The 55,728-nt window shown below is 64.1% G+C and carries 54 protein-coding genes and 2 pseudogenes (2 of these 56 cut by a window edge); 16 read left to right on the forward strand and 40 right to left on the reverse strand.

Translation table 11 applies throughout. From position 1 onward, the window contains the following. The 12 genes from ACN19L_RS22265 to ACN19L_RS22320 all read left to right on the forward strand — a co-directional run. Window positions 1-710 carry the 3' portion of a DUF5712 family protein gene (locus ACN19L_RS22265; RefSeq protein WP_426491500.1) on the forward strand. The gene continues 316 nt to the left of window position 1, outside the view, so the window shows 710 of its 1,026 coding nt (coding positions 317-1,026); the start codon falls outside the window, past its left edge; its stop codon occupies window positions 708-710. A 39-nt stretch (window positions 711-749) separates the two neighbouring features. After that, window positions 750-2,888, forward strand: coding sequence for a TraM recognition domain-containing protein (locus ACN19L_RS22270; protein WP_426491501.1), 2,139 nt, complete (start codon window positions 750-752; stop codon window positions 2,886-2,888). Window positions 2,889-2,964: 76 nt separating this feature from the next. Further along, a complete protein-coding gene (locus ACN19L_RS22275; protein ID WP_247977150.1) occupies window positions 2,965-3,222 on the forward strand; it encodes a hypothetical protein in 258 nt (85 codons plus the stop codon). A 91-nt stretch (window positions 3,223-3,313) separates the two neighbouring features. Continuing rightward, the gene (locus tag ACN19L_RS22280; protein WP_426491502.1) at window positions 3,314-4,654 is read left to right on the forward strand and encodes a Fic/DOC family protein; all 1,341 of its coding nucleotides are present in this window, start codon (window positions 3,314-3,316) and stop codon (window positions 4,652-4,654) included. Between the two features lie 38 nt (window positions 4,655-4,692). Then, window positions 4,693-5,004 carry a hypothetical protein gene (locus ACN19L_RS22285; protein WP_426491503.1) on the forward strand — a complete coding sequence of 104 codons (312 nt, stop codon included), beginning with the start codon at window positions 4,693-4,695 and terminating at the stop codon, window positions 5,002-5,004. A 39-nt stretch (window positions 5,005-5,043) separates the two neighbouring features. Beyond that, window positions 5,044-5,241, forward strand: coding sequence for a hypothetical protein (locus ACN19L_RS22290; RefSeq protein WP_190786113.1), 198 nt, complete (start codon window positions 5,044-5,046; stop codon window positions 5,239-5,241). Between the two features lie 242 nt (window positions 5,242-5,483). Next, the gene (locus tag ACN19L_RS22295; RefSeq protein ID WP_190786114.1) at window positions 5,484-5,861 is read left to right on the forward strand and encodes an ArsR/SmtB family transcription factor; all 378 of its coding nucleotides are present in this window, start codon (window positions 5,484-5,486) and stop codon (window positions 5,859-5,861) included. Then, a complete protein-coding gene (gene merTP / locus ACN19L_RS22300; RefSeq protein WP_190786115.1) occupies window positions 5,858-6,487 on the forward strand; it encodes a mercuric transport protein MerTP in 630 nt (209 codons plus the stop codon). The genes ACN19L_RS22295 and merTP overlap by 4 nt, the downstream gene beginning before the upstream one ends. A gap of 10 nt (window positions 6,488-6,497) precedes the next feature. Further along, on the forward strand, window positions 6,498-6,746 hold the full coding sequence (locus tag ACN19L_RS22305; RefSeq protein WP_190786116.1) for a GDCCVxC domain-containing (seleno)protein: 249 nt from the start codon (window positions 6,498-6,500) through the stop codon (window positions 6,744-6,746). A gap of 104 nt (window positions 6,747-6,850) precedes the next feature. Continuing rightward, window positions 6,851-7,111 (forward strand): hypothetical protein, encoded by a 261-nt coding sequence (locus ACN19L_RS22310; RefSeq protein WP_190786117.1) that lies wholly within the window; start codon window positions 6,851-6,853, stop codon window positions 7,109-7,111. Between the two features lie 52 nt (window positions 7,112-7,163). Continuing rightward, window positions 7,164-7,466, forward strand: coding sequence for a transposase (locus ACN19L_RS22315; RefSeq protein WP_223831499.1), 303 nt, complete (start codon window positions 7,164-7,166; stop codon window positions 7,464-7,466). After that, window positions 7,463-8,344 carry an IS3 family transposase gene (locus ACN19L_RS22320; RefSeq protein WP_426491298.1) on the forward strand — a complete coding sequence of 294 codons (882 nt, stop codon included), beginning with the start codon at window positions 7,463-7,465 and terminating at the stop codon, window positions 8,342-8,344. Before ACN19L_RS22315 ends, ACN19L_RS22320 begins: the two co-directional genes overlap by 4 nt. On the opposite strand, the gene ACN19L_RS22325 is transcribed toward ACN19L_RS22320, so the two are convergent. The 13 genes from ACN19L_RS22325 to ACN19L_RS22385 form a co-directional block, all read right to left on the reverse strand. Continuing rightward, window positions 8,345-8,932 carry a ZIP family metal transporter gene (locus ACN19L_RS22325; protein ID WP_426491504.1) on the reverse strand — a complete coding sequence of 196 codons (588 nt, stop codon included), beginning with the start codon at window positions 8,930-8,932 and terminating at the stop codon, window positions 8,345-8,347. A 5-nt stretch (window positions 8,933-8,937) separates the two neighbouring features. Next, window positions 8,938-10,350: a dihydrolipoyl dehydrogenase gene (gene lpdA / locus ACN19L_RS22330; protein WP_426491505.1), complete on the reverse strand. Its 1,413-nt coding sequence runs from the start codon at window positions 10,348-10,350 to the stop codon at window positions 8,938-8,940. Window positions 10,351-10,406: 56 nt separating this feature from the next. After that, window positions 10,407-11,306: a cation diffusion facilitator family transporter gene (locus ACN19L_RS22335; protein WP_196956747.1), complete on the reverse strand. Its 900-nt coding sequence runs from the start codon at window positions 11,304-11,306 to the stop codon at window positions 10,407-10,409. 56 nt (window positions 11,307-11,362) lie between these two features. Continuing rightward, window positions 11,363-12,259, reverse strand: a complete 897-nt coding sequence (locus ACN19L_RS22340; protein WP_426491506.1) for a cation diffusion facilitator family transporter — start codon at window positions 12,257-12,259, stop codon at window positions 11,363-11,365. After that, entirely contained in the window at window positions 12,256-14,478 is a 2,223-nt protein-coding gene (locus ACN19L_RS22345) for a heavy metal translocating P-type ATPase (protein ID WP_426491507.1), read from the reverse strand. The genes ACN19L_RS22340 and ACN19L_RS22345 overlap by 4 nt, the downstream gene beginning before the upstream one ends. Before the next feature lie 43 nt (window positions 14,479-14,521). After that, a complete protein-coding gene (locus ACN19L_RS22350; RefSeq protein ID WP_426491508.1) occupies window positions 14,522-15,133 on the reverse strand; it encodes a hypothetical protein in 612 nt (203 codons plus the stop codon). Between the two features lie 42 nt (window positions 15,134-15,175). Beyond that, entirely contained in the window at window positions 15,176-16,366 is a 1,191-nt protein-coding gene (locus ACN19L_RS22355) for an efflux RND transporter periplasmic adaptor subunit (RefSeq protein WP_426491509.1), read from the reverse strand. 24 nt (window positions 16,367-16,390) lie between these two features. Then, window positions 16,391-20,815 carry a CusA/CzcA family heavy metal efflux RND transporter gene (locus ACN19L_RS22360; protein ID WP_426491510.1) on the reverse strand — a complete coding sequence of 1,475 codons (4,425 nt, stop codon included), beginning with the start codon at window positions 20,813-20,815 and terminating at the stop codon, window positions 16,391-16,393. Window positions 20,816-20,970: 155 nt separating this feature from the next. Then, on the reverse strand, window positions 20,971-21,294 hold the full coding sequence (locus tag ACN19L_RS22365; RefSeq protein WP_190786128.1) for a DUF6660 family protein: 324 nt from the start codon (window positions 21,292-21,294) through the stop codon (window positions 20,971-20,973). A 319-nt stretch (window positions 21,295-21,613) separates the two neighbouring features. Beyond that, complete coding sequence (locus ACN19L_RS22370) at window positions 21,614-22,837, reverse strand: hypothetical protein (RefSeq protein WP_190786129.1); 1,224 nt, start codon at window positions 22,835-22,837, stop codon at window positions 21,614-21,616. Then, the gene (locus ACN19L_RS22375; protein WP_426491511.1) at window positions 22,834-23,274 is read right to left on the reverse strand and encodes a Rieske 2Fe-2S domain-containing protein; all 441 of its coding nucleotides are present in this window, start codon (window positions 23,272-23,274) and stop codon (window positions 22,834-22,836) included. Before ACN19L_RS22375 ends, ACN19L_RS22370 begins: the two co-directional genes overlap by 4 nt. 10 nt (window positions 23,275-23,284) lie before the next feature. Beyond that, window positions 23,285-24,508, reverse strand: a complete 1,224-nt coding sequence (locus ACN19L_RS22380; RefSeq protein ID WP_211539204.1) for a di-heme oxidoredictase family protein — start codon at window positions 24,506-24,508, stop codon at window positions 23,285-23,287. 343 nt (window positions 24,509-24,851) lie between these two features. Further along, window positions 24,852-25,781, reverse strand: a complete 930-nt coding sequence (locus tag ACN19L_RS22385; protein ID WP_190786131.1) for a replication initiation protein — start codon at window positions 25,779-25,781, stop codon at window positions 24,852-24,854. 1,156 nt (window positions 25,782-26,937) lie between these two features. On the opposite strand from ACN19L_RS22385, the gene ACN19L_RS22390 reads away from it, so the two are divergent. From ACN19L_RS22390 to ACN19L_RS22400, 3 genes are read left to right on the forward strand one after another with little or no spacing between them, the layout of a single operon-like run. Next, a complete protein-coding gene (locus ACN19L_RS22390; protein WP_223831499.1) occupies window positions 26,938-27,240 on the forward strand; it encodes a transposase in 303 nt (100 codons plus the stop codon). After that, window positions 27,237-27,749: an IS3 family transposase gene (locus ACN19L_RS22395; protein WP_426491321.1), complete on the forward strand. Its 513-nt coding sequence runs from the start codon at window positions 27,237-27,239 to the stop codon at window positions 27,747-27,749. The genes ACN19L_RS22390 and ACN19L_RS22395 overlap by 4 nt, the downstream gene beginning before the upstream one ends. Continuing rightward, window positions 27,644-28,024, forward strand: a complete 381-nt coding sequence (locus ACN19L_RS22400; RefSeq protein WP_426493619.1) for a DDE-type integrase/transposase/recombinase — start codon at window positions 27,644-27,646, stop codon at window positions 28,022-28,024. The genes ACN19L_RS22395 and ACN19L_RS22400 overlap by 106 nt, the downstream gene beginning before the upstream one ends. Window positions 28,025-28,056: 32 nt before the next feature. On the opposite strand, the pseudogene ACN19L_RS22405 reads toward ACN19L_RS22400, so the two are convergent. The 8 genes and pseudogenes from ACN19L_RS22405 to ACN19L_RS22440 form a co-directional block, all read right to left on the reverse strand. Continuing rightward, window positions 28,057-31,075, reverse strand: a pseudogene (locus ACN19L_RS22405) (Tn3 family transposase). Between the two features lie 93 nt (window positions 31,076-31,168). Next, window positions 31,169-32,581 (reverse strand): Omp85 family outer membrane protein, encoded by a 1,413-nt coding sequence (gene omp85 / locus ACN19L_RS22410; protein WP_426491380.1) that lies wholly within the window; start codon window positions 32,579-32,581, stop codon window positions 31,169-31,171. A gap of 108 nt (window positions 32,582-32,689) precedes the next feature. After that, window positions 32,690-34,075 carry a phosphatase PAP2 family protein gene (locus tag ACN19L_RS22415; RefSeq protein ID WP_426491512.1) on the reverse strand — a complete coding sequence of 462 codons (1,386 nt, stop codon included), beginning with the start codon at window positions 34,073-34,075 and terminating at the stop codon, window positions 32,690-32,692. Further along, entirely contained in the window at window positions 34,021-34,806 is a 786-nt protein-coding gene (locus tag ACN19L_RS22420) for a hypothetical protein (protein ID WP_426491377.1), read from the reverse strand. The genes ACN19L_RS22415 and ACN19L_RS22420 overlap by 55 nt, the downstream gene beginning before the upstream one ends. Next, window positions 34,803-35,480 carry a response regulator transcription factor gene (locus tag ACN19L_RS22425; RefSeq protein ID WP_426491376.1) on the reverse strand — a complete coding sequence of 226 codons (678 nt, stop codon included), beginning with the start codon at window positions 35,478-35,480 and terminating at the stop codon, window positions 34,803-34,805. The genes ACN19L_RS22420 and ACN19L_RS22425 overlap by 4 nt, the downstream gene beginning before the upstream one ends. A gap of 93 nt (window positions 35,481-35,573) precedes the next feature. Further along, window positions 35,574-36,167, reverse strand: coding sequence for a recombinase family protein (locus ACN19L_RS22430; RefSeq protein WP_426491513.1), 594 nt, complete (start codon window positions 36,165-36,167; stop codon window positions 35,574-35,576). A 313-nt stretch (window positions 36,168-36,480) separates the two neighbouring features. Further along, window positions 36,481-36,888: a DNA methyltransferase gene (locus ACN19L_RS22435; RefSeq protein ID WP_426491476.1), complete on the reverse strand. Its 408-nt coding sequence runs from the start codon at window positions 36,886-36,888 to the stop codon at window positions 36,481-36,483. A 104-nt stretch (window positions 36,889-36,992) separates the two neighbouring features. Then, the gene (locus tag ACN19L_RS22440) at window positions 36,993-37,952 is read right to left on the reverse strand and encodes a site-specific integrase (protein ID WP_426491514.1); all 960 of its coding nucleotides are present in this window, start codon (window positions 37,950-37,952) and stop codon (window positions 36,993-36,995) included. 267 nt (window positions 37,953-38,219) lie between these two features. Here ACN19L_RS22440 and ACN19L_RS22445 point away from each other — a divergent pair, with 267 nt between their 5' ends. Next, window positions 38,220-39,140, forward strand: a complete 921-nt coding sequence (locus ACN19L_RS22445; RefSeq protein ID WP_426491515.1) for a toxin-antitoxin system YwqK family antitoxin — start codon at window positions 38,220-38,222, stop codon at window positions 39,138-39,140. 18 nt (window positions 39,141-39,158) lie between these two features. On the opposite strand, the gene ACN19L_RS22450 is transcribed toward ACN19L_RS22445, so the two are convergent. The 19 genes and pseudogenes from ACN19L_RS22450 to ACN19L_RS22540 form a co-directional block, all read right to left on the reverse strand. Beyond that, the gene (locus ACN19L_RS22450; protein ID WP_190786135.1) at window positions 39,159-41,579 is read right to left on the reverse strand and encodes a multicopper oxidase domain-containing protein; all 2,421 of its coding nucleotides are present in this window, start codon (window positions 41,577-41,579) and stop codon (window positions 39,159-39,161) included. Between the two features lie 6 nt (window positions 41,580-41,585). Then, window positions 41,586-42,773, reverse strand: coding sequence for a DUF2231 domain-containing protein (locus ACN19L_RS22455; protein WP_190786136.1), 1,188 nt, complete (start codon window positions 42,771-42,773; stop codon window positions 41,586-41,588). A 301-nt stretch (window positions 42,774-43,074) separates the two neighbouring features. Beyond that, entirely contained in the window at window positions 43,075-43,272 is a 198-nt protein-coding gene (locus tag ACN19L_RS22460; protein ID WP_073289192.1) for a hypothetical protein, read from the reverse strand. A 95-nt stretch (window positions 43,273-43,367) separates the two neighbouring features. Then, window positions 43,368-43,574 carry a heavy-metal-associated domain-containing protein gene (locus ACN19L_RS22465; RefSeq protein ID WP_111480615.1) on the reverse strand — a complete coding sequence of 69 codons (207 nt, stop codon included), beginning with the start codon at window positions 43,572-43,574 and terminating at the stop codon, window positions 43,368-43,370. 158 nt (window positions 43,575-43,732) lie between these two features. Continuing rightward, window positions 43,733-44,377 (reverse strand): hypothetical protein, encoded by a 645-nt coding sequence (locus ACN19L_RS22470; protein WP_426491482.1) that lies wholly within the window; start codon window positions 44,375-44,377, stop codon window positions 43,733-43,735. Window positions 44,378-44,539: 162 nt separating this feature from the next. After that, window positions 44,540-44,875 carry a four-helix bundle copper-binding protein gene (locus tag ACN19L_RS22475; protein ID WP_111480614.1) on the reverse strand — a complete coding sequence of 112 codons (336 nt, stop codon included), beginning with the start codon at window positions 44,873-44,875 and terminating at the stop codon, window positions 44,540-44,542. Window positions 44,876-44,960: 85 nt separating this feature from the next. Further along, window positions 44,961-45,590, reverse strand: coding sequence for a helix-turn-helix domain-containing protein (locus tag ACN19L_RS22480; RefSeq protein WP_426491484.1), 630 nt, complete (start codon window positions 45,588-45,590; stop codon window positions 44,961-44,963). Between the two features lie 12 nt (window positions 45,591-45,602). Beyond that, on the reverse strand, window positions 45,603-45,914 hold the full coding sequence (locus tag ACN19L_RS22485) for a DUF6122 family protein (RefSeq protein ID WP_111480612.1): 312 nt from the start codon (window positions 45,912-45,914) through the stop codon (window positions 45,603-45,605). A gap of 3 nt (window positions 45,915-45,917) precedes the next feature. Further along, window positions 45,918-49,138, reverse strand: a pseudogene (locus tag ACN19L_RS22490) (efflux RND transporter permease subunit). A 95-nt stretch (window positions 49,139-49,233) separates the two neighbouring features. Then, window positions 49,234-49,548 (reverse strand): hypothetical protein, encoded by a 315-nt coding sequence (locus ACN19L_RS22495; RefSeq protein WP_426491516.1) that lies wholly within the window; start codon window positions 49,546-49,548, stop codon window positions 49,234-49,236. Window positions 49,549-49,773: 225 nt separating this feature from the next. Beyond that, window positions 49,774-49,977: a hypothetical protein gene (locus ACN19L_RS22500; protein WP_426491517.1), complete on the reverse strand. Its 204-nt coding sequence runs from the start codon at window positions 49,975-49,977 to the stop codon at window positions 49,774-49,776. After that, complete coding sequence (locus ACN19L_RS22505) at window positions 49,950-50,918, reverse strand: efflux RND transporter periplasmic adaptor subunit (protein WP_426491518.1); 969 nt, start codon at window positions 50,916-50,918, stop codon at window positions 49,950-49,952. Before ACN19L_RS22505 ends, ACN19L_RS22500 begins: the two co-directional genes overlap by 28 nt. Window positions 50,919-50,930: 12 nt before the next feature. Continuing rightward, window positions 50,931-51,554 carry a hypothetical protein gene (locus tag ACN19L_RS22510; protein ID WP_426491519.1) on the reverse strand — a complete coding sequence of 208 codons (624 nt, stop codon included), beginning with the start codon at window positions 51,552-51,554 and terminating at the stop codon, window positions 50,931-50,933. 1 nt (window position 51,555) lies between these two features. Beyond that, window positions 51,556-52,785 carry a TolC family protein gene (locus ACN19L_RS22515; RefSeq protein WP_426493620.1) on the reverse strand — a complete coding sequence of 410 codons (1,230 nt, stop codon included), beginning with the start codon at window positions 52,783-52,785 and terminating at the stop codon, window positions 51,556-51,558. 116 nt (window positions 52,786-52,901) lie between these two features. After that, window positions 52,902-53,270: a heavy metal-binding domain-containing protein gene (locus ACN19L_RS22520; protein WP_426491520.1), complete on the reverse strand. Its 369-nt coding sequence runs from the start codon at window positions 53,268-53,270 to the stop codon at window positions 52,902-52,904. Between the two features lie 224 nt (window positions 53,271-53,494). Then, complete coding sequence (locus ACN19L_RS22525) at window positions 53,495-54,217, reverse strand: DUF305 domain-containing protein (RefSeq protein WP_215139133.1); 723 nt, start codon at window positions 54,215-54,217, stop codon at window positions 53,495-53,497. Between the two features lie 59 nt (window positions 54,218-54,276). Beyond that, on the reverse strand, window positions 54,277-55,224 hold the full coding sequence (locus ACN19L_RS22530) for a heavy metal-binding domain-containing protein (protein ID WP_426491490.1): 948 nt from the start codon (window positions 55,222-55,224) through the stop codon (window positions 54,277-54,279). A gap of 68 nt (window positions 55,225-55,292) precedes the next feature. Then, window positions 55,293-55,424 carry a hypothetical protein gene (locus ACN19L_RS22535; protein ID WP_262898883.1) on the reverse strand — a complete coding sequence of 44 codons (132 nt, stop codon included), beginning with the start codon at window positions 55,422-55,424 and terminating at the stop codon, window positions 55,293-55,295. A 142-nt stretch (window positions 55,425-55,566) separates the two neighbouring features. Beyond that, window positions 55,567-55,728, reverse strand: the 3' end of a protein-coding gene (locus ACN19L_RS22540) for a hypothetical protein (protein ID WP_426491521.1). Its footprint extends 318 nt past the window's final position; the window shows 162 of its 480 coding nt (coding positions 319-480); its start codon lies beyond the right edge, outside the window; its stop codon occupies window positions 55,567-55,569.

The raw sequence follows: 55,728 nt of genomic DNA on the forward strand, positions 1-55,728 counted from the left end.
CCTATGCAGCGGGGTTTCGCCTCAAAGACGGAGGGGCTGTGGGGAAGGATGAGCTGGTGTGGGGCGCCATCATTCACCAGGAGCGCACCCACCGGGGCACCGACGCGGCCGTGAAAGAAGGGGAGGCCCAGGCCGGGCAGCCTCGGCCCGGCTTGCAGGCCCACATCCACGTGGTCGTATCGGCCCGGGACCGAAGCCAGCGCGTCACGCTCAACCCCGGCGGGCGCGTGAGCCGGTTCAGTTTGCGCGACTGGCAGGAGGAGGCCCGGCTCGTATTTGAGCGGCAGTTTCAGTACCAGGGCCCTGCGCCTAAACGAAAGGACGCCCCCGCCATAGCAGCACCGAACCCCAAGCGCAACGCGCGGATTGCCGAACGGGTCGGGCAGCTGAACCGGCAGGCCGCGCCCAGCCAGCGCCTGGATGCCGAGCGGGTGCAGCGCATTGCGCAGGGGCGGGGCTATGACCGCATTTTCTACGACCGGCTGCGACGGGTGGAAGACCGTGCCCGGCAGGGGCGGCCCCTCGACAATGCCTATCACTTGCTGGCCACGGGCCGCGAGGAACCCGCCCGACCCAATACCGGGCACCGGGTACGCCAGGCCCTGCACAGCCTGCAGCAGACCCTGCGAGCTACCAGCGGGCCGGAGCACGTCGCCACCCAGGACATTGGGGAGCAGCGCCGGCGCGGGCAGTGGGAGGCCGAATTGTAATTCCAAGTACTGCACGCTTAAAACAACCCGACTATGAGCATGATGAGTGCCCCCCGGCAGCCGAGCAGCCACCGCCTGACTGGCCTGTACATCGCCCTGGGATTCCTGCTGGCGTTGCTGGCCGGCGGTGAGTATTACCTACTTTCTCACCCCTCCTTCCTGGCCGGGACCGGAACCCCTGCTGCCCCGAATGCAGGCTTGGGGGCTTCCGTTACCACCCGCCTGCTGCTGGGCACGGCCACGTTTTACCAGCGCTTTGGCTTACTCATTCGCGCGGGGATTCTGGTAGCAGGGGGCCTGCTGGCCGTGCTGCTCAAAGCCCCACCCGCGCGGCCCGGGCAGCGGCGCTGGCAGCCCACGCAGCTGCAGCTGCGGCGCGTTCAGCTGGGCGCCGCCGGGGTGGGCCTACTCACCGGGGCGCTGCTGCTGGCCATGGCCACGTTTTCAGCCGGTATGGTAGCCTGGCTATACCCCACCGCGGCCCTGCTGGCGTTGGGCGCGGGCCTGGCAGCCGGCATTGCGCGGGCCCTGCACAAGACCGAGCGGTTCGGGCTGCGCACCGAGCGCCGGCAGCAGCTCACCGAGTACGGGTTTAGTCTGGCCACGACGGACGGGGGCTGGATTAACATTCCCAACCCGTTTCGGGGCACGCTGGTGCTGGGCGGGGCGGGAGCGGGCAAGTCGTATTCGATTGGCGAGCCCCTGATTGAGCAGTTCACTGAGAAGGGGTTTGCGGGCCTTATCTATGACTTTAAGTTTCCGGTGCTGGCCGAAGCCGCGCAGAAGGCCTTTGTGCTGGCTGATGCCAAAGCCCGGGCGGCGGGGGAGGAGCCAGCTCATGTGCAGCTGCACATCATCAACTTTAAAGACCTGGAACGCAGCGAGCGGGTGAACCCGCTGCGGGCCGACAAGATGCCGGTAGTAGCCTACGCCAACGAGTACGCCCGCGCCATCATGGCCAACCTGAACCCGGAGAGCATTAAAAAGATGGACTTCTTCGACACCAGCGCCAACGCCTTTCTGACGGCCATCATCTGGTTTTACAAGAAGAACTTCCCCACGTTTTGCACCCTGCCCCACGTGGTAAACACGGCCTTGCACCCGGACTTCACCCACGTGCTGAGCATGCTCGACACCGACCCCGAGTGCGGCGACATGGTGCGAAGTATCACGACGGCTGTGAAGCAGCGGGCCGAGAAGCAGGTGGCTGGCGTCATCGCCTCGCTGCAGATTGTGCTCACGCGCATCAACTCGCCGGAAATCGCCTGGGTGCTGACGCCCGACGAGGCGAGAGGGGAGGGGTTCAGCCTGGATTTGAATGATAAGCAAGCGCCCAAGGTCTTAGTAGTGGGCAACGACCCCACGCTGAAGGAAACCTTCTCACCGGTTATCAGCTGCATCGTGGCCGTGGCCTTGAAGCTGATGAACCAGCAGCACAAGCACCCGAGCTACGTGTTTCTCGACGAGGCCGCCACCATCTACGTGCCCAACCTGGAGGTGATACCGGCCACGGCCCGCAGCAACAAGGTGGCCATGATTTACATGACCCAGGATTTGAGCCAGATGATTGACGCCTACGGCCGGGAGAAAATGCAGGTGATGGTGAGCAACCTCAACAACCAGTTTTTCGGCAAGGTCAACTCCCTGGAAACGGCCAAGTTCGTCTCGGAGCTGGTGGGCAAAGAGGACCGGGAGATGGTGTCGGCCAGTTTGGGCCGCAGCCAGAGCGGCGGCAGCCGCGGCGCCGGCAGCAGCATCAACCAGAGCGTGAGCTGGCAGGAGCGCAACCTGGTGCGCCTGCAGGATACCATTACCCTCGAAACCGGCGAGTTCATCGGCCAGACCGTAGAAACCGAGCAGCCCTTTTTCCAGGGCAAGGTGGAGCGCCAGGCGGCGCCCGGCACGTACCCGCTGCACCCGCTGGCCACCTTTGAGGGTGGGCCGGCCCCAAAGCTGGCCGAGGCACCGGCAGGGGAGGGGCAGGACCCGGATTGGCTGAGCCAGCGACGGGCAGCCCGGCAGGCGGGGAGTCAGTCCCCCGCGGAGCCGGTCAGTGCGCTACAGGCGGTTATTCAAGCCAACTTTGAGCTGATTCGGGAGGATGTGGCCAGCATTGTCGGGCAGTACGCCAACACCCTCAAGCCCGGCCAGATGCCGGACAATGAACCCATGCTATAAAGGGTGTTTGGGGCACCTTAGCCGCTGGAATGGTGTTTTATAAATGCCCGTCGTTTATCCCTTTTACGTAGTTTGCATGATGGAAACGCCTGCTTATCCTACCCCCCAGTTTGGCCCCCGCGAGCAAACCCGCGAGCAGCGGCAGTTCATCATCAGTCAGTCAGTGGGCATCACCCGCAGCCAGGGCCCGTACGAAGTGCCGGACTGGCAGGCCAAGCTGCACGAACAGTACGTGGAGGGCCTGGTCGACCTGGATTACGTGGGGGCCCGCCACGACGAGTACCGCGCCCAGCTCATTGCCAGCCAGCAGACAGCTGCGGCGGGAGCCAAGTAGTTCGCTTTCGTGACACCCCAGCCTGGCTACCCGCGCCGCGCTGTTTTGCTCCCGCGTTTTTTGGTTACGAACCGCCGGGTACGCTAGGCCCATGACCGACCGCTTCACCAACCCCGAAACCGGCGTTTTCTACAACCAGCTCGGCCTTACCGATGCCGAGGAGCTGGACCGGGAAACCAAGCGCCTGTCCCTGCGCCGGCTCACGGAACTGGCGGCGGGCCGCGGCCCGCAGTGTGAGCGCTTCGACGCCGCGCGGCTGCGGGCTACCCACCGGTACCTGTTTCAGGACGCATTTGAGTGGGCCGGCCAGACCCGCCGCGAAGGCAGTTTCCAGGGCGTCAAAGCCGCTGACCTGCCCGGTATCGAGCGGCCCATGCACTTCGCGCCTTACGAGCGCATTGACGAGCGCCTGAACGCGCTGGGCGAGCAGCTCAAGCTTGAGAATAACCTCAAGGGCCTGCCTACGCCCGAAGCCTTTGCCGAGCGGGCGGCCTACTACTTCGACCACTACAACCACGTGCACGCTTTCCGGGAAGGCAACGGTCGCACCCTGCAGGCCGCGTTCAGCGAGCTGGCCCAGCAGGCCGGTTACCGGATGGACTTTGGACGGGAGCACGAAAAGCTAAATCCCGCCCGCGACCAGGGCATCGTGAGCCTGCACGGCGCGCCGCACAAAAAGCGGGACCTGCAGGCCCTGCGGGACTTATTTGCCCGCAACACCACGGCCCTGCCCGGAGCAGCAGCCGAAGCAGCCCGGCACCCCAGCCAGGCGCGTCCCCTGACGGATGGACCCACGCCCACCGTGCGGCAGATAGAGCAGCTACGAGACCTGGTTGCGGCAGCCCCGGCCATGCAGCAATTGGTAGCCGGTGTGGACTACCGGCGCACGCAACGAGCGGACGCGCTGCTTGCGCAAGTACTCGACATCGACCGCAACCCTCAGCAGGGCCTGCCAAAGCATGGTGCGGGCCTCAGACAGCTGGTGCAGGAGGTGGTGCAGGACAAACGCTTCCAGGACCCTGTTTCTCAGCAAGAGGCCGCCCGGTTTGGGGCCGCACTGGCCGTTTTGCAACCACCCGCACAAGCACGAGCCGTGGATGTAGTGCCGGCAGTAACGCCTCCCCAGTCCCACCCTTCCGCAACAACTGCGTTTGTGCAGGCGGCTAAGCAGCTGGTCGAAGGTTTAAAGGAGCAGGGCTACCCGGGCCCGGCGGATTCCTTATCGCGGGCAGCAAAAGCCGTGGAGAAATCTGCTTACCTGGGCGGCGCCAACCTGCAGGCAGTCACGGAGGCCTTGTCCAGGGCTGAGAAGATACCGGCATTGGCCGACGATGCCGCCGCCCTGCGGGGGGCTGGGCGCAGCTTGCAGGAAGCGCAGCGCAACCTCGCGCCATCGAAGCCGGCCCAGGAGAAGGAAGGCGTAGAACGGTAAGCACCCGGCATCTGCGCACGTAACTTTAAACCAGACCCATGAATTTATACATAGAAGCCGAGTACGAAGCGGCCAGCTGGGAGCTGGAGCAATTGCTGGACCAGTGGCCCCGGAACGCGGAGCGTACGCTCACGCTGCTGGCAGCAATCGAAGAATTCTTTCGTCAGGGCGCTTGCCACTGGCCCGCGCCAGTGCCCCTGCGCCTGCCCGAAGGGCCAATTGAGGAAGCGCGTCGGGCCAGGGCCTGGGCCCACCGCGAAAATCCCGCGCTGGCCCGGCAGTACCTTTTCAACGTAACCCAGGCCAAAGCGGCCTTAGCCGCCCGGGAAAACCAGGTGAAGAATGAGTGAGGCTTCAACTGACTACTGCTAATTGCTACCTTGCCACCGATGAAGGACGATGAATTAGAGTTCCTGCAGGAACAGCTGGAGGCGACGGAGTTGCTGCCCTGTGCCACCTGCCGGCAGGAAACGCTACACGCCCACGAGGAGGTGCTGGAGCGCTATGCGCACGCCACGGAGCTGTTGATGGCGTGCACTGCCTGTGGTACTCGCCGTACCTGGATGCTACTTGAAACGCCTAATTAGCAGTCCCACTACACCCTTAACACCCTTGCTTTTTCGGATGGTAATCGGGTAGTGTTAATCCCATCTCCAGCAGAGTCCCGGTACATGGTGGGTTATTGTCCCGGTTCCTATTTGGTCAATATTTCAATGACCTGAACCGGTCAATACAGGGACAGGCAAGTACTCATTGAGGGCCTGGTGGTGGAAGTGTATTTTAGCGTTTGCTTAAATAAGAAAACATTACCTTTGAAAAAATTTAAGGTATGTCTTCTTCCTCTTGCATCCGGGTTTTCGCTGATACGGCCCACATTGAACAGAGCAGGCACCGCTTGGCCGCCGCCGAGCCGGAGCTGCAGTCACTGGCGGCCGTGTTGGCACTGGCTGGCAACGAGGTGCGCCTGAAAATGCTGTTTCTGCTACTGGACAAGCAGCAGCTGTGCGTGTGCGACCTGGCCGATGTGCTGCAGATGAACGTGTCGGCCATCTCCCAGCACCTGCGCAAGCTCAAGGACGGCGGGGTAATACAGGCCCGCAAAGTCGGACAAACGGTATTTTACTCGCTGTCGGCGGCGCATTTGTCCGTACTGCAGCCGCTGCTGACCCCGGCATCCACCTCTGCTTTCCTCACGCCCGCCCGATGAATACCACGCCCGCTACCCCAACCAAGTCCCTGGCCGGCACGGGCCTGCTGGCCGCCCTGGCCGCTTCCCTGTGCTGCATCACCCCCTTGCTGGCCATTGTCGGCGGGCTGGGGGGCGTGGCCAGCACGTTTGCCTGGCTGGAACCGTTGCGTCCCTATCTGGTAGCCCTGACCGTGGGCGTGCTGGGGTTCGCCTGGTATCAGCAACTGCGACCCGCGCCCGCGGCAGCCGACGACTGCGGCTGCCCCGTGCCGGCCAAGCCCTCGCTGATGCAGTCGCGGGGCTTTCTGGCCACGGTCACCGTGCTGGCCGCGCTGCTGCTGGCCTTTCCCTACTACGGAGCGCGGTTCTACCCGTCGGCGGCTCCCCAGCCCGTGGTAGCCACCAGCGCGGCCCCGGTGCTGCAAACCAGCTCCTACCGCATCGGCGGCATGACCTGCGAGGCCTGCGCCCGCCACGTCGAGCACGACGTGCAGCAGCTGCCGGGGGTGCAAAGCGTGCAGGTGTCCTACGAGCAGGGCACGGCCCAGGTCCGTTTCAATGCCGCCGTCACGCCCGTGGCCCAGGTAGAGGCCGCCATCAACGGCACCGGCTACTCGGTGCTGAACCCTTCTGCTACCCGCTAATTGCCCTGCTATGATTTCCCTCACACCAGATACCCCCACCCCGCCAGTAACGCTGACCTCGGTGCTTACCTGCCCAGTCTGCCAGCACGCGCAGGCCGAGCAGATGCCGACCGATGCCTGCCAGTGGTTTTACGAGTGCACCAGCTGCCACACGGTGCTCAAGCCCCTGGCCGGCGACTGCTGCGTGTACTGCTCGTACGGCACCGTACCCTGCCCGCCTATTCAGGAGCAGGGCAAGGGCGCCTGCGGCTGCTGCTAGTTACTTCTCGTTGACTTTTCCCCTTTTATCTCCCTTATTCATGTAAAGCTATTGCTTTGCTGCTTGCTAATAGAGCTTGCTACTTTTGTCCAACTTTACCCAACATGGCTGACTTAATTGTATACGGTACCTCAAGAGGCGCACCTAAGCACTACACAGAACTTCCACGCACCAAAATGCGCTATCTGGCGATAAGAACTGTGCCTAACAGTTCCAAGCTTCAGGTAATTGTAGGCGCTGAAGACTTAAACAATGTGGCCCGTATCGGATACCAGCAAATTGAGAAAACAGGTGAGGTATTGGTATACGAGAACGTGGTTGAGTTCTTGGAAGACTGGACCAACATTTTTTCAGACCAGTTGTAACTGAGGTGGTCTAGGCAAGACGGACAGAAGAAGGACGTATATTTCTTCTGTGATGACAGCCAAAAAGAACGGGGCGTCGCCCGACAAACGGCGTAAATACGACGAGGCGTTTAAGACCGAGGCCCTGCGCCTGGCCAGCGAGAGCCGCAGCACCCAAGCGGCGGCGCGGCAGTTGGGCATCAGCCCCAAGCTGCTCTACCGCTGGCAGCAGGCGCAGCTCGTGGCCGAAGTGGGCAGTGAGGAAGTGGCGCGCGACCCGGAAGTGCGCGCCCTGCGGGCCCGACTGAAACGGGCCGAGCAGGAGCTCGACATTTTAAAAAAAGCCTTGGTCATCTTCGGCCAGCCGACCCGGTGAGCACCTACCAGCACATCGCCCAACGCCGGGCCCACGTACCCGTGCGCCAGCTTTGCCAGGTGCTGCGCGTGGCCCCGGCCGCCTACTATGCGTGGCAGCGCCGCCGGCAGCAGCCGGTGGTCGAGCCGGCCTGGCAACTGGCCGTGCGCGAGGTATTTGCGCACCACAACCAACGCTACGGCACCCGCCGGCTGCGGGCGGAGGTACAGGCGCAAGGCCACGCGGTGGGCCGCTGGCGCATCCGCCGCGTGCTAAAGGCGCACGGCTTGTGGGCCCAGCAGCCGCGCTCGTTTGTGCCCCGCACCACCGACTCGGACCCGGCCGTGCGCGCGGCGCCTAACCGCTTGCTCGGCCAGCCGGCCCCCACCGCCCCGAACCGGGTCTGGGTGGGCGACATCACCTACCTGCCCCGCCAGGGCGGCGGCTGGCTCTACCTGGCCGTCTGGCTCGACCGCTGCTCGCGCAAAATCGTGGGCTGGGACGTACGCGACACCATGCCGGAGGACCTAGTCAGCGAGGCGCTCCGTCGCGCCCTGGTCGTGCGCCGCCCCCCGGCCGGGCTGGTCGTGCACTCCGACCAGGGCAGCCAGTACACGGCCACCCGCTTCAAGGACTTACTGGCCCGCCACGGGGCCGTGCAAAGCATGAGCCGGCGCGGCAATTGCTACGATAACGCCCACGCCGAGTCCTTTTGGAGCCGCTTCAAAGCCGAACTGCTCGACGGCGGCAGTTTCCCCGGCCTGGCCGAAGCCAAGCTCGAAATCAGCCACCACATCGCCTACTACAACGCCGAACGACGCCATTCCGCCCTCGGCTACCAAGCTCCCAACCATTTCGAACTCCACCTTCAAACAACGTCCCAACTCTGTCCAGCTTAGCTAGACCACCTCAGTCTGGCCTTCCTGCTGCAGCTCGACGGCCGTGGCCAGGCCCAGCGACAGCACCTCGATGGTAAGGGCAATGGCCAGCAGCATCCCTTCCTCGGCACCCGCCGCGAAGCCGATGCCCAGCAGCAGTCCGTCGATGAGAATGTCAATGGCCACGCCCGTGAGCAGGCCCATGGGCAGGGGAGCCCGGCGCTGGTCGGCAGCTTTCTCGGATTCCGACGTCCACATAACGTCCGGGGCGAAGTAGGGAATCGGGTTGGCCTTCTCCTTGTCCGCGGCCTTGCGGGTCAGCGAGCGCAGGGCCAGCATGACCCCTACGCCGAAGGCAAAGCCCAGTCCTACTTCCAGGGGCCGGTGCCGGGCCACGATATCGGGCAGCAGCTCGACGGCCACCACGGAAAACACCACGCCGGCCGCGAAGTGCAGAATGGCGCTGCGAATGGCGGCGCCCGGCGGGCGTAGCACGGCTATTACGGCTCCCACCACCATGATGGCAGCGGGCACCAGGGAATACAGCAGCACTTGCGTCCAAGAGGGGGTTACGTCCGGCGTAACGGCTAGTAATAGGGCTGGTAGCATACTCATTACATGTTCAGCGCCCCGATGCCGGCCGCGTTCAGGCAAGCTTCCTTGAAGGCTTCGGCGTAGGTAGGGTGGGCGTGCGACATCAGGCCCACGTCTTCGGCCGCACCGCGGAAGTGCATGATGCCCACGGCTTCGGCGATGATGTCGGCAATGCGCGCGCCAATCATGTGCACGCCCAGAATCTCGTCGGTTTGCGCGTCGGTGAGCACCTTTACCAGCCCTTCGGTGTCGGCGCCGGCCAGGGCCCGGCCGGAGGCGGAGTAGGGAAAGGAGCCCACCTTGTAGGCCTTGCCCTGCTCTTTGAGTTGCTCTTCGGTGTAGCCCACGCCCGCTACTTCGGGCCAGGTGTATACCACATTGGGAATGAGCAGGTAATTGACTTCCGGGTGCTTGCCGGCAATGAGCTCGGCCACGTACACGCCCTCGTCGGAGGCCTTGTGGGCCAGCATGGCCCCGCGCACCACGTCGCCCAGGGCCCAGATGCCCGGCGCGGTGGTTTGCAGGTCCTCGTTCACCTTCACCCGCCCCTTTTCGTCGAGCTCCACGCCGGCCGCGGCCAGGTTCAGCCCATCGGTATAGGGCCGGCGGCCCACCGACACCAGGCAGTAGTCGCCCTCCAGCTGCAGCTCGGCCGACGGCCCGCCCTGGGCAGTGAGCTTGACCGCGTCGCCGGTGCGCTCCACGGCCGTCACTTTGTGGGAGAGGTAGAACTCCAGGCCCTGCTTCTTGAGCGAGCGCAGCAGCTCCTTGCCCAGGGTACGGTCCATGGTCGGGATGATGGCGTCGGTGTATTCCACCACCGACACCTTGCTGCCCAGACGGGCGTACACCGAGCCCAGCTCCAGGCCGATGACGCCGCCGCCCACAATAATGAGGTGCTTGGGCCGCTCGCGGAGGGCCAGCGCCTCGGTGCTGGTGATGACGCGCTCCTTGTCCAGGGTGATGAAGGGCAGGGTGCTGGGCTTGGAGCCGGTGGCGATGATGATGTTTTTGGCCGTCAGCTGCTGCTCTTCCCCACTGCCCCCGTCGCCGGGCTGCACCCGCACGGTGGTGGCATCCACGAAAGAAGCCACGCCGTGGAGAACGTCCACCTTGTTTTTCTTCATCAGGAACACCACCCCGTCGCACACCTTTTTCACCACCTGGTCTTTGCGGTCCATCATGCGGGGCAGGTCGGCGCGCAGGTTGTCGGCCGCGATGCCGTGCTCGGCAAACTGGTGGGTGGCTTTTTGGTAGAGCTCGGTGGATTCAAGTACGGCCTTGCTGGGGATGCAGCCCACGTTGAGGCAGGTGCCGCCCAGGGTGGGGTACTTTTCGATGATGGCCGTTTTCAGGCCCAGCTGCCCGCAGCGCACGGCGGCGATGTAGCCGCCGGGGCCGGAGCCGATAATGATAACATCGTATTTATTCATGAAAGACGGAGAAGAAAATGAAAGGGTGAGGTGAGGCAGGATAGTAAAAGGCCAGGCTATGCGAGGTTGGGCTCGACGTGCACCAGCACGTTGTACACCGCCGGCCGGGCGCGCTTGATGGCCGCTTTCACGGCGCCGGCAATGGCATGGCCCTCGCGCACGCTAATGCCTCCATCGACCAGCACGTGCAGGTCGACAAAAAATTCCAGGCCCATCTTGCGCACAAAGCATTTCTCGGTGGCTACCACGCCGGGCACGGCTTCGGCCAGGGCGCGCACATCCGCTACCCAGGTGCCCGCCGGGGCCTCGTCCATGATTTCGCCGAAGGCCGGCCGGAAAATGTGGTACGCGTTGTACACGATAAAGGCGCAGGCCACGAGCGCTGCCCAGTCGTCGGCACTTTCGTAGCCGGGGCCCCCCAGCAGGGCAATGCCGATGCCCACAAACGCCGTAGCCGAAGTAATGGCGTCGGCGCGGTGGTGCCAGGCATCGGCTTTCACCGCCGCGCTTTCCACTTCCTGGCCCACGCGCAGCACCCGGCGGTAGAGCGTTTCCTTGATGGCAATAATGACAGCCAGCACCGCCAGCGTGAAACGGGCGGGCAGCTGGTGGGGCGTCTGGATACGCAGGATGCTCTCGTAGGCGATGTAGGCCGCAGCCGCCAGCAGCGCCCCCGCCACCAGCATGGCCGCCAGCGGTTCGGCCTTGCCGTGGCCGTATGGGTGATTATCGTCCGGTTCCCGGGCGGCGGTGCGCAGCCCCAGCCACACAATGCCAGAACTGACGATGTCGGTGGCCGACTCAATGGCATCGGCAATCAGGGCGTAGGAGTTGCCCAGCACCCCGGCCGTGCCCTTGCCCAGCACCAAGGCCACGTTGGCCCCGATGCCCCACAGGGTAGAGGCCTGGCCACGCTCGGCCCGCTGGCGATTCGTAGGGGAGTTAACTGACTCCATGAACGATGGTAAGAGTATCAAGCCTTAGCAATTTGCGGGGGTTGCGTGTCGTGCGCTTACAGGTGCGTTTCGTGCTGGGCGAAGTCGCCGCGTTCCACCTGGATGGTGGCGTGCTGAATGGGGTGCTTGGTCGTGAGGTAGTCGTGGGTGCGGGTGAGCACGTCCTCGTGGCGGGCTTCGTCGGTCAGCACCACGTGGAGGCTCAGCGCGTTGACGCCCGAGGTGAGCACCCAGGCGTGCAGGTCGTGCACGGCCGCCACGCCGGGCACCTGCAGCAGCCCCTGGCGCATGGCTTCCAGGTTCACGTCGGCTGGGGTGCCCTCCAGCAGCACGTTCACCGACTCCTTGAGCAGGGCCCAGGTGCGGGGCAGGATGAACAGCCCAATGCCGGCCGAGAGCAGCGGGTCGGCGTAGTACCACTTCGTGGTGAGCATGATAGCCCCGGCAATGAGCACGCCCACCGATGTGAGAAGGTCAGACAAGACCTCGAAATAGGCGCCCTTCATGTTCAGGCTCTCGCCCGAGCTTTTGCGCAGCAGGTACACGCCGTAGAGGTTGACGAGCATGCCCACGCCGGCCACCCACATCATGGTGTTGCTCTCCACCTTGGGCGGGTTCAGGAAGCGAAAATAGGCCTCGTAAAGGATGTAAATCGAAATCAGAATCAACACCACCGCGTTGGTGAGGGCGGCCAGAATCTCAAACCGGTAGTAGCCGTAGGTGCGCGCGGGCGTGGCCGGCTTCTCGCCGAAGCGGATGGCCAGCAGGGCCAGGCCCACCCCGGCCACGTCGGTGAGCATGTGGCCCGCGTCGGCCAGCAGGGCCAGGCTGCCGGTCCACCAGCCGCCCACCACTTCGGCCACTAGGTAGGCCAGCGTCGTGAAGAAGACGATGGTCAGGGCGCGCTTGTTGCGCGAGGCGGCGCTGCCGCTCATGCCGTGAGCGCCACTCATGCTGATTGAACGTTGTGGTGGTGGGGGCCTTCGCGCAACTCGCGGGGCATGGACTCAACAACCGATAAAGGCGCTTTGGTCGGTGGTACATTGGGGACGGCTGGCGGCGTGCTGCCCGTGCCGGGCGTGGAATAGTCCATGCGCTGGATGCGCACCGCGTTGAGGATGGCGAGCAGGGCGACTCCCACGTCAGCAAACACGGCCTCCCACATGGTGGCCAGGCCCCCGGCGCCCAGGGCCAGCACGATGCCCTTCACGATAAAGGCCAGCCAGATGTTCTGCCATACCACCCGGTGGGTGGCGCGGGCAATGCGGCGGGCGGTGGCAATCTTGCTGGGGTGGTCGGTTTGAATAACAACGTCGGCGGTTTCGATGGTGGCGTCCGAGCCCAGGCCGCCCATGGCAATGCCTACGTCGGCCAGGGCTACTACCGGGGCATCGTTTACCCCATCGCCCACGAAGGCCAGCTTGCGGCCCGCATCCTTGTACTGCTGCACGTGGCGCACCTTGTCCTCGGGCAGCAGCCCACCATAGGCCTCGTCGAGGCCCAGCTCCTTGGCCACGCGCTGAGTGATGCTGTCCTTGTCGCCCGAAAGCATCACGATTTTGGTGATGCCGTCGGCGCGCAGCTCCTGCACGGTGCGGGCCGCGTCCTCCTTGGGCGAGTCGGCCACGGTCAGGTAACCGGCGTACTTTCCGTCCACTGCCGCCACCACAATGCTGTCGAACACCTGGTCAACTTCGGCGGGGTAGGCCACGTTGAACTTGGTGAGCAGCTTGGTGTTGCCGGCCAGCACGTCACGGCCGTCTACTTTGCCGCGCAGGCCGTGGCCGCTGATTTCTTCCACATTATCCACCGAAACGCCCTGCGCGGCTGCGTCTGCGTGCAGCACGACGGCCTTGGCAATGGGGTGGGTAGATTTGGTTTCCAGCGCGCCGACCAGGCGCAGCAGCTGCGGGGCATCGAAACCCGCGGCGGGCTGCACCTGCTGCACGGCGAAGATGCCCTGGGTGAGCGTGCCAGTCTTGTCCATGACCACCGTGTCGAGCTCGCGCATCAAATCCAGGAAATTGGAGCCCTTGAACAGGATGCCGGCCTTGGAGGCCGCGCCAATACCGCCGAAGTAGCCCAGCGGGATGCTGATGACCAGCGCGCAGGGGCAGGAAATGACCAGGAACACCAGCGCCCGGTAGAGCCAGGTGCGAAACACGTAGTCGTCCACCACCACGTAGGGCACCGCCACCAGCAGCACGGCCAGCGCCACCACGATAGGAGTATAGACCTTGGCAAACTTGGTGATGAACTGCTGGGTTTTGGCCTTTCGCCCCACCGCGTCCTGCACCATGGCCAGAATTTTGGCCAGCTTGGTGTCCTGGTAGGTGGCTGTCACCGCCACCTGGATCAGGTTTTCCAGGTTGACCATGCCGGCCAGCACCGGCTCGCCGGTTTGCTTGGTCTGGGGCACCGATTCGCCCGTCAGCGCCGCCGTGTTGAAGGAGGCCGGGCCCTGGGCCAACGTGCCGTCCAGCGCCACCTTCTCGCCCGGTTTTACCTCGATGGTGTCACCCACTACGACTGCTTTGGGGTCGAGCACTACGGTTTGCCCGTTGCGCACCACGGTGACCTCAGTGGCCTGAATTTCGAGCAGGGCCCGGATGCTGCGCTTGGCCCGGTTCACGGCCGCATCTTGGAACAGCTCGCCCACGGTGTAGAACAGCATCACGGCCACGCCTTCCGGGTACTCGCCGATGGCAAAGGCGCCGATGGTGGCGATGCTCATGAGCAGGAACTCGTTGAAGATATTGCCGGAAGGAATGCTGAGCACGGCCGAACGGATGACTTTCCAGCCCACCAGCAGGTAGGAAACGCCGAACCACAGCAGGCGCACGTAGCCGCGGAAGAAACCCACGTCGAAATAGTCCAGGGCAATGCCCGAGAGCAGCAGCACCAAGCTCACGCCGGGCCACAGGTAAGGATTGGCTACCGCCGGGCCGTGGTCGTGGTCCCCGTCGCCGTGGTCGTGGTCGTGGCCGGCGTGCGCGTCGCGCGTCGTATCGGCCGCCGGGGCGTGGTCGTGCCCGGGGACGTCGTGGCCTTGGGGGTTGGCGGCCGCCGCCGGGGTAAGCTGGTCGCGGTTGAGCGCGCCCACGTTGTCGAGGTCCACCTGCTTGGCGGTGTTCAGCTCCTCGTTGGTGTTCTGGGATGAGGGGTCGGGCATGAAAAGGCAGAGTTACGGATGAGGGAAAGCACGGGCGCCTGCGCTACCAGTGCACGAAAAAACCGGCCAGGCCCACCAGCACGAGCACCGCGCCGGTAACGCGGCGCTCGTGGCGGGCCAACCCGCTGAGGTTCAGGCGGCGGATGCCGCTGTACGCGGCGGCCACCAAGGCGGTCATGGCCCCCACCGACACGAGCAGGTACGTGGCCATGACCAGGGCCAGCGCCGGGGTGCCGTGCGACCCGGCGGCCAGAAAAAAGGTTTGGATTTCCAGGCACGGGGCCAAAAACATGGTGGCCGCCAGGCCCAGGACCGCCCGGCGACGGGACCGGATGGCCACCGGTGCCGGGTCGGGATGGGTATGCCCCGGTCCGGAGAAGGCGTAGAGCACGCCGAGGCCGATGAGCAGCAGCGGGGCTACCCAGCCAGCAAACTGCTCGAAGCGAACCGACAGCTTCCACCCCAGCAGCCCCAGGGCCACGCCCAGCAGCAACGTGCTGAGCACGTGCGCCAGCCCGGCCGCTACCGTTACCCCCACCGCCCGGCGCAGCGTCCACCGCTCGGCCCGCGCCACGGCCAGCACCGGGGCCCAGTGGTTGGGAATGGCGGCGTGCAGCAGGCTGAGCAGAAAGCATCCGGTGAGCAGGTTGAACATGAGCAGCGGTACGCAACGGGGGGAGATTCGGGAAGGAATTTTCTATTCTTCTTCTTCCGCGTTCTTGAGTTTGGCCAGCAGCGAGTACGCCCCGTCCGTGACGAAAGTGGTGGTGGCGGGCACGGCCTCGGGCAGGACGACTTCGGTGTAGCCGTCCTCGCTGCGGCCTAGGGTGACGGGCACCATGCGGTAGCGGCCGGCCGCTTCCACGGCAAAGGCATAGTACTGGCCTTCAAAGCGCACCAAGGCCGCGTCGGGCAGGGCCGTGGCGTCGCTGCGGCCGGTTTCGATGGTGGCGCGCACGTAGAGGCCCGGCAGCAGGGCCGGGTCGTTTTCCTCGTCGAGGTGGCCGTGCACGCGCACGGTGCGGTCCTCGCCGATGGCCTTGCCCACGAGGTACACGCGAGCGGTCCGCTCGCGGCGGGAGCCGGTGGAGTCGCTGGCCAGGGTGAAGCGGATCAGCTGACCGTTCTGCACCCGGGCCACGTCCTTCTCGAACACGGTCAGCTCCACGTGCAGGTGTTCGGGGTCCACGATTTCAAACAGCGGCTCGGTGGCCGTCACGCTCTGCCCCACCGTCACGTTGACGGCGCGCACAAAGCCCGCCCGCGGGGCGCGCAGCGTGGCCGTGGGGGTGATGGCCCCGCCCACGGGCAGCCCGGCGATGCGCAGCTGCGCGGCCTGGGCATTGGTCTGTACCTGCAGCGCTTCGGCTTCGGCCTGGGCCCGCTGGTAGTTTTTCAGGGGCGCCACTTCCTGCTGGTAGAGCTCCCGCTGCCGGGCCAGTTCGGCGTTGGCGAACTTGAGGCGGCTGCGCGTTTCCAGGTACGTTTGCTGCAGGGTCACGAACTCGGGGTTGCGCAACACGGCCAGCACCTGGCCCTTGCGCACCCGCGTGCCCTGCAGCAGCTCGGTGTGCTGCACGTAGCCGCCCAGCGGGGCGGTGATGGACACCGAGCTTTCCGGCGGCACGTCCAACGTGCCGTTCACGGCCAGGCCCGCACCCATGGCCTGGGTCGAGAGCCGGCCGGTTTTCAGGCCCCCGGCCTGCTGTTCGGCCGCCGACAGGGTGACCAGATCGGTTGCTTCGTCGGCCTCGCCGCCAGCTTCGGCCGCTTCGGGGTTCGCGCCGGCTTCGGCCGCTTCTTTGGGTTCGGCCGCTTTTTGCTTGTCTGCGCCGCAGCCCGCCGCGGTCAGGGCCAGCAGCAGCGTCAGGAATGCAATGTTCTTCATAATGAGAATGTCGAGAGGAGGAAGTTATTGGGCTGCGGCGCCGAGCAGGTAGTCCAGGTCGATGACGGTCTGGTTGTGCTGCAGCACGGCGTCGAGGTAGGCCGTGCGCACACCCAGGGCGCGCTCCAGGTTGAGCAGCAGTTCGGAGTAGGTGGTTTCGCCGGCTTTGTAGGCCAGTTGGCTCAGGCGCACGATGACGGCCGCCTGGGGCAGGGCGGTTTGCTCGTAGAACTGCACCCGCCGCTGCTGTTCCTGCAGGCGCACGCGCAGCTCGTCGAGCTGGGCGGCGGCTTCGGCCCGGTAGCGCTGGTAAGTGGCCGCGGCCGCCTGCTCCTGCAGCTTGGCGGCCTGTACCCGGGCTTTCTGCGGCCCGCGCAGCAGCGGAATGGCCACGCCGGCCTGCACGCTCTGGAACCGGTCGCCCGTCCCGTAAGTCTGCTGACGACCATCAACTTCGTAGGTGCCCCGCAGGGATTGGTTGGTGTAGCCCAGCGTTACCTGGGGCAGGCCTTGGGCCTGCTCCACCCGGGTTTCCGCCCGCCGCTCGGCAATTTGTTGTTGCAATGCGCGCGCCTGCGGCGTGGTGGCCAGCCGGGCGGTATCAGTCAGCGATGCCGGCGTCGCCAGAGGGCGCAGGCTGCTATCGGCCACGGCGACCGGCTGCGGGGCCTGCAACAGGGCCTGCAATTGCCGCTCGGCAACTACCAGATCGGCCTGGGCCTGGGCCAGCAGGTTCTGCGTTTCGCCCTGTTGGATGATGGCGTTGGCCGGCTCCAGGCGGTTGACTTCCCCGGTCTTGAAGCGCAGCTGGGCCGCGCGCAGGAACTCAGAGTAGATGCTGTCCTGCCCGCGCAGCGTACGCTGCCGGTTGCGGGCGTGCACGGCCTGCTCGTAGCTGCGGCGCACTTGCCGGCGCAACTCGGCCTGCACCTGCGAGAGCTGCTGCTCGCGGGTGGCAATCTGGGATTGGCTCAGGCCGGCTTGCGCTTTGTAGTAGCCCGGCAAGGCCAGCGACTGGCCGATGCTCAGCACGTTGTCGGACAAGGGCGAGTTCACCTGCCCGTACGTACCCAGGATGGTCGTGCGGCCCACGTCAAAAGCGGTGCGGCGCAGCGCCTGCTGGGCTTCCAAGGCGCGTTGCGCCGCCTGCACCGTGCCGTTGGCCTGCAAGGCCTGGCTGACTGCTTGGGCGGAGGTGATGGGCCCCTGCGCGCGCGCCGCCGGGACACCGAGCCAACTGCACAGTCCCAGCACCAGCAGCACGAGCAGGGCCGTGGGCACCGCCGTGCGAGCGGGTTGTTCCGGGTGTTCGTCGGTGTGGGGCTTGGCGTTGCGCTCCGACAGGGCGTAGAGCACCGGCAGCACCAGCAGGGTGAGCAGCGTGGCCGTCACCAAGCCGCCGATGACGACCGTGGCCAGGGGGCGCTGCACTTCCGCGCCGGCCGACTGCGAGAGGGCCATGGGCAGGAAGCCCAGCGAGGCCACCGTCGCCGTCATCAGCACGGGCCGCAGACGCACCTGGGTGCCTTCCAGAATGCGCTGGTAGAGGTCCGTGCGCCCCTCGGTCTTGAGCTGGTTGAAGTAGCCAACGAGCACGATGCCGTTGAGCACCGCCACGCCGAAGAGGGCAATGAAGCCCACGCCGGCCGAGATGCTGAAGGGCATGCCCCGCAGCCAGAGGGCCAATACCCCGCCGATGGCCGAGAGCGGAATGGCCGTGAAAATCATGACCGACTGCTTCAAGGATTTGAACGTGAAGAACAACAGCACGAAAATCAGTGTCAGGGCCACGGGCACGGCGATGCTTAGCCGCTGGGTGGCCTCGCGCAGGTTTTCGAACTGCCCGCCGTAGGTGGTGTAGTAGCCCGGGGCGAACTTGAGTTGTTGCTCCACCTTGCCCTGCAGCTCCTGCACCACGCTCTCCACGTCGCGGCCGCGCACGTTGAAGGCCACCGTGATGCGGCGCTGCGCGTCGTCGCGCTGGATCTGGTTGGGCCCTTCCTGCAGGCTGACCGTGGCCACCTGCTCCAGCGGCACCTGCTCGCCGCTGGGCGTAGCGATGAGCAACTGCCGCACTTGCGTGATGTTCTGGCGCAGCTCGGGCGCCAGGCGCAGCACCACGTCGAAGCGGCGCTCCTGTTCGAAGAGTTGCCCGGCGCTCTGCCCGGCGAAAGCCGTTTGCACCGTGCGGTTCACGTCCTCGGCGTTCAGCCCGAAGCGGGCCAGGCGGTTGCGGTCGAGCTTGACCACGATTTGGGGCAAGCCGGTGACCTGCTCCACGTACACGTCTTCGGCCCCTTCTACTTGCCGTACCAGGCGGGCAGCCTGCTCGGCGTAACGGGCCAGCTGCTGCAGGTCCTCGCCGTAGATTTTGAGCACCACGTCCTGCTTGGCGCCGCTGATGAGCTCGTTGAAGCGCATCTGGATGGGCTGCTGAAAGCCGAAGGTCACCCCAGGAATGACGCTCAAGGCCTCGGCCATTTTCTCGGCCAGCTCTTCCCGGTTACTGGCCGAGGTCCATTTGCTCTGGTCTTTTTCCAGAATCACCATCACGTCGGCCGCTTCCACCGGCATGGGGTCGGTGGGAATTTCGGCGGCCCCGATTTTGGCGACCACCTCTTTCACTTCAGGGAATTGCTTTTTGAGGATGCCGCCGGCCTGCTGGCTTTTGTCCACGGTGTAGCTCAGCGACGAGCCGGTGAGCGTGCGCATCTCAATGGCAAAGTCGCCTTCCGAGAGCTGCGGAATAAATTCCCCGCCCAACGTGCGAAACAGCAGCAGAGACCCGGCAAACAGCGCCACGGCCGTGCCGAGCACCAGCGCTTTGCGGCGCAGGGCCCACTCCAGTACGGGGCGGTAGCGCGCTTCCAGCCAGCTCATCATGCGGTCGGAGATGTTGCGCTTGTGCTTGGTGTTGCGGCTCAGGGCCAGCGCCGACATCATCGGCACGTACGTCAAGCTCAGGATGAAGGCGCCGATGATGGCAAAGGCCACGGTCTGGGCCATGGGCTTGAACATCTTGCCCTCGATGCCGGCCAGCGCCAGCAAGGGCAGGTACACGATGAGGATGATAATTTCGCCAAAGGCGGCCGAAGAGCGAATCTGCGAAGCTGCCTGGTAGGTTTCCTCGTTCATTTCATCTTGGGTCAGCTTGCCGTTCGCGGCGTGGCCCGGCGCGTGCCCGGCGTGCAGGCGGTGCACGATGGCTTCCACGATGATGACGGCCCCGTCCACGACCAGCCCGAAGTCGATGGCCCCGAGCGAGAGCAGGTTGCCTGAGACGCCAAACACCCGCATCAGGCTGATGGCAAAGAGCATGGCCAGCGGAATGACCGAGGCCACGACCAGACCGGCGCGCAGGTTGCCCAAAAACAGCACCAGCACGAAAATGACGATGAGTGCCCCTTCGATGAGGTTCGTCGTGACCGTGTTGATGGCGCGGCCCACCAGGTCGGAGCGCTCCAGGTACACGTCGATGGCCACGCCTTCCGGCAGCGACTTCTCCACCGTGGCCATGCGCGCCTTGACGGCTTTGATGACCTCGTTGGCGTTGGCGCCCTTGAGCATGAGCACGATGCCGCCGGTGACTTCGCCCTCGTCGTTGCGGGTCATGGCCCCGTAGCGCACCGCCGAGCCCAGCCGGACGTCGGCCACGTCGCGCACCAGCACGGGCAGGCCGCCCTGGGTGTTGCGCACCACGATGTTGCCCAGGTCGGCGGCGTTTTCGGCCAAGCCTTCGGTGCGGATGAAGTAAGCCGTGGGCTTCTGGTCGAGGTAAGCCCCGCCGGCGTTCTGGTTGTTGCGTGAAACAGCTTGGTAAACCTGATCCACCGTTACGTTTAGCGAACGCAGGCGCGTGGGGTCGAGGGCAATTTCGTATTGCTTGAGCAGCCCGCCGAAAGAGGTCACGTCGGCCACGCCGGGCGTGCCCAGCAACTGCCGCCGCACAATCCAGTCCTGAATCGTGCGCAGCTCCCGGGCGTCGTACTTTTTCTCGTAGCCGGGCTTGGGGCGTACCAGGTACTGGTAAATCTCGCCCAGGCCGGTGCTCACGGGCGCCAGTTCCGGCTGGCCGATGCCGGCGGGTATTTGGCTCTCCGCCTCGCGCAGGCGCTCGGCTATCTGCTGGCGGGCCCAGTAAATATCGACGTCATCCTCGAAGACGATGGTCACGACCGAGAGGCCAAAGCGGGAAAAGGAGCGCACTTCCTTCCGCTCGGGAATGGTGGCTACGCTCTGTTCGATAGGAAAGGAAACCAGCCGCTCGATGTCGCCGGCGGCCAGCGAAGGGGCCACCGTGTACACCACGACCTGGTTGTTGGTGATGTCGGGCACCGCGTCAATCGGCAGCCGGCTCAACGAGTAGCCGCCCCAGGCAATCAAGGCCAGGGTCAGGATCCCGATGATGAGTTTGTTGTGAATGGAAAAATGAATGAGCCGGTCAAACATGCTGGCTGGGGTAAGACTAGAAATCCTGGAAAGGGGCGCCGGAGACGGGCTCAACGGGGCCGCGGCGGGGACGCGCACGGACGTCACACGTTAGCCGGGCGCGGACACAGCAGCGTGCCCGCGCCCGGCTAACGAGAGCCGGATGGAACAGGAAACTAGGCTTGGGGGGGTTGCCAGATGCTACCCGCCCGCTGCTGCGGGGCCGGGGGCAAAAGCCGGGCAAAGCACTGCGCCGCCGCAACGGGTACGGCCGGCAGCGGCAGGGCCGTTCCCGTGGCCGAGGGCAGGGACGTGCCCGAGCAGCAGTGGCACTGGCACAGGGGCGAGCACCAATCCAATTGCTCGTGGGCCGCCGGTTTGTGCTCCCCGGCGCTGACAAAGCTCCGCGCGCCATCCACCGGCACCGGCGCCGCGTCGGCACAGGGCAGGCAAGCCAGAATGGCTAGGTACAGCGCAAAAAAGACGGAGAAAAAGCGCATCGCTTATGGGCGGGGTGGTGCAAACATACGCAGGCGACGGCGAAAGGATATGCGCAGAACACAATTCTTTGCTGGACCGGTCGGGGTATGGGATGTGGAAGCACCAGTCAGGCGGCGGGCCACGCGGATGCAGGCACGGTACTGGAAAAACAGCTGTGGGCAGGTATTAAGTTTCCCCACTGTTGCAACGGCCCGATACCTAAGGGGGCTCTATTGGATAGGAAACAGCACCCTGCTTCAGAAGCTGGGCTCGCTCGCGAACCGGGGCCGCCCACAGAAAACCGCCGTTCCTGCCCTTTTATTTGGGCCGGGGCTCGGCTTAGAAGTACGAGGAAAATCCCAGCTGCACCGCGGCCGTGCGGGCCGGCGGGTTGCCCAAAAAATCCCGGTCCCACTGCCGGCGGTAGTTGAGGCGGATGACGGTCTGGGCCGTCGGGCGCCAGCTCACGGCGGGCACCACGCACAGCGCTTCCTCGCCGATGCGCCCCCCGGTTTCGGCGAACCGGTCGCGGTTCCAGTCCACGTATTCCAGGCGCAGGGCGGCGTTGAGCACCGCCTTCGCAAAGCCCAGCTGCGTGCCGCGCAATACCGGCTGCACCACATCCACAAAGCCGCCGGCCTGGTGCCGGCCGTACTGGGGCGAGTACGCTTCGGGAATGTTAACCCGCACCCAGGCCCATTCGCCCGTCACCGCGGTGCGGCTCCCGGGCACGGTGGTTGCCAGATCCAGCGCCCATACCTGCACGCCGCGGCGGCTATCCAACCGTAGGCCGTCGTCCTCGAATTTGTTGTAGATCCCGCCCATGTACGAGAGCCCTACTTCGCCCACGCGCCGGTGCCGCAGCGCCGCTTTGGTGGTCAGCAGGGGCACCCCGTTGAAGCTTTCCTCGAAGCGGTCGGGGTTGCGCTTGCTGGCTGGTAAGAAGGTACGGTTTTCCGCGTTGGAGATGATCTGGTCGTCGAAGCCGTTGGTCAGGTACGCCTCGTAGGCGACCACCCAGGTCTCGCCGAACTTCTTGCCGTAGAGGCCCGCGCCCACGTTGCTCCAGGTAGCCGGCAGCAGCTGCGTAGCCGCTACCGGCCGGTCCACGAATTCCCACTTCGGCCCGTCGTGGTTTTGGTTGAAGGCGCCGATGGGGTTCATCACCACCCCGCCGCGCACGTTGAGCAAGGGGCTGAACTCGAAATCGACGGAGGCAAATTCGAGGCTGATTTCCTTGGTGCCGTCTTCGAACTCGATTTCGGTCAGGAACTTGATGCGCTGGGCGATGCTGCTGGAGATGAAGAGCGTGAGCCGCCGCATCTGGAACTGGTGGCCCTCGCTTACCCCGTCCGTGGCGGCGTACTGGTAGTTGGCCTCCACGTAGCCGCCCAGGGCCACGGGCAGGCGCCCGGGCTGCGCGAAGGGGCGGTTGTAGACCGCGTCCATGTTCAGCTGCAGCCGGCTCGTGTCGCGCGGCACGCGGCGCAGCAGCACAGGGTCGATCTGCGCCGCGGCGGGCAGGGCCCCGGCCAGCAGCAAAAGGGCGAAAAGGTGCTTCATGAGGTGGCGCGCAGGTCGATGAAGAGGCGGTGGGCCGCGACCTGCACCGGGAAGCGCCGCAGGTTTTGGTCGGCCGGGCCGTTGGTGACTACCCCGCGGTTGTCGTATTCGCTGCCGTGGGCCGGGCACTGCAGCGCCTGCCCGCTGACCTGCAGCTCGGCCCCGAGGTGGGCGCACTGCATCCACAGGGCCGCGTAGTCCGCGTCGCTGAAGCGGAACACGCAGATGGGGAAGTGCAGCGCTTCGTGGCGCACTACCACGTAGGGGCGCAGCGTGCCGTCCGGGGCCAGAAACTCGCTGGCGTCGAGCAACAGCCCGTCCCGGTGGAGCGTGCCGGTGGCGTAGCGGGTCGCGGCGCAGCCCTGCAACAGCGGGGCGAGCAGGGTGACGCCCGCGCAGGCGGCGCAGCCGCGGCGCACGAATTCACGTCGGTCCATGGGGTAGGGGTTACAGGCTCTGGAGAAAACGCACCAGCTGCCGCTGCTGCTCGGCGGACAGCCCCTCAAACTGCTGGCGGCTGGCTTGTCCTTCCCCGCCGTGCTGGCGAATGGCTTCTTCGAAGCTGCGGGCGCGCCCGTCGTGGAGCAGAAAGTAGCTGCCGCCCTGCGAATTGGGCGACAGCCCCAGGCCCCACAGCGCCGGGGTGCGCCACTCGGCCGGGGCGGCGGTGCCTTCGGTGTAGCCGTCGTTGAGGCCCGGGCCCATGTCGTGCAGCAGCAGGTCCGTGTAGGGGCGCACCGTTTGGTGGGCCAAGGCCGCAACGGGCGACGCGCCTGTGGTTAGCTCCGGGGTGTGGCACTTGCCGCAGCCGATGCGCAGAAACAGCTGCTGGCCGGCCAGCACGTCCGGGTGGCGCGGTTCGCGCTGCACGGGCGTTTTGAGCAGTTTCAGGTAGGCCACCACGTCCAGCACGGTTTGGTTGCTGACTTCGGGATCCGCCAGCTGGCCGCTGTGGGCGTCCCGGGCTTCGTAGCTGGAGACGATGCCCATGTCCTGGTTGTAGGCCGTGGCCGTTTGGTGCAGCAAGTCGTAGGCAGCCGCTTTTTTGCCGAAGCGCCCGAGGTGCCGCCCGCCCCGGGTGCGGGTGACGGGGCGCTCGGTGACGTAGCCCGGGGCCTGAATCCAGTTGGGCCGGCCGCTGATGCCGTCGCCGTCCGCGTCCTGCGGGTCGGCCAGGGCCAGCAGGGTTTGGTCTGGCACCGCGTCCAGAAAGCCCAGGCCCGTGTTGGCCGGGGGGGTAAAGCGGCTGTGCGCCACCCCGGCCGGCAGCTGCTCAGGCTGAAAGCCCGGCAAGGCCCGGTGCTGCAGCTGCGGGCCGCCGCGGGCCAGAAACAAGTTGCCGGTGCTGTCCACCTGTCCGAAACGCGTGAGCGTGGTTGACGGGTGGCCCTTGCCGTCGCCGGCGTGGCAGCTGCCGCAGCTCGCGGCTACGAAGACCGGCCCCAGGCCCGTGCGGGAGGTGAATACCTCGTCGTTGAAGGCTACGTCTCCGCGCAGAAACTGCGCGTGCTGCTCGGGCGTAAGGCCTGCTACGGGGCCGTCCAGCACGGCGTCGTCGGCTGGGGCAGCGGGAAAAATCAGCTCGCACGAGGCTAGCATGAACCCCAGCGCCGCTGCGGCCACCGCGCTGCGGCGCAGTCCCGGTCCTGTTACGTACGTGTGCAGCCGCATAGGAGCAAGGATAAGTTTAGGCAAAAGAACGAAATTTAGACCAATCTAAAAATATTTTTAGTACGCCTTAATACTGATTAGCCTTAAGAGTGTTCACTCAGGCTTTCGGAACTCGTTGGGCCGGTCTTTGGAGGAGCAACAAGACCGGTAGCGTAGGCTCCTTGCTTGGCCAGACGCTAGCAATTCCTCCGTAGAGGGCTTGGCGAGCATATCCGCAAGGGGAAGAATCGGCTGCTACTCCAACAGCATTTGGCAAACCAGCAACATGCAGGGGCCCTTCGTTTCCGCAGCCGATAAGCCGCAGGCACGAAGGGGCCCTTTCCCCACTTAAGTAATATATAGGTTAGCGCAGCCCCTGCATTTTCAAAAACAGGCCGCCCGGGTTCTTGGTGGCCTTGATTTTATCGGTTTTCAGCTTGTAGATGAAGGCAAACAGCGCATCCACGTGCTTGGACGACTGCAGAATGTCCTGCACCAGCTTGGGCTCGGCGATGCCTAAGGTTTCAAGGTGCTTGCGGGCCAGCTGCACCTTGGCGTCGTCGGCTTCCAGCTCGAAGGGGATGGGCAGCTGCTGGGGTACCTGGGTGTTGACGTAGAACTTGATGCTCTGGTAGGAGCGGCCCTTTTTCAGGAGCTCGTACTTGATGCGCAGGTCGGTGTGCTCGTTGATTTGATTCGTGGCCACGTCGAGCACGTACTTCTGCAGGGCCGAAATCTGGGAGTACTGCTCGGGCTCCTTGCCGGCCGGGTCCTTGAGCTTGAGCATGCCCTTGAACTCGTCCAGCGAGTAGGTCTTGGTTTCCCCGATGTCCTTCCACTGCGAGGCCAGCTGGTAGATGCGCTTGGCGTACTTGCTGCTCAAGCTGAAGGCGGCCTGCAAGCGGTAGGACGTGAAGTTGCTTTTCAGGTCAATCAGGAAAGGCCGCATGCGCTCGGATATCTCCAGCTCAATGGTGCCCTCGCCCTTGCGGTACAGCGCCGAGGCCAGCAGACTCACCTGCAACAGGGTCTTGCCGTTCTCGATGTGGTAGACGCGGCTGTTGAGGTTCTCGGTGGATTCGAGCAGCTGCTTGTAGTTCCAGGTGCGGCCGGTCATCTCCATGAGCTCCTGCACCCGGATTTCGTAGATGGTGCCGGCCTTATCCTGCTTGGTGAGCTTGGAGAGCAGCGAAAAGACAATGTCCATCTCGCAGGCGCTCATCTCGTAGCGGGCCGTCGTCAGCGCGTTGTGCTGCCGGATTTCAATCGGAACGGTGGATTCGGGCGCGGCCATACGCAGCTACTGGGGTGATACAAAGCAAACATACGGCTTAAATCGGAAACTAATAGAGCCAAATCCTGAATCTATGAGCAAGGAACTGGCGCAGGGCCAAGGCGGCTTATAAAAGCTATTAGTTAGACTTATGAAAGCTATTAGTTAGCCGGGCGCGAGCTTTCCGCGAGACTTATAAAAGCTATTAGTTCGGCTTATAAAACCTATTAGTTCAGGGCCGTCAGCTTCGGGCTGCTCCTGGGGCCGCACCCGAAGTGACTTATAAAATCTATTAGTTGGGCCCAGACAGCGAATTAATAGCTTATGCAAGGACGCTCTATTAATCAGCTTATGAAAGCTATTAGCTGGACTTATAAAACCTATTAGTCCGCTTATGAGACCTATTACTTGGCTTATAAAACCTATTAGCTCGCTTATAAAACCTATTACTGAAGCGGCTTAAGTTGCTGTGATACAAAAAGTTGTGGCCCCTGCAAATACCTTAAATACTTAAAATACTCACAAGCTTGTTGAAGCTGGGGTACAAAAGCATTTAAAGTGGTGGTTTAGGGCGATACCCGAACGAAAACAACAAAAAAAGGAGTCTAAATAAGCACAAAACGCGATTGCACTTTTTAAAGATTTTTTTACCTTTTTCTACTATTTAGAACACTCTTACCAACCCCAAAGGTACTTAAAAACTACGCTGAAAGCTCACGAAGGGCTCATTAATAGATTTTATAAGTCTCACAGGTTTCCTTCGCCAGCATCTTCAGCGGCAACTGTAGCAGGCCAGCAGGGAGCCCCTAACCAGGAAAATGGTGCCCACAAGGACCCCAAGGCTTATAAAATCTATTTTTTAGCTGGCCCACCAGCCTACAGTCGAGCTATGCATTTTCGTGAACTAATAGGTTTTATAAGCCGGAAAGCGAGGTAGTAGCACCTGGCAGGCGGTTATTCAACGCGATACTAAGGCCTTACTGAGGAGTTAACCCGGCTGACCTAACCATACCAGGTGTAGCGGCAAGTGCTAAAAAAGGGCTCCTACGTACCCGGAAAGGGCATTGAGCCGTAGGTAGCATCGATTTGACCTGTTTCCTTTGCCTTAGAATAGCCCATCTGTCCCTGAGGTGGTCTAGGCAAGACGGACAGAAGAAGGACGTATATTTCTTCTGTGATGACAGCCAAAAAGAACGGGGCGTCGCCCGACAAACGGCGTAAATACGACGAGGCGTTTAAGACCGAGGCCCTGCGCCTGGCCAGCGAGAGCCGCAGCACCCAAGCGGCGGCGCGGCAGTTGGGCATCAGCCCCAAGCTGCTCTACCGCTGGCAGCAGGCGCAGCTCGTGGCCGAAGTGGGCAGTGAGGAAGTGGCGCGCGACCCGGAAGTGCGCGCCCTGCGGGCCCGACTGAAACGGGCCGAGCAGGAGCTCGACATTTTAAAAAAAGCCTTGGTCATCTTCGGCCAGCCGACCCGGTGAGCACCTACCAGCACATCGCCCAACGCCGGGCCCACGTACCCGTGCGCCAGCTTTGCCAGGTGCTGCGCGTGGCCCCGGCCGCCTACTATGCGTGGCAGCGCCGCCGGCAGCAGCCGGTGGTCGAGCCGGCCTGGCAACTGGCCGTGCGCGAGGTATTTGCGCACCACAACCAACGCTACGGCACCCGCCGGCTGCGGGCGGAGGTACAGGCGCAAGGCCACGCGGTGGGCCGCTGGCGCATCCGCCGCGTGCTAAAGGCGCACGGCTTGTGGGCCCAGCAGCCGCGCTCGTTTGTGCCCCGCACCACCGACTCGGACCCGGCCGTGCGCGCGGCGCCTAACCGCTTGCTCGGCCAGCCGGCCCCACCGCCCCGAACCGGGTCTGGGTGGGCGACATCACCTACCTGCCCCGCCAGGGCGGCGGCTGGCTCTACCTGGCCGTCTGGCTCGACCGCTGCTCGCGCAAAATCGTGGGCTGGGACGTACGCGACACCATGCCGGAGGACCTAGTCAGCGAGGCGCTCCGTCGCGCCCTGGTCGTGCGCCGCCCCCCGGCCGGGCTGGTCGTGCACTCCGACCAGGGCAGCCAGTACACGGCCACCCGCTTCAAGGACTTACTGGCCCGCCACGGGGCCGTGCAAAGCATGAGCCGGCGCGGCAATTGCTACGATAACGCCCACGCCGAGTCCTTTTGGAGCCGCTTCAAAGCCGAACTGCTCGACGGCGGCAGTTTCCCCGGCCTGGCCGAAGCCAAGCTCGAAATCAGCCACCACATCGCCTACTAGGGGTCGCACTAGAGTAGGAACGGAAAACAACGCTAAGGAAATTCGACCAGCCGTTCTTCCCAGTTGGCGGGGTTGCGCAACGGGCGCATTTCGCCGGCGGCAATGTCTTCGGGCAGGCTGAAATCGTAGCGGCCCAGCATGTTAACGTGCTCGTGCAGCAAGGGCGAGAGGCGCGCCACGTCGTCCGGGTTCAGCACGCCTTCCGTCTGCTGCCACCGTTCCAGGGCGTGCTGCAGATAGCGGGTGTTCCACAGCACCAGGGCGTTGACCACGAGTCCAAGGGCGCCCAACTGGTCTTCCATGCCCTCGCGGTAGCGCTGGCGCAGCTCCCCTTTCTTGCCGTGAAAGACGGCCCGGGCCACGGCGTGCCGCCCCTCGCCCCGGTTGAGCTGCACCAGGATGCGCCGGCGGTAGGCCTCGTCCTGCACGTAGGCTAATAAATACAATGTTTTTTCGACGCGGCCCAATTCGGCGACCGCCCGCCCCAGCCCCGAGAGCGAGCCCGCTCGCTGCAGGGTGCGCATGACGGCCGTGGCCTTGACTTTGCCGAGTTTCAGAGAGCCGGCCAGGCGCAGCATGTCGTCCCAGTGGGCGTGAATCAGGCGGGCGTTGACCACGTGGCGGCCCAACTCGTTGAGCGGACCGTAGTCGTCCTCTTTTTCCAGCCGCCAGAAGCGCTGGTCCGCCAAGTCGGCCAGGCGGGGGCTGAAGCGGTAGCCCAGCAGCGAAAACAGGCCAAATACCACGTCGCTGTAGCCGTGGGTATCGGCCATGATTTCGCGCGGGTCCAGGCGGGTTTGTTGTTCCAGCAACCCGGCCAGGATGAACAAAGAGTCGCGCAGCGTACCGGGAATGACGATGCCGTGAAAGCCCGTGAACTGGTCGCTGGTGAAGTTATAGTACGTCACCCCGCGCTGGGAGCCGAAGTATTTGCGGTTCCAGCCCGCGTGCAGCGTGCGCACGGGCACCACGAAGCGCATGCCGTCGGCCGAGGCCACCTCCCCGCCGCCCCAGGCCTGGGCCAATGGCAGCCCCGCCTGGGCATCCACCAGGCGGGCATTGGCGGCGGTGAGCGTTTCGGCGCGCAGGTAGTTTTGCTGCACCCACGCCAGGCGCGCCAGCGTCAGGGCCGGCACGTCGGCCCGGGCCACGGTTTTTAGCCCCAGGTTGCACGCCTGGGCCAACAGCACGGCACAGATACTGAGCGGCAGGTCGGCGGCGGCGGGCTGCCCGTCGGCCACGTGGGTAAAGGCGAGGGAAAAGCCGGTAAACGCGTCCACCTCCCGCAACAGGGCCGCTACTTCGACCTGGGGCAGGGCCGCCGCCAGCTGCTCGCGCACGTGCACCAGGTGCTCGGACTCTTCTTGCGCCGGTAAGGCGCTGAGGGTGACGACCGGCTGACCGTCTTGCTCGACCACCTGCAGGGTGGTGTGCTGCGCCAGGTTCTCCCCAACGTCCGCATACGCCGTGCGCAGCAGTTGCCCCAGACGGGCCAGTTCCACTGCCGGGTCCAGGGAGCGGTCCAGGGCCCGGGCCACCGAATCCCGGGCGGCTTCCCAGGCGTCCCCGCGCAACAGTTCGGCCCGTGGGTCGGCGTGGCGCTCGCTGGTCGGCACGAACACGTCGCGGCGGCGCACGGCGTGCTGCAGCCGTTCCAGTACGCAGAGGGTGTACGCCTGGGGATTCACTTCCCCTTTGGCGGGAAACACCCGCCGGGCCCACCCCTTCGGGACGACCGTGCGGGGCGCGGCCGACCACTTCGGGCGGCCCCGACCGCCGGCTTCCTGCTGCTGCAAAAAGGCCCAGGCCTCCAGCAGCGGTTTGGCGGTGGGCGTCCCCTCGAAGGCGACGCCGGCCAGCAAGGCGGGCAGGAACCGGCGCACCGTGGCGTAGCTGCCGCTCAAGGCTTCGGCCAGCGGGTCCTCCGGCGGACTGGCTAGTTCCTGCACGGTGGCCGCCGCAGCGCGCAAGGGCGCCTGGCCCAGGCGGTCGAACACCTGCTGGCGTACCTGCCCGGCCGGTACGGCCTCGTCGAGCAGCAGTTCCACGGCCTGTTGGAGCAGCAACGCGGCCTGGTCCAGGTCCTTGAGCGAGCGCAGGCGTTCGCGCCGGCGCTTGGTTTCGCCCCGCAGGGCCAGCGACGTGAGCAGGCTGTCGAAGAGGTCGAGCACGTCGTCCGTAGCGGTGCGCTCCAGGGTCTGGGCGAAGACCAGCAGCGTGGCCAGCCGGCGTTCCTCGCCCATGCGCACCAGCGTCTGTGCCCAAGCCAGCTGGGCATGGCGGGCCAGGCGCGCCAACCGGGCTTCGGGTAAGTCGGCCACGGGCACGGCGCTCACGCCCAGGGCGCGGATTTCGCCCACCCGGCGCAAAGCGGCCGCCAGCGCCGGGGCGGACACGCGGGTGGGCGGGGTGCGCAGGCGCTCCAGGTGGGTGAGCCGCTCGCCGGCCGGCACGGTCAACAGGGTTTCCAGCGCCGCTTGCTGGGACGGGTTCAGGCGGGTGCGCAGCTGGCGGTAGAGGTGGCGGCCGGTGCGCTCGCGGACCCGCGCAATCAGGCGGGCGAGTAACGAAACGCCGGGCAAGACGACCCGCTGGGCGACCAGGTGGGCCGTGGTCAAATCAAACAGCACGCTGGGCCGGACGGTGCTCGTCAGCACCTGCGCGTAGAGCCAGCGGGTGAGCCGGAACGTCTGCCGCCCGTCAAACGGGGTGTACCCGAGGTGGGCCACAATCCGGGCCTGGTGGTCGTACCACGTGTTCGGCCGGGTCCGGTACGCGGCCAAGGCGTCCGCAGGCAGGTGCAGCTGCTCGGCCAGCGTCTGCACCACCACGGCCGGTACCCGCAGCGGGTCGGTCAGAAAGGTGCCCAAAAAGCGCAGGGTGCAGAGCTGCGGCACACCCGAGTTTGTTGGCGGGGCGTCGGCGCGCGGCCAGGAGGTGGCCATCGGCTGCGCTCAGGTAAAAGAACCGGGCCAGCTGTTCGGGGCTGGGCTCGTCGGCGTAGCAGCCGAAGCGGGCGGCCTGCTCGTCACTGAGGAATTCTACGGGCATGGGCCAGGGAGGCGCGAAAGAATAAGCCAAATGGCGCACGGTGCCGCTATCAAACCCGAACAACCGGCCGGGAAGCGCCGCGCCGCCACGGGGTTAGAAATTCTGGCCGATGCCGAAGTAGAACAGCCGGTCTTCCTTGGACACCCCGTAGTCCGCGTAGAGCATGGTGGACAGGTTCCAGGCAATGCGCGCCCCGGCTCCGTACGAAAACCGGACGTCGCGAAAGCCTAGGTCCTGCCACCGGTCGCGCACCGTGCCGGCGTCCGCGAACGGGGCCACGCCCAGCCCGAAGTTCTGCTTGCCCAGCTTGACATCGGCCAGCCGGATGCGCAGCTCGGCGTTGGCAAAGGCCAGCGAGCGGGCCAGGAAGCGGTTGGCCCGGTAGCCCCGCAGCGACTGCCGCCCGCCCAGGGCGTTGATGCTGCCGTCGGGGCTCCACTGGTCCTGAAACTCAAAAAACGGCGCTTCTTTCCCGAAAATGGTGCCCGCGCCGACCCGCCCGGCCAGCACCGTGCGCGGACCCACGGGCAGCTTGCGGTAGGCCCGGCCCTGGAAAAACAGCTTGTTGAAACTGAACTGCGAACCGATGGCGGGGCTGGAAAACTCGTTGGCGGCTTCAAAGTATACCCCGCGGGTCGGGTCGGGCTCAAAGTCGCGCGTGTCGTGAATCAGCGCCGTCTGGATAATGGACACCCACCCCCCGTCCAGGCCAAAGATGCGCCCCTGCTGGGCATCGCGCTGCAGTAGCGACGTGCCGTTAGGCGCCGTGGTTTCTTCGCCGTTACGGGTGGCCTCGGCCTTGGTGCCCTGGAACGTGTCGTAGGAGAGGTGCTGAATCTCGTAGCCGCCCATCACGCGCCAGCGACCTTTGCCCAGGGCGTAGTCAGCTTTGAGGTTGAGCATGAACTCGGTTTCCCGGAACCGGTTGGACAGCGCATCGGTGACCTCGGCGGCTTCGCCGGCCTGCCCGGGCCGCAGGGTTTTGCGGGCCGCGTCATATTCCGCGTAGGTGGCAAACGTCTCGTCCGGGTTGGAGGGCAGGCGCAGGCGGCCGAGCGTGGTTTCGGACGAGCCGAAGTACAGGTTGGCCGGGTTTTGCTGGGCCTTGAAGTCCACGCGGTAACGCCAGCGCGTGCCTTTGTAGTAGGGCACGTCCAGGGACAGCGTCAGCTCGCGGGCGTTGGTGGTAAAGTACGCCGCGTTGGCGCGCAGGCGTGTGAGGTAGGGCGTGTAGGCAAACAGCGGGTTGTCGCGGGTGCCGTTCCAGATGATGTTGGTTTTAACCCCCACACCGAAGCCCGTCACCGGGTCGGACGAGAGGTCGGGCAAGCCGGTCACGAACAGGCCTTCCCGTTTTTTGGCCAGGTCGGCATCCGACATGCGCTTGGAGCGGATAAAGGAGAGGCTGTCCACTTGTTGGGCGGAGGCAGCGGCGGCGCACAGGCCCAGAGAGGCCGTGAGCCAGGTACGCAACAGGCTTGTTTTTATCTGTTTTTTGCTGGGCAATGGGAGGGACCGTTAGTGAGGAAGCCATGCGCTGGCTCGTTGGCGCAGGTTAGCCCGACAAAGCTCCCGCACGATTCTGAAGGCATTCTGTAGTTTCCTTCTCTTGCCTTACCACGCCATGACGGCGGTGGCCCCGATGGCCCCCTGCTGGTAGCTGGGCACGACCAGCGCCCGGTTGCCCAGCACCTTGCGCAGTGGTTTTGTTACCAGCGGGTACAGCCAGTACGCGGCCTGCGTTGACAGAATGCCCACGCCGGCTCCGGCCAGCACATCGGAAAACCAATGCACGTCTTTGGCCATGCGAATACCTCCCGTGGCCGCTGCTAGCGAGTAGCCGCCCACGCTGTACCAGACGCTACGCCCGCCGTATTCCTTGTGCAGAAACGTAGCCGAGGCGAAGGCCAGGCTGGTGTGCTGGCTGGGAAAGGAATGGAAGTCGGAACCGTCGGGGCGCTGCACCTGCGTGAGCTTCTTCAGGTTGCTGGTCACCGCATCGTTGAGGGTGAAGGCCAGCGCCGCCAGCAGCAGCTGGTCCACGGGTTTGTGACGGCCCGGCACCCCGGCCAGGCCCAGGCCGAGCGTTACGGCCCCTGGTAGGTACCGGAGCTGGTTGTCGAGCGTCGTCGTGGGCCGGCCCATATGCTCGCGGATTTCCTCCCGCAGCTCCTCGTCTGATTCCAGCGCCTCCACCCGATGGGTGGTCAGGGCGCCGGCCGTGAGCAGCAGCGTAGGCACCAGCAGCGCCCGCGCCACCGGCCCCTGCCAGAGCGGCGGGCGGGTGGTGGAGTCACGCAGGGAAGGCGGTACCGAAACAGCAGGCGCCGTCTGGGCCCGGGACGGGAACAGGGGGAGCAGCCAGCACAGCCAGGGGAGCAACACGGAGCGGGGCATACAAAAAAGCAGCAGGTACGCCCCAAACGTAGAGCGCAATTCTGTGCACATTCTGTAGGGGTCAGGGGCGGGGAACCGCTGAAGCGAACCGGACACGCAGCGTATGCCGCGCCGAATCCGGGGCGTAGTCGTATGCCACGGTAAAGCCATAGAAGGTCGTGATGCTTTGCACGATGGACAACCCCAGGCCGGGCGAGTCCGAAGCGGCATTCTGCTTGCGAAACCGCTCGAAAAACTGTGCGGGTTTCTGCTGCGCCGCCAGGGCGGGGCCGGCATTGGTGATGACCAGCTCGGTGGCACGCAGCTGCACCGCAACAGGCCGCCCGGCAAGTTGTGCCGGATGGCGTTGTGCAGCAGGTTACTGAGCAGCGAATCGGCCAGCGCGGGGTGCAGCATAAGCAACGGCGCGGCATTTAATTGCACGTCCAGCTGCAACTCCTTCTGCTGGATGAATTCCTCCAGCTGGCTCAGCTTTTCGCGCAGCAGCTCGGCCAGCGGCACCGGCTGGGCGGCGGCAAACTGCTGGTTCTCAATTTTGCTGAGCAGCGTCAGCCCCTGGTGCAGGCGGGCCAGCCGCTGCACGGCCGCGTACAGGTCGCCCACCAAGGGCCGGCCGGCGCGGGCAAATCCGGCAGCTGGAGCAGCTGTTCCAGCTTGGCCTGCATGATGGCCAGCGGGGTGCGGGTTTCGTGGGCGGCGTTTTCCGTGAACGCTTTGAGCAACATGTAGTCGGCCGCGACCCGCTCGCTCAGGTGGGTGAGCGTGTGGTTGAGCTGGGCGAACTCCTCAATGTGGGCATCAGGCAGGTGCAGCACCTGGTGCTGGCGCACGTCGTAGCCGCGCAGCTGGTGGAGGGTCTGCTCAAACGGGGCCCAGAGGCGGCGGGTCAGCCAGCGGTTGAGCCCCACCACGCCCAGCAGCAGCGTACCCAGCACCCCCACCAGCAACAGCACAATCAGGCGCTGCACGTCATGGGTTTCCAGCAGGGCCTTGCTGAGCGATACCCACTGGGTTTGCCCGTTCAGCGGCAGCCGAAACGTGAGCTGGCGGTAGGGCTCCAACTCGTTTTCCAGGGGCTCCAGCAGCAGGGTATCGCGCAGCCCTTCCGGCTGCGGCTGCGCACTGAGCTGCATGCGGCCCTCAAACGGGGTGCCGGGCAGGTGGCCGGTGCGCTGCACCTGCGCCCGCAAGTAGTCACGCTGCTGAAACAGGCGCTCCTCCACTTCGCTTTGCAGCGTCCAGCGCACGCCGTAGTAGAGGAACACACTGCCGGCCGTGAAGAGCACGGTGGCCAGCAGCAGGTAGTAGCGGTTGGTGGCGGCCAGCAGCTTCATTCTGCGCTAAGCTTGTAGCCCACCCCGTACACGGAGCGGATGTAGTCGCCGGCTCCTTTGTCCTGCAACTTGCGCCGCAGGTTCTTGAGGTGGGTGTAGAGGAAGTCGAAGGAGTCGGCCGCATCGGCCGCGTCGCCCCAGACGTGCTCGGCAATGGACTCCTTCGTCAGCACGCGGCCGGGGTTGGTGAGCAGATACAGCAGCAAGTCAAATTCCTTGCGCGTAAGCGTTACAGGTTCCCCGTTGACCAGTACCCGGGCCTGGTCGGGAAACACGGTCAACTCCTGAAACAGTAGGTGGCGCTGCCCCTGAAACTGCCGCCGCCGGATGATGGCCTTCAGCCGGGCGCTCAGTTCCGAGAGGTGAAACGGCTTGGCCAGGTAGTCGTCGGCCCCCAGTTCCAAGCCCAGCACCTTGTCGTCGAGCGCGCCCCGGGCCGAGACGATGAGCACGCCGGCCGGGGAGCGGTCGGCCTTGAGCGTGCGCACCACGTCCAGCCCGTTGCCGTCGGGCAGGGTCAAATCCAGCAGCACGCAATCGTACTGGTAGAGCTTGATTTTCTCGTGCGCCTGTTCGTAGCTGGCCGCTGCTTCCACCACGTAGCCGTCCTGGCGCAGGTACTCCATCAAGGAGGTGCGCAGGGCCGGCTCGTCTTCTACAATCAGCAGCTTCACGGGAGTGCAAGGTGAGGAACGGCTGAAAGGTAGCTGGCAATTCTGAAGACTTTCTGACGGGGGCACTGAGCTGTCTGGATAGAACGGCCCGAACTACGCCGCTTCCTGCGCTTTTCCGCCGGTTGCTACCCCCAGATAGGCCAGGTAACGGTAAATAGTGGCCCGGCCCACTCCCAGCAGTTGCCCGATTTCTGCTACCGTCTTGTCTTGTTGCAGGTAAAGCGTTTTTGCGGCCTGGGCTTTGGAGAGGGCTTCTTTGGAAAGACCTTTAGGCCGGCCGCCCTGGCGCCCCCGTGCCCGGGCCGCCGTCAGGCCCGCCTTGGTGCGCTCCCGAATGATGTCGCGCTCAAACTCAGCCAGCGAGGCAAACAGGTTAAACATGAGGCGGCCCTGGGCGGTGGTCGTGTCCAGATGGTCCTGCAGGCTGACAAAGTGAATCCCCTGTTGCTGAAAGCCGCTGACCAGTGTGACCAGGTCTTTGAGCGAGCGGCCCAGTCGGTCGAGTTTCCAGACCACGAGCGTATCGCCCGCCCGCAGGCGGGTCAGCAGGTGCTGCAGCGCCGGGCGCTCTTTCACGGACGATACTTTTTCCTGCGCGACCTCCGCGCAGCCGTAGGCCTGCAAGGCATCGGTTTGCAGGTGTAGCTGCTGGTCGGGGGTACTAACACGGGCGTAGCCGAAAATCATAGGCGGTATTCTCAGGAAGTCAGCAGGAGCAAAGATAGCGAGCCATTGATTCGTGAGAACAGCATATGAGACAGTTTTTGCCCGACTCGTAAGGAGGCCAAACGAGCGCGACCAGCGGAGCGGAAAAACGCACGTATTCTGAGACACCCCGACCCGCCAAAATTCGACCAACTGGCCTTAGCGTTGTTTTCCGTTCCTACTCTAGTGCGACCCCTACTACAACGCCGAACGACGCCATTCCGCCCTCGGCTACCAAGCTCCCAACCATTTCGAACTCCACCTTCAAACAACGTCCCAACTCTGTCCAGCTTAGCTAGACCACCTCAATGGATCCCGTATTCTTAAGCACTTTTTTCCAATCCCTCATCGCACCGATAAGCGCCTGCACGTATTCTGCAGGCGTCGCTTCTTGGCCCAATTGATCAGCGTGCCCATAATCCCTCTTCTGCCAATACGGTGGAGAGGTCACAATAAGGTCAACCGACTTAGCAGGAATAACTGATGAAACGCGAGTGGCATCTCCGAGAATCCGTTGAACAAAGGCCGGTTGGGAAGAAGCAGGAGGAGGCATGTCTACCGATGCCTCAACGGGCACAAGCATCACTGCTGGCTTGCCGTCACTCACCTTGGGTTGGTTCAGGCCAATGTCACCTTGTATATATAGTGGAGAGGCTGTAACAGCCTCTTTTTGACGTCGGGTTGGAGCAGTCATTGTTGTCATTTCAGACGAAAGTTAAGCCCATTCTTTTCAGGAATCGTTACGGCGTGCTATTGAATTTAGCAAAGCATTGTGCTATAAATAATAGTTTTTAGAAAATGAAGGCGTTATAAGCCCAGTTTTTGCGCCGCATTGTGTTGCCGCACGTTGTCAAGGCGAGTATAGCGTCGAATCATTTCGCTCGTCTTGTGCTTCGTCTGGTTCATCACTTCGCTGTCATCGGCTCCGTTGAGCTTGGCCACCGTCACAAACGAGGCTCGCAGCGAATGAGCCGTAAACTTCGGGCCCAGGTGTCGCTGCACGATTTTGTTGAGGTGCACATCGGTCAGCCGGCGGTCGGTGAGTCGGCCACCCTTGCGAAACGAAACCAGAATGGGCCCCGACGGGCGCTCCAACAGTCTTAACCAAGCCTGCAGCGTTCGAATGGGACAAAGCGCCGGGTCCGGCGAATAGAAAATGGCCTTTTCTTCCGCTTCCCCCAACTGGTTGGTCTTGCTGCGTTTGAGGTTAATGGTAAGCCCATCCTCGGAAAACGTCAAGTCGTCCAGGTCCAGGGCCGACAGCTCGGACCGGCGGAAGGCCCCAGTAAAGCCCAGCAGCAGGATGACCTTGTCGCGCAAGCCCACCGGCGTGCTGGCATCGAGATGTTTAATGGTGCGCTTGAAGCTGGCCAGTGAAAACGCCGGCGCCTGCTTTTGCCGCACGCCTTTCAACCGGCTGATGCCGTCCATCAGCACCTTAAATTTCTTATCATCTGTGGGCGAAGCCAGGTCACGCAGCGCGTGGGCCTTGCTGATGGCCGCGCAACTGCGCTGAATGGTCGACACCTTCTTACCCGCTTCGGCCAGGTGGGTCACAAAACCCGCGAGCGTATCCACCGACGCCGGCAGCGCCACCTGACCGTGCGTGGTGCACCACTCGGTGAAGCGGCGCCAGTCACCAGCATAAGCCCGGGCCGTGTTTGGTGCTCCTTGCAGGCCGGCTTCGACATACCGAGTCGTGTGTTCGGTCAGGTGCGCCAGACCGGCGGAAGCGGGCGATGAGGGAATGACGGGGACGGAGCTCACGGCAGCCTATATATAAGGAGTGAAAACACGAAAACGGAGCGTTTCCCAAAAGTAGTGAATAGGGTATGATAACTAAGACTTATCATACCTTATCGAAAAAAGAGTTGGCTCAGCGTTGCGCGAGAACTTTGGCATCTTAAGTAACAAGTACGACGTCCCAACTTGCTGCCTACCCATTCATGTAGCCCCATGTGAGAATTAGACACAAAGCGACTTGTCAGTACATTTACCAACCGCTACTCTGTCTTTTCCGCTGGCTTACTCTGTATGGTAAAACTTTACTTTCTGCAGTTCCTACTCCTTATTAGTACTGTTACCGCGCTGGCCCAGCGTCCCAAGCCGGCCTCGGTAACGCTTCCTCCAGCCGATACCGTCTACTTCGACCGGGACTGGGAGCGCACCGAAACGTTGGAGGAAGTGGCCTACGCCCGTATTGCCCGCCACGACGCGGCTGGTAAAACCGTGGGCACGGTGCGCGACTATTTCTACCCTTCCTGGCAAAAGCAGTGGGAAGGCAAGATGGTTAAAGAGCACCCCGACGTGCCTTCAGGGCTGTGCACGGGCTGGCACGAGAACGGAAAGCTGAGCTTTCGGGGCACGTACGTCAACGGCGCCCAGCAATCCGACTTTCGCAGCTGGCACGACGACGGCCGCGAAATCAAATGCACATACGCCGTGGAGGATGCCCTGCCGCTCAGCAGCGCGGAGATTCACTGCAGCAACTGCATGCACCTGAGCCGGAAAGTGTTTGAAATCGACGTACCCGAGGGCACGGTAGGCATCGTGTACAAGCTCGACATCCGTGACGGCCACCAGCCCGCTTCCTGGTCCACGGCCTTGAGCATGGCCGCGGCTTTGAGCAATCCGGCCACCGGTACGGTGGCCCTGTTGTCCATGGCTGCTTCCTCCTTATCGAAGCAGGACACCAAGCCGCCCACGACGTCCACCAAATGTCACTGGTACATCACCACGAATCCGGCAGCGGTGCAGCAGTTTCTGGCCACAAAAGGCTCGATAACCATTCCCAATTCCTGCCTGCGCATGGAAACCAATACCCCTCAGGAAACCCGGCCAATGTCGTTGCCTTCCGGAACGCGCCGCTTCTTCGTGTGCGTGAACAACGACAACTACACGACCGATGCCACGGCCACGCTCAGCGTGACCGCCCTGGTGAAGGCCTGCAATTAACGCTACACCTCCGGGCGATTAATAGTGGAGCGTCAGGCCGGCGCCCCACTTGTAGTCACTGTCGTAGTTGGTGCTCAAGGACACATACTTGCTGACCATGTAGCGGAAGGCGACGTTGTATTCCCGGTCCGTGTTCACCAGCAGGTCGGCGAAGAAGTTGTTGCTTAGGGGCAGGTCCGTGCGCTCCAGCTGCAGGCGCACCTTGCCGTTGCTGTCCAGGCGCAGCTCCGAGCGCACGAGCAGGGGCAGCAGGTAGTACAGGCCCACGTCGAACACCCGCCGGTTGTTTTTGGTGTTCCGCTCGCCCTCTGCGAGCAGCGTGCGGTTGTTACGGTAGTCAAAGCCGACAAAGGCGGCGAGAAACTGCCGATTGTCGAGGTAGCGCAGCAGGTGGGTTTCGGTTTCGAAGTTGCCCTGGTAGTTCACGCGGCCCTCGAATTCGAGCGCGTTGCGGTTGTTGGACAGGGTGCTTTCCAGAAAAGCGCCCTGCGAGTGCGCCATCAGGTCGGCCCAGAGGTAAGGCTGGTTGTCTTCTTTTTTCAGCTCTTTGTAGTCGGTGCGGGCGTACTCATTCTGCGGGGTGCCCTCGTAGCTCACGATGCGGGCCATGCCGGCCATCATGTGGTAGAGGATGTGACAGTGGAAAAACCAGTCCTGTTCCTCGTTGGCGTCGAACTCGATGGTGACCTTGCCCATGGACTGAATGTCGAAGGTGTGCTTCATCGGCGAATAAGCACCCTGGGCATTCACGAGCCGGAAAAAGTGCCCGTGCAGGTGCAGCGGGTGGCGCATCATGGTGGTGTTGGTAAAGGTCATGCGCACGTTCTCGCCCTTGCGGATGGGAATCTTGTCGGCCTGCGAGAGGGTCTTGTTGTCAAACGACCACACGTAGCGCAGCATGTTGCCGGTCAGGGTGAGGTTGATTTCCCGCCACTGCTTGGTCGAATCCAGCGTGGTGGGGTTAAGGGCCCGCAACATGTTGTAGTTGAAGTCGCCGGCGCTGCCGCCCATGCCGCTCATCCCGGCCATACCGCCCATGTCCATGCCCGCCATGCCGCCCATGTCCTGCATGCTGCCCATGCTTTTGCCAGCTTTTTCCTGGGCATTTTCGGGCCGGCTCTGCGGTGAGGGGGCCGTGGCAGCGGGCGCGGCGCCGTGCTGCATGTCCATGCCCGGCATGGGCGAACCAGCAGCCGGACTGGCTGGCTTCGGGCCCTGGTGGCCCGCCATGTCCATGCCTTTCATCTCCCCACTGCCCTGCTCTTTGGTCATGCCGGCGCCGCCCATGTCCATGCCGCTCATGCCTTCCATGCTGTTCATCTCCCGCATCATCTGGAAGTAGTTGATGCGGGGCAGGTCCGGGGCTTTCATCGGCTCGCCCTGCCCGATGAAGGTGGAGGTGTAGCCGGTGATGTCGTTGGCCGTGGCCCGAAACTCGGCCGCGCCCACAGCGGGCACCGTGACCAGCAGGTCGTAGGTTTCGGCCGTGGCTATTTCGAGCTTGTTGACGGGGAAGGGCTCCACGTTGATGCCGTCGGCGGCGATGACCTGCATAGGACCGCCGGCGTACTGCAGGTAAAAGTAGGACGAGGCGCTGCCGTTGATGACGCGCAGGCGCACCACCTCCCCGGGCTTGGCGTCCTTGAAATAGCCCTTTTCCTGCCCGTTCGTGAGGAATTTGTTGTAGTAGATGTCCGTCAAATCCATGGCCGGCATGCGGCCCCACTCCTGCTTGAGCTTGTCCTTGAAGTAGCCGGCGGCCAGGGCCTCGCCGTAGCTCTGCGTAGCCCCTTTCTGCACGGCGAACCACTCGCCGGTGCGCTTGAGGTAGCGCAGCACCTCCTTGGATTTGTGGTCGGTCCAGTCGGAGAGCACCAGCACGTACTCCCTCATCTCGTAGGGAATGCGCTTGGGGTGGATGACGATGGAGCCGTACACGCCGTCCTGCTCCTGCAGCATGGTGTGGGAGTGGTACCAGTAGGTGCCGCTCTGAATCAGGGGAAACGTAAACGTGTGGGTGCCGCCCGGCTCGACCGGGGCCGTGTTGAGGTAGGGCACGCCGTCCTGCTCGTTGGGCAGCAGCAGGCCGTGCCAGTGGATGCTGGTTTCCATGTGCATCTGGTTGTGCACCCGAATCACGGCGGTGTCCCCCTCGTTGAAGGTGAGCGTGGGGGCCGGAATCTGGCCGTTGATGCCGATGGCCCGGCGGGTGCGGCCCGTGAAGTTGACCAGGCGCTCGTCCACGTACAGGTCGTACTCCACCCGCTTGCCCACGTAGCTCGTGCGAGGCGTCACGACCTTGCCCTGCAGCTGAGCAGCCGGGGGCGCAGACTGGGTCAGGTGAGGCTCGGCGCTTTTGCCCATACGCATGCCCGGCGTGTGCTGCGCCCAGGCGGGCATGGCGGCCAGCAGGGCAGCCAGTAGAAAGAGTATTCGCATCGGTCGTTACTTGTCGCGTTTGGGGGTGCTGCGGGCCGGGTTGTTGTCCTCGAACCGGTACTTATCCATGGGGCTGCTGGGCATGGCCATTCCCGGCATGCCCGGCATGGCGCCCGTTCCGGGCTTCTCCATTCCCTTCCTATCGCCCATACCGGGCATAGCCTCGCCCTTTTTCATGCCCGGCATTCCGGACATATCGTCCATCTGCTGGCGCGTTGTCACAGGCTTTTGGCCGCCGGCGGGCTGCATGCCGGGCATGTTTTCCATGCCTTTCATAGTACCTATGGCGGGTTTGCTTGGGGAGGTGTTTTTCGAGCGGGCAGGACCCATGTCCATGCCGGGCATGTTGCCCATGTCCATCGGGGCGGGCGGCGCTTTGCGCGGGCTGCCTTGGCCGGAGGGACGTTGCGTGCTCATCCCGGGCATGTTCATCCCCGGCATATCGGCCATGGCTCCCTGCTGGGCGGCCCGTCCTGCCGGCGCCGGCTGCGGTTGGCCGCCGCGCCGTTGGGTGGGCATGTTCATGCCTTCCATTTGTTCCATGGGTTGACGGCGCTGACCTAGCTGGGCGGCCTGCGGGCCGGGGCCCATGTTCATGCCTTCCATGCTGGCCGGGGAGGTACCTGGCGTAGCCACTGATGGTGGGCGAGTCCCGTCGCTTGGGCCAACCTCCTCGTTGTGGGCGTCCGCTTCGGAAGCCGGCATGTCCATGCCGGGCATGGCATCCTCCCCGCCGTGGCCGTGGCTTTTATCGAGCAGGTTGCCCTTGGGACCCACGCCCTCGACGTACACCAGCTGCGCACCTCGGTGCCCGGCCACGGAAAGCGCGCCGGCCGCCGCCACGGCTGCCACCAGCACCAGCACCTCGTAGGCCCGGCGCTGCACCTTAAAGTAAAACCCGATGCCGGCCAATAGCAGCGTGATGCCCGAGAGCCAGGTGGTGTAGCCGGCGAACTGCTCGTGGGCCGCGTACACGGCCGCTGCCCGGGGCGAAAGGCCAATTGCCGCCGCATGAAACACGGTGCTGGCCGCCACCGCCCCGGCAAAGCCCCCAGCCATCACGGCCAAGGCAATCCAGCGCACCTGGGGCCAGTCCTTGAATACCAGCAGGGCCTGCAATGCCGCAGCCAGCAGTATCAGGACAATGGGCAAGTGCACCACCAGGGGGTGCAGATTGGGAAAATCTGAAAACATAGAGCCGAATGAGCCAAGGCCGGTACACGGAAAAACCCCGGCTGACCGCAAGCAGCAGTGCCGGGGCAAATCCCAATGGGTAATGGAGAGGCCGCGCTGACCACTGGTCCTAGCCAGGCGGTCGTTGCTTTCCCTGTTGGGTACCATACGTAGTCAAACCGCGACAATGTTTACACGCAAACGGCCGCACGGTTGCATAATTTCAAGCAACCTGGTCCTGACTACAGGCCGTCCCAGGAAACGCTAAAACGAAAAACGCCCGACCTACTGGGGCCGGGCGTTTTACACGAGCGTGGGCAGCTTACTTGGCCGCGCAGCAGCTAGGGGCTCCCGCCGTGCAGGCCGGAGTGCCGGCCTGGGCGCAGTTTTGCACCAGCGGGCAATCGGGGGTGCCCTTCAGTGGACAATCCGCCGCGGTCGGGGTTGGGCTGGTGAAGCCAAACAAGGCGCCGCCGGAGAGCAGCGCCGCGGCGCCGAACATCATCATCTTGCGTTTCATCGGTTCTGGTGGTTAAGATGGGCCCGCCGGGTACGGCCGTGGGGTAGTTCAAACAGCCACGGTCCGTACTCCGTGGGTGGCACTCATTAAAATGTCTAAGCCTTTTCAGCCTTGAAGCCGGCATCTTCTACGAGCGCCAGCACCTGCTCCTCGGTCACGTCGCCGGTCACGGTGAGCACCTTGTTGGGGTTGGCCGTGTCGACCTGCCAGGAGGCAATTGCCTTCTCGCCGTTGAGGGTGGGCGTTACGGCTTTGATGCAGCCGCCGCAGTTGATGTTGGTGTTGAATTGGAGCGTTTTCATGGGAGTAAATGCGTGGCGCCCGTGGTGGGCGGGTTCGGAATTAAAACACCCAAAAGTAGCGGCACGTGCCCGGGAAGGGGTACACAATTAGGCTTCAGGCTTGCATGATTTGTAGCAGCTAATCCCCCTTTGCCTGCCTGACACGTCGCACGCTAGCTTTAATGGTGGCCCATGCCCCCGCCGAGCAAGTGTTTGCCGATGACAAAGAGTAGGAGCAGCACCAGCCCGGCGATGAGCAAATAGCGGCCCCAGGGGGTGGGCATAGCAGTTGCGTGGCCCGCGGCCACGGCTTGGGCATGCGCCTGCTTTTGCAGCCGCCACTTACCAATGCGGCCCCAGGGCTTGTACACCGAAATGGCGGTGGCTGCCAGCAGCACGACCAGCGCGGCCGCGGCATCGGCCAGCAGCTGCAGGCGCAACCCGCGCAGGTCAGTTGCCGAGAGGTCGGCTTTGGCGGCTACCTCGGCCAGGTAGGCGATGGGCTGGATGTGCAGCAGCAACAGCAGCGTGGCCGCTACCGTGAGCACCAGCTTGACCAGCACCCAGTAATGCTTAAACAAGCCCCAGGGCGTGCCCAGCGCCTGCACCACGCCGGTGGCCAGCGCGGCCAGGCTGGAGGGCACAATAACAAACCAGCCGCTCAGCCCCATGGCCAGGTAGGCCGTGCGCACCAGCAACGCATCAGAACTGGTCAGGCCGGTGATGGCCAGGGCCAGGAACACGGCCACGGCGCCGAGCCAGCCCACCGAGAACGTGATGTGGGCGGTGAGCATGAACTTGCGCAGGGCGGGAGCCATTGTCATCAGCGAGGCAGTTGGGGCGGGTGAAGGACCCCGCAAAAGTAGGGGTGTCGCCCAGGCCCGGCGTACAGAATTAGGCCGCGAACCAGCATAATTAACACACCGGGGCCCACGAAAAAGCCAGCCCGTACGCGACGAGCTGGCTTCCCATGGTATCGAGGATATTTAAGCAGCAATGCCCTGGCGGCAGGCCTGCTCGCAGCGGCGGCAGGCCTCGGCGCACTGGCGGCAGTGCTCGGAGTGAGCGCCGTGCTTCTCGCACTCGTCGGCGCAGGCCTTGCAGATTTCAGCGCACTCGCGTAGCAGATGGGCGGCGTGCTCCGAGCCGCGGGCAGTGAAGCGGGCGGTGAGGGCGCAGATGTCGGCACAGTCGCGGTCCAACAGCACGCAGCGGGCCATCATCTTCACATTGTCTTCCTGCAGGCAGGCCGTAGCACAATGCTCACAGGCGGCGATACAGGCATTGAGGGCGTCGAGCAGGCTTTGGTTTTGTGTATGCATGGGAAAGGGGTTAGGTGAACAAGTAAGGCAACCCAACCGGGTCGCTGCCTAAGTATACCTTCTCTGTGGCCCAAGGTTTTACATATTAGTCTTCTTCCCTTGCATGATTTGGCGCCTCATCCCCCACAACCGGCGCCATGTCAGCGCGCAGCAGGCGGCGATACGCGGAAGGCGAGCAGTGGGCCAAGCGCCGGAATTGGCCGGAGAAGTGCGCCAGGCTGGTGTAGCCCAGGTGCCGGGCAATTAGGCCCACGCTCAGGGAGGAAGAAAGCAGCAGCTCCTGCGCATAAGCCAGGCGCTGACTCAGGATGTAGGCCGCCAGCGTCTTATCGCCCACCAAGCGGGCAAAGGCCGCGCTCAGCTGCCCGTACGTCAGGTCCAGCTCACGGGCCACCGCCGCCCCGAATGCCCGGTGCCGCAGGCTTTCGCCGGGCTCGCGCAACAGGCGGTTCACGGCCACGCTGACCCGTTCCACCAAGGTCTGGTGAAAGGTTTCGAGCAGCGCAAACCGGGCTGCTTCCAGCGTGGCCCGCAGGCGGGGCCAGTCCAGGTCTTCCGGCTCTCCGGCGACCGTGGCGGCCCCCAGGCGCACGTCGAGCACCTGCAAGCCCAGCCCTTCCAGCTCCTGCCGAACCACCCGGATACCGCGCGCGCACACCATGTGCTTGATGTAAAGCACAGTGGTGGGCGAAGCAGAAGCGGAGCGATTAGGCATCAGCAAGCGAGGTTAAGGCAGGTAAATGCCGCGCTGCCAGCATTCGGTGTAGTCCAGCACCATGTGCAGCAGGAAGCCCACGGCCCAGATGCGCGTGCGGGCGGGTAGCAGCAGTAGCACGTAGCCGCCGATGGCCCAGTAGGTGTGAAAGGTGTGGAAGTTGATGCTGCAGCGGCCCGGGTCGTAGAAGGGGGTGGCCCAGAGGTGGTCCAGGTCGAGCAGCAGGGCACTGGCCAGCACCAGCCACACCCGCCGCCAGTGGGGGCGGTGAAAGGCCAGGGCGTAGAGCCCTGGCACCGTGATATGCAGAAAGGCGTGCAGCATCGCCTAGCGGGTGGGCAGCACCGGATTCATATCCGAAGGCGGGGTGAGCGGCTGCGCGTCGAGTTCCTGCGGGTGGTCATCCAACCCCGTTTCCTGGTGGGAAGCGAAGTACTGCGCCAGCGCTTTTTCGCCCACCAGCCAGAAGACCACGGGCGTCACGATGATGTCGAGGAACGTGGAAGAAAGCAAACCGCCGAGAATGACGGTGGCCACCGGGTAGAGGATTTCTTTGCCCGGCGCGTCCTTGGCCAGGGTAAGCGGCACCAGGGCCAGCGCGGCTACCAGGGCCGTCATCAGCACCGGCACCAAGCGTTCGAGTGAACCGCGGATAATCATGGGGATGCCGAACTTCTCGCCCTCGTGCTCCACGAGGTGGATGTAGTGCGAAATCATCATGATGCCGTTGCGCGAGGCAATGCCGGTAAGCGTGATAAAGCCCACCAGCGAGGCAATGCTGAACGTGCCGCCCGTGAGCAGCACCGCCACCACCGAGCCGATGAGGGCCAAGGGGATGTTGAGCATAATCTGCCCTACCATGTAGCTGGACTTAAAGTGCGAGAACAGCACCAGGAAGATGCCGGCCAGCGAAAACAGGCTCAACCAGAGAATCTTCTGCGAGGCCGACTGCTGGCTTTCAAACTGGCCGCCGTAGGTGAGGTAATACCCGGGGGGCAGCTTCACCTGCGAATTCACCTTCGCTTGAATCTCCTTGACCGTCGAGCCCAAATCACGCTCGGCTACGTTCAGGGAGATGGTGATGCGGCGTTGGGTATTCTCGTGGTTCACGGTGTTGGGGCCCGGCTCGTAGAGCACTTCTGCCACCTGGCTTAGGGGAACCATGGCGCCCGAGGGCGTTTCGACGCGGGTCTGGCCGATGGCGGCGATGTCGTTGCGCTCGGCTTCGGGCAGCTTCACCACCAAGTCAAAGCGCTTCTGCCCGTCGAGCATCTGCGAGACGACGGCGCCCTGGAAGAGCGTTTCCAAATCGCGCACCACCTCGCCGCGCTCCATGCCGTAGGCGCGCAGGGCCTCGTCGCGGGGCCGGATAAGCAGCTGGGGAATCTGCACCTGCTTTTCTACCTGCAAATCGACCACACCGGGCACCGTGCTGGCGGCAGCGCGCACCTCATTGGCGTAGCGGCGCAACTCCAGCAAATCGTTGCCGAAAACCTTGATGGCCACTTGGGCGCGCACCCCGCTCAGCAAGTGGTCGAGGCGGTGGGAGATGGGCTGGCCGATGTTGACGTTCACGCCCGTAATCAGGCTGAGCTTCTCCCGCATGTCGGCCAGAATCTCGTCGCGGCTGCGCATGGTTTTGCCTTCCTTCTCCAACTCCTCTTCCGTTTTGAAGGCCACTTCGATTTCCGAGTTGTTCACCGACTCGGCGTGCTCGTCCAATTCGGCGCGGCCGGTGCGGCGGGCGGTATAGGCCACTTCCGGAATCTTAAGCATCTGCTGCTCGCCCAGCGTGCCCAGGCGGTTCGACTCGGCCAGCGAGGTGCCGGCGGGCGCCGAGAAGTTGACCGTGAGCGAGCCTTCGTTGAAGGGCGGCAGAAACTCGGTGCCGAAGAACGGAATCAGCGCCATGGCCGCCACGAACAGCGCCCCGGTTACCCCAAGGATGGCCTTGGGATGCTGCAGGCCCCAACCCAACAGGCGAGTATCTTTTTTCTTAAGCCAGCGCACCAGGCCCCCGTCGGTTTCGGGGTGGTCCATCTGCTTCATTTTGGGCAGCAGGTAGTAGCAGAGCACCGGCGTGACGGTGAGCGACACGAACAGCGAGGCCACAATGCTGGTGATGTAGGCAATGCCCAGCGGCGCAAAAATGCGGCCTTCCATGCCTTCCAGGGCAAACAGCGGCAGGAACACCAGCACCACGATGATGGTGGCGTACACAATGGAGTTGCGTACTTCGGAGCTGGCCTTGTAAATAACCTTGAGCACCGGCTGCGGGTGCGGCAGCTGCTTGTTTTCGCGCAGGCGCCGGTAGACGTTTTCCACGTCCACGATGGCGTCGTCGACCAATTCGCCGATGGCAATGGCCAGGCCGCCGAGGGTCATGGTGTTGATGCTGATGCCGGCAAAGCGAAACACCAGCGCCGTGACCAGCAGCGAGAGCGGAATGGCCACCAAAGAAATAAACGTGGTGCGTACGTTCAGCAGAAAGGCAAACAGGATGATAACCACCAGAATGGCCCCGTCGCGCAAGGCTTCCTCGACGTTGGTAATCGAGGACTCGATAAACTCCGACTGCTTGAACAAGCGCGTGTTCACCTGCACGTCCTTGGGCAAAGAAGGCTTCAGCTCCACCAGGGCTTTTTCCACGGCTGCTGTCAGGCCCACCGTGGCCGCGCCGGGCTGCTTCTCGATGCTCAGAATCACGGCGGGCCGGCCGTTCACGCTGCCGTCGCCCCGCTTGAAGCGGGCCCCGAACTCCACCTTGGCCACGTCGGCCACCCGGATGGGAGACTGCTCGCGGTAGCCGACAATGATGTTTTCGATGTCGGCCACCGAGCGCAGCCGGCCCAGGTTGCGGATGAGCACCTCCGAGCCGTTGCGGTCAATGAAGTTGCCCGTCGTGTTCAGGTTGGACTGGCGCAGGGCTTCCTCCACCTGGTTTACCGTCAGGCCCGTGGCATTGAGCCGGGGCATATCGAGCAGGACTTGGTACTGCAAATTGTCGCCGCCGATGGGAATGACCTGGGCCACGCCGGGAATGCTGAGCAGGCGCTGCCGCACGGTGTAGTTGGCCAGCGTGCGCAAATCGGCGGCGTTGGTCTGTTTGCCGCCCGACAAGCCCACCAGCATAATCTGGCCCATGACCGAGGAAATGGGGCCCAGCACCGGCGTAATGCCCTGGGGCAGCTGCTCGCCCGTGGTCTGCAGCTTCTCGCTCACAATCTGGCGGGCCGTGAAAATGTCGGTGCCGTAGTCGAACTCCACGAACACCATGCCCAGGCCAATGGCCGAGTTGGAGCGCACGGCCGACACGCCGGTGGCCCCGTTCAGGGCCGTTTCCACGGGCAGCGTCACCAGGGCCTCCACCTCCTCGGGGCCATGCCGGGCGCTTCCAGGAACACGGTCACGCGCGGGCGGTCGAGGTCGGGCAACACGTCCACCGGCAGCTGGCTGGCGGTGTAGGAACCGGCAATGATGAGGCCCATGGCGAAGGCCAGCATCAGCAGCCGGTTCTGCAGGGCAAAGCGAATTATCTTATCAAGCATGGGGTATTAGCGCAAAGTGGAAGGAGCCTCAAGGGCGACTTCGGTGTAGTCCGGCCGGTGGGCCAGTGGGTCGGACAGGGCACGCCCTGTGCGTCTTATTTCTTGACCCGGGGCGTGCGGGCCGAGGTGTGGGTGCTCATGATTTGCCACTGGCCGGCGGCGTTTTTGCGCAGCACCGACGTGGCCACCCCGCGGCGCACGATGGGCGCCTTGGCCTCTTTCTCCTTGGGGTCCTTCTTGAGGTTAATGGTGTAGGTGTAGGTTTCCGTCGCAAAAGCATAAGGACCGTCTACCTGCACGGCGGCTTTGTAGTCGCTGAAGGTGAAGGCGCTAAACTCCTTGAGCTCCGGGGCCAGGTGGTGCTCGGCGTAGTGCCGGTAGGAGCCTTCCACCCCGCCCGACTCGAACACCTGGGAGTTGGCCGTGAAGAGGCGGTGCGTGCCCGTGGTATCGAGCTTTTGCGGCCTGCTGGTACTTGCTCAGCACCGCCCGCGGCCACCTCATCGGCGGAACCAGCCGCGGCAGTTGTCTGGGCTTGCGCCGTGGCGGCGGCAAAGGGAAGCGTGGCAGACAGCACCGCGAGAGCAAAAAGATTTTTCATGGGGAGGGAGAAAGAAGCCACCGCGGAGCGGGACTTATTGGTTGAGGTAAATGGATTTGAGCTGGTAGGTGCCGGTGGTGACCACCCGGTCGTTTTCGTTGATTTCGCCCTGCACCAGCACGGTCTGCTGGCCGTTGACGGCGCCGGGCTGCACGTAGCGAATCTTGAACCGCTCGGGCTCGGTGTGCACAAACACCACGGGCTTGCCATTCAGATCGGTGATGGCCGAGGTGGGCACCACCAGCTGGGGCTTGCCCCGCCGGTCTGGCCCACGACCTGCACGTTCACGGCCTGGCCGGCGCGGTAGGCGCTGCCCTGCTGGGCGTCGAGCTCCAGCACCAGCTGACGGGCTTGGTTGACCGGGTTCACCACGTTGCTGAACACCACCAGGCGGGCGGGCACGCCGGCCTGGCCCTGCAGGCCTTCCACCCGGAACACGGCCCCGGGCGTGACTTTGTCCAGATCCTGGGCAAACACCTGGGCTTCGACGCGCAGCTTGCCGGGGTTGATGACGCGAAACAGCTCGTCGCCCTGGTTGACTTGTTGACCGACAGCGAGATTAAACACGTCCACGGTGCCGCTCACGGGCGAGGTGATGCTCACGCGGCGCTGCTGGGCCTGGCCGTTGTAGATGCTGGCGTTCTGGCGGGCCTGGCGCAGGCGCAGCTCGGCGGCCACCACGTCCTTGCGGGCGGCGATGTCGGCGATGCTCTGCAGGCGGGCGTAGTCCTGCTGGGCGGCGCGCAGCTCGGCCTGGGCGTTGGCCCGCTCGGTGCTGAGCCCGATTTGCTGGGTGGCGTCCAGCGTTTGCTCGATGACGGCCAGGGTCTGCCCGGCCCGCACCGTTTTGCCCACCTGCGCGGCGAGGCTCACGATGCGCCCGGTTTGGGGCACCACGATGCGGCCCTCGCCCCCGGCCGCGGCCGACACCGTGCCGTAGAGCGTGGCCCGGCTGTAGGTGGTGGAAAAGGCGGCCAGGTTGGTGCGCACCTGAAACAGGAACTGGCTTTCCTTGGGCAGCAGTACCTCGTCGGAAAGGGCCACGCCGGTGCTGGCTTTGGCCGTGCCACCGTGGTCTTCGCCACCGTGGGCCTGCACCAAACCCGGTGGAGGGAGCAGCACCGTCAGGACCAGTCCCGCGGCGGCCGTAGCGGCCAGGATTTTATGCTTGGTTTTCATATCGGGGTAGCATTAAGGGAAGGGGGTGCGGCGGCTGGCGGTCAACGCCTGCTCGGAAGTCTGGGGCACGGGCTCGGGACGGCGGCGGCGCATGAGCAGGGCCGTGAGTACGATGCCGAGCACAAAGGCCCCGGCCAAGGCCAGGATGGTTTTCCAGGAGGAAAAAAGCCCGGTTGCCTCCGCGTGGGGAGCCGCGGCGACGGGCAGCTTCTCTCCTACTTTGATGCCTTCGAGCAAGAGCAAATCGGCTTTCTCACCCGCCACGATGTTGAGGGCGAAGCTGTAAGCCTTGTTGGCCGGAAACTGGCCTTCGACGAGGTACACGCCCGGCTCCTGCTCTTTCACGGCCCATTTCAGGTTGGCATCTTCCGGGTTGGTGAGCGTGAGCTTGGCGCCCTTGATCGGGGCGTTGGTGGCGTAGTCGGAGAGGAACAGGCGCAAATCGGCGGGCTTACCCCCTTCCAGGGGCTCGTAGCGCAGCAAGGCCTCGAACTGTTCCGAGAGCGCGGCCACGGAAAAGGACGTGGCGCCCGCCGTGCCGGCCTTGGGCCCGTCGCCGTGGTCCTCGCCCCCGTGGGCGTAGGCCGTGCCGCTCAGCACAAGCAGGCCCAGGAGCAAAATCAGGAGTTGTTTCATGTTATTCACCCCGCAGGTAGTTAAGTTCGATGAGGGCCTGGCGGTAGTCCCGAATGGTCGTCAGGTAGGTATTCTGGATGGCAAAGGCCTGGTTCAGGCTCAGGATGAGCTGCAGGTAGCTTACTTCGCCGGCCCGAAACAGGCGCTGCGACTGGCTGATGATGGCCCGCGACTGCGGCAGCCCGGTTTGCTCGTAGTAGCCCAGCGAGGCCGAGAACTTGCGCGTGTCGGCCAGGGCCTGCTGGTACTGACTACTCAACTCCAGGCGCTGGGCCTGCAGCTGGTAGCCGGCGGCCTGGGAGCGGGCCGTGGCCGCCTGCAGCTGGGAGCGGTAGGTCCAGAACCAGATGGGCACCGACAGGCCGAATTGAAAGCGGTATTTCAAGGCTGAATTCTCAAATGCCTGGTTCTGGTAGCCCACCGTGAGGGCCGGGGTGCGCCGGGCCCGGACCAGGCTGATGCCTGACTGGCTCAGGGCTACGTTTTGGGCAGCGGCGGCCAGCGTGGGGCTGCGCACCAGGGCCGTGCTGTCCTCGGTGGGCAGGCCCGCGAGCAGCGCAGTGCCCGTTTGGGCCAGCTCCGCGCCGGTGCGGCCCAGGTCGGTGCTGGTGGCCAAGGCTTCGCTGGGGCGGCCCAGCAGCAAGGCCAGGCGGCGCTGGGCGGCCTGCCGGTCGGCGGTGGCTTGCTGCAGCAGCACGGTCACCTGCCGGGCTTCGGCGTCGGTGCTGATGCGCTGCAGCGAGGTGACTTCGCCGGCCGTAAACAGGCGCTCGGTGGCCAGGCGCAGCACTCGAAACAAGCTGTCCTGGTAGGTGAGCTGCCGCACCTGGGCCTCAGCAAATTGCAGGGTCAGGTACGCCAGGCGGGTGTCGCGCAGCACGCTGGCCCGGCTCACGTCGCGGTTGCGCTCGGCCAGGGTAATGCCGGCCTGCGCCACGCGCCGCTGCTGGCGGTAGACGTTGGGCAGGTCGATGGTTTGCACCACGCCCGGGGCCCACATCTCGCCGGTAGGGGCCGAGAACAGAAAGTCCGGGTTGGCGGGCGCAAACGAGCCCCGCTTGAGGGCGCGCTGCTCCTCAATTTCCTGGGTTGACTGCCGCAGCCGGGGTGCCGGCGCAGGGTCTGGGCTTCGGCGCTGTCCAGGCTGATGATGGTTTGGGCGCGCGCAGCTTCGAAACCTAATCCCAGCAAAAGGGCCAGAACCAGCAGGAAACGCACGCCACTTCTCAATTTCAGATACTTCATATAATCAGGTTAGAGCGAGCCAGCGGGCCGCCTACCGTTGCAGCGGCAGACGACCCGGACGAAGCGGGTCCGGACGCCCGGCGTCCGAAAAGCAGGCGACGTCTATGACTTTTTCACCAGGGCCATGCCGCACTTCGGGCAGCTGCCGGGCTTGTCGCTGGCCGAGCCTTCGCAGTTCATGGGGCAGGTGTAGGCGGCGGCCGTGGCCTTGCTGGCTTTGGCCGCCGCGTCGAGCTTTTCAAAGCGGGCGCTGAGCGAGCTGCCGTTGGCTTTCAGGCTCACGATGGCCGTGCGCAGGGTAGTGCCGGCGGGCACGGCGGCCACGAAATGGTCGCCGGTGGGCGTCAGCTTCACGCTGGTGGTTTTGCCCGCCGTGCTCAGCAGCATGGCCGTGCCGGTGGAACGGTCCAGGGGCATGGTTTTCTCGTTGGCGTCGAGCAGGTACACGTGCACCTCCCCGGCTTGCTGCACCAGTTCGAGGTGGTACTTGCCGGCCGTGCGGACCGTTCCGCCGTGGGGGATTTGTGGGCGTGGGTTTCGCCGGCGGCTTTGTGGCCGTGGGCAGCGGTGCCGGGCTTGTGGCTGTGCTGGGCGGCAACGTTGAGCGGGGCGGCGAGCAACAGGGCGGCGGCGAGAATTTGCGAAATCTTCATGGGGAGGGGGATGTGAGTGGTTGGAATGGGGTAGCCGGTGGGCTACATTTTGTCGGCGTTCTTATTGTGCCAGTCCTTGAAGGCAGCTATTTCCTTCTCCTGGGCGTCGATTATCTGCTGAGCCATTTGCTTGAGCTTGGTGTCCTTGCCGTGGGCCAGCTCGGCCTTGGCCATGTCCACGGCGCTCTGGTGGTGCATGGTCATGAGCATGTTGAAGTTCATGTCCGGGTCTGCCACGCTTTTTGGCATCGGCATCATGGCGTCCATCGAGGCCTTCATCTTGCTGGTGAAGGGGTCGGTGGGGTCGTTGGGCTTGTAATTGGTCGGGGCATTGTCGAGGCGGGTGGCCGCGGCTTCCAGCTCGGCGATTTCCTTTTGCTGGTCGGCTTTGATTTTCTCGGCCATCTGGCGCATGGTGGCGTCTTTGCCGTCGCGCAGCTGAATGTCGGCCATGACAACCGCGCCCTTGTGGTGCTCCAGCATGTGGTGGGCGAAGTCGTGGTCGGTGTTGCCCTTGGGCTTGCTGGCGTGCATCTTCTGCATCATCTCGTTCATGGCCACCAGTTGGGGCGAGTCGCCGGCCGCGGCGCTGCCCGTAGCCCCGGCGGAGTGGTCCATGCCGGCCATGTCACCGGAGGCGGTGCCCTCGGCGGTGGTCGTTTCGGTGGTGGTAGCCGTCGAATCGGCGGCCTTGTCGCTGTTGCAGCTGGCAACCAGCAGGGAGCCCGAGCAGAGGGCTGCGAGGAAAAAAGCGGACTTTTTCATGGGTGTGGTTGGGTTAGTTGAAGAAAGAGAGGCAAGCCGGAAGGGAGCCAGCCCCCACGCTAGGCCTTCACGTTGATGGTGAAGTCACCGGTGTGAATCTTACCGGCGTGGTTAAACTGGAGGAACACGCGGTAGAGGCCGGGCTTTTCGAAGTTGGTGTTGAAGCCGATGTTCGGGCCCTTGTCGGCCTGGTCGTTGGGATGCACGTGCAGGTACTGCTCGGTGTCCTCGCTGATGACCACCACGTGGCCCAGCGCGCCGAGGTAGTTGGCGAGGTCCATCACCGGCTGGCCGTCCTTGCTGATGTTGATTTTCATACCCAGCAGCTGGCCCACTTTCAGGTCTTTGTCGAAGGCGAGGGTGGCCTTATAGCCGTCCTTCTCCCACTGCATGTCGTCGTTCTTGAACTTGACCGGCGCATACGCCGTGCCCTTCACGGTGAGGGGCTGGCGGCCGAGCTGGTGGCCTGAGCCGGTAGGCGTATAGTCCTGAAACAGCACGTAGTCGCCGCCCTTGGGGAAGGTGTACTTCACCTTGTAGTCGCCCTCAGCCGTGTACTCGGGGTGCTCGTGGTAGAACTGGCCCAGGTCCTTGCTGACGATGATGAGGTGAATCTTCTTCTCGTGCACCACGTCCAGGGGCACGGGAGCCGAGCCCTTGCCCGTTTCCACCGGCGTGAAGGCCAGCGTGGTGGGCTGCCCGGCCGTCACCTGCGTGGGCGTGGGCACCAGCTTCATTTCGTAAGTTTTGCCGTTGGCCACCTTGTCGTTGTGCTCCAGGTTCATGCCGCACTTGGGGCACTTGTCGCCCTCTTTGGTGCTGGTCACCTCGGGGTGCATGGGGCAGGCGTAGGTGTGGCCCCCGCCGTGCTCGGCGGTGCCTTCGGCCGGGCCGTTGGTGGGCGTGGTGACGGTGTCGGTGGTTTTGCTGGACTCGGTTTCGGACGAGCAGCTGCTGGCGGTGAGCAGGCCAGCCAAAGCCAGCAGGGAAAGCGGTATGCGGTACATAAAAGGGGAATGGGGTTAAACTGATGGGGAGACTATATCCAGTAGTCCGGGGCGCTGCTGCCGGACGGCTAGGCCTGCCACTGCTGCCAGAGCACGAAGCCCAGCCCGGCAGCTACCGCGGCGTAGAGCAGGTAGGACAGCAGGCGGCGAACCGGGCCTTGGGGGGCGGGTGCGCCGGCTTCTTCGCAACAACTTTTCATTGTCAGGCGAGGGTAAAACCAGGAAGATGAAGGAGGGAGGGGGCAGCTAAGCGCCGGGCGGACACGACAATGCAAAGGCCCGCCCCGGACATAGCAGAGCTATGCCAGGGCGAGCCTTGGGCGCGTCAAATCAATCAGACCGTCAGGGACTGAATAAAGATGCGGATATCGGGTATTTTGGGGGGCAGGTGCTCGCGGAGCACCAGAACGACCGAGTGGGTGCGGTCCCACTGCCCGGCAGCGGGCCGGAAAAGAAGTCGCTGCTGGCCGGCAACAAGGCCGGCGCGGGTGTCATCAGCTGCTT

The organism is Hymenobacter sp. 102, from assembly GCF_049949205.1.
In the GTDB taxonomy this organism is placed as follows: Bacteria; Bacteroidota; Bacteroidia; order Cytophagales; family Hymenobacteraceae; genus Hymenobacter.

What these genes read in the sequence shown, in the direction of transcription:
- ACN19L_RS22355 (WP_426491509.1), bottom strand. Translation starts at nt 16,366, where the DNA reads ATGAAGAACATTGCATTCCTGACGCTGCTGCTGGCCCTGACCGCGGCG.
- ACN19L_RS22360 (WP_426491510.1), bottom strand. Translation starts at nt 20,815, where the DNA reads ATGTTTGACCGGCTCATTCATTTTTCCATTCACAACAAACTCATCATC.
- ACN19L_RS22430 (WP_426491513.1), bottom strand. Translation starts at nt 36,167, where the DNA reads ATGATTTTCGGCTACGCCCGTGTTAGTACCCCCGACCAGCAGCTACAC.
- ACN19L_RS22465 (WP_111480615.1), bottom strand. Translation starts at nt 43,574, where the DNA reads ATGAAAACGCTCCAATTCAACACCAACATCAACTGCGGCGGCTGCATC.
- ACN19L_RS22365 (WP_190786128.1), bottom strand. Translation starts at nt 21,294, where the DNA reads ATGCGCTTTTTCTCCGTCTTTTTTGCGCTGTACCTAGCCATTCTGGCT.
- ACN19L_RS22305 (WP_190786116.1), top strand. Translation starts at nt 6,498, where the DNA reads ATGATTTCCCTCACACCAGATACCCCCACCCCGCCAGTAACGCTGACC.
- ACN19L_RS22280 (WP_426491502.1), top strand. Translation starts at nt 3,314, where the DNA reads ATGACCGACCGCTTCACCAACCCCGAAACCGGCGTTTTCTACAACCAG.
- ACN19L_RS22420 (WP_426491377.1), bottom strand. Translation starts at nt 34,806, where the DNA reads ATGAAGCTGCTGGCCGCCACCAACCGCTACTACCTGCTGCTGGCCACC.
- ACN19L_RS22485 (WP_111480612.1), bottom strand. Translation starts at nt 45,914, where the DNA reads ATGCTGCACGCCTTTCTGCATATCACGGTGCCAGGGCTCTACGCCCTG.
- ACN19L_RS22435 (WP_426491476.1), bottom strand. Translation starts at nt 36,888, where the DNA reads ATGACAACAATGACTGCTCCAACCCGACGTCAAAAAGAGGCTGTTACA.
- ACN19L_RS22385 (WP_190786131.1), bottom strand. Translation starts at nt 25,781, where the DNA reads ATGGCCGCGCCCGAATCCACCGTTCCGATTGAAATCCGGCAGCACAAC.
- ACN19L_RS22445 (WP_426491515.1), top strand. Translation starts at nt 38,220, where the DNA reads ATGGTAAAACTTTACTTTCTGCAGTTCCTACTCCTTATTAGTACTGTT.
- ACN19L_RS22390 (WP_223831499.1), top strand. Translation starts at nt 26,938, where the DNA reads ATGACAGCCAAAAAGAACGGGGCGTCGCCCGACAAACGGCGTAAATAC.
- ACN19L_RS22335 (WP_196956747.1), bottom strand. Translation starts at nt 11,306, where the DNA reads ATGGAGTCAGTTAACTCCCCTACGAATCGCCAGCGGGCCGAGCGTGGC.
- ACN19L_RS22480 (WP_426491484.1), bottom strand. Translation starts at nt 45,590, where the DNA reads ATGCCTAATCGCTCCGCTTCTGCTTCGCCCACCACTGTGCTTTACATC.
- ACN19L_RS22470 (WP_426491482.1), bottom strand. Translation starts at nt 44,377, where the DNA reads ATGACAATGGCTCCCGCCCTGCGCAAGTTCATGCTCACCGCCCACATC.
- ACN19L_RS22325 (WP_426491504.1), bottom strand. Translation starts at nt 8,932, where the DNA reads ATGCTACCAGCCCTATTACTAGCCGTTACGCCGGACGTAACCCCCTCT.
- ACN19L_RS22290 (WP_190786113.1), top strand. Translation starts at nt 5,044, where the DNA reads ATGAAGGACGATGAATTAGAGTTCCTGCAGGAACAGCTGGAGGCGACG.
- ACN19L_RS22510 (WP_426491519.1), bottom strand. Translation starts at nt 51,554, where the DNA reads ATGAAACAACTCCTGATTTTGCTCCTGGGCCTGCTTGTGCTGAGCGGC.
- ACN19L_RS22535 (WP_262898883.1), bottom strand. Translation starts at nt 55,424, where the DNA reads ATGAAAAGTTGTTGCGAAGAAGCCGGCGCACCCGCCCCCCAAGGCCCG.
- ACN19L_RS22525 (WP_215139133.1), bottom strand. Translation starts at nt 54,217, where the DNA reads ATGAAAAAGTCCGCTTTTTTCCTCGCAGCCCTCTGCTCGGGCTCCCTG.
- ACN19L_RS22350 (WP_426491508.1), bottom strand. Translation starts at nt 15,133, where the DNA reads ATGTTCAACCTGCTCACCGGATGCTTTCTGCTCAGCCTGCTGCACGCC.
- ACN19L_RS22475 (WP_111480614.1), bottom strand. Translation starts at nt 44,875, where the DNA reads ATGCATACACAAAACCAAAGCCTGCTCGACGCCCTCAATGCCTGTATC.
- merTP (WP_190786115.1), top strand. Translation starts at nt 5,858, where the DNA reads ATGAATACCACGCCCGCTACCCCAACCAAGTCCCTGGCCGGCACGGGC.
- ACN19L_RS22270 (WP_426491501.1), top strand. Translation starts at nt 750, where the DNA reads ATGATGAGTGCCCCCCGGCAGCCGAGCAGCCACCGCCTGACTGGCCTG.
- ACN19L_RS22295 (WP_190786114.1), top strand. Translation starts at nt 5,484, where the DNA reads ATGTCTTCTTCCTCTTGCATCCGGGTTTTCGCTGATACGGCCCACATT.
- ACN19L_RS22315 (WP_223831499.1), top strand. Translation starts at nt 7,164, where the DNA reads ATGACAGCCAAAAAGAACGGGGCGTCGCCCGACAAACGGCGTAAATAC.
- ACN19L_RS22370 (WP_190786129.1), bottom strand. Translation starts at nt 22,837, where the DNA reads ATGAAGCACCTTTTCGCCCTTTTGCTGCTGGCCGGGGCCCTGCCCGCC.
- ACN19L_RS22275 (WP_247977150.1), top strand. Translation starts at nt 2,965, where the DNA reads ATGATGGAAACGCCTGCTTATCCTACCCCCCAGTTTGGCCCCCGCGAG.
- ACN19L_RS22455 (WP_190786136.1), bottom strand. Translation starts at nt 42,773, where the DNA reads ATGTTTTCAGATTTTCCCAATCTGCACCCCCTGGTGGTGCACTTGCCC.
- lpdA (WP_426491505.1), bottom strand. Translation starts at nt 10,350, where the DNA reads ATGAATAAATACGATGTTATCATTATCGGCTCCGGCCCCGGCGGCTAC.
- ACN19L_RS22345 (WP_426491507.1), bottom strand. Translation starts at nt 14,478, where the DNA reads ATGCCCGACCCCTCATCCCAGAACACCAACGAGGAGCTGAACACCGCC.
- ACN19L_RS22460 (WP_073289192.1), bottom strand. Translation starts at nt 43,272, where the DNA reads ATGAAACGCAAGATGATGATGTTCGGCGCCGCGGCGCTGCTCTCCGGC.
- ACN19L_RS22285 (WP_426491503.1), top strand. Translation starts at nt 4,693, where the DNA reads ATGAATTTATACATAGAAGCCGAGTACGAAGCGGCCAGCTGGGAGCTG.
- ACN19L_RS22380 (WP_211539204.1), bottom strand. Translation starts at nt 24,508, where the DNA reads ATGCGGCTGCACACGTACGTAACAGGACCGGGACTGCGCCGCAGCGCG.
- ACN19L_RS22375 (WP_426491511.1), bottom strand. Translation starts at nt 23,274, where the DNA reads ATGGACCGACGTGAATTCGTGCGCCGCGGCTGCGCCGCCTGCGCGGGC.
- ACN19L_RS22505 (WP_426491518.1), bottom strand. Translation starts at nt 50,918, where the DNA reads ATGAAAACCAAGCATAAAATCCTGGCCGCTACGGCCGCCGCGGGACTG.
- ACN19L_RS22310 (WP_190786117.1), top strand. Translation starts at nt 6,851, where the DNA reads ATGGCTGACTTAATTGTATACGGTACCTCAAGAGGCGCACCTAAGCAC.
- ACN19L_RS22340 (WP_426491506.1), bottom strand. Translation starts at nt 12,259, where the DNA reads ATGAGTGGCGCTCACGGCATGAGCGGCAGCGCCGCCTCGCGCAACAAG.
- ACN19L_RS22450 (WP_190786135.1), bottom strand. Translation starts at nt 41,579, where the DNA reads ATGCGAATACTCTTTCTACTGGCTGCCCTGCTGGCCGCCATGCCCGCC.
- ACN19L_RS22530 (WP_426491490.1), bottom strand. Translation starts at nt 55,224, where the DNA reads ATGTACCGCATACCGCTTTCCCTGCTGGCTTTGGCTGGCCTGCTCACC.